This is a genomic window from Palleronia sp. LCG004 (assembly GCF_032931615.1).
Taxonomy (GTDB): domain Bacteria; phylum Pseudomonadota; class Alphaproteobacteria; order Rhodobacterales; family Rhodobacteraceae; genus Palleronia.
In genome coordinates, this window is record NZ_CP136759.1 from 1,300,370 (window position 1) to 1,356,147 (window position 55,778).

General features: G+C 63.6%; 54 protein-coding genes, 1 pseudogene and 2 riboswitches (2 of these 57 running past the window's edge). Of the genes and pseudogenes, 19 read left to right on the forward strand and 36 right to left on the reverse strand.

Annotation, left to right across the window (positions count from 1 at the left end; translation table 11 throughout):
- Window positions 1–368, forward strand: partial view of a DUF2237 domain-containing protein gene (locus tag RVY76_RS06260; protein ID WP_317376526.1) — the 3' portion only. 4 nt of this gene lie to the left of the window's left edge; the window shows 368 of its 372 coding nt (coding positions 5–372); the start codon falls outside the window, past its left edge; it ends in the stop codon at window positions 366–368.
- On the forward strand, window positions 355–927 hold the full coding sequence (locus tag RVY76_RS06265) for a DUF4893 domain-containing protein (protein WP_317376527.1): 573 nt from the start codon (window positions 355–357) through the stop codon (window positions 925–927). The genes RVY76_RS06260 and RVY76_RS06265 overlap by 14 nt, the downstream gene beginning before the upstream one ends.
- On the opposite strand, the gene trpB is transcribed toward RVY76_RS06265, so the two are convergent.
- From trpB to trmB, 9 genes are all read right to left on the reverse strand, one after another.
- Window positions 924–2,147, reverse strand: a complete 1,224-nt coding sequence (gene trpB, locus RVY76_RS06270) for a tryptophan synthase subunit beta (RefSeq protein WP_317376528.1) — start codon at window positions 2,145–2,147, stop codon at window positions 924–926. The genes RVY76_RS06265 and trpB overlap by 4 nt on opposite strands.
- Window positions 2,148–2,209: 62 nt before the next feature.
- Window positions 2,210–2,851 carry a phosphoribosylanthranilate isomerase gene (locus RVY76_RS06275; protein WP_317376529.1) on the reverse strand — a complete coding sequence of 214 codons (642 nt, stop codon included), beginning with the start codon at window positions 2,849–2,851 and terminating at the stop codon, window positions 2,210–2,212.
- Between the two features lie 5 nt (window positions 2,852–2,856).
- Window positions 2,857–3,234, reverse strand: a complete 378-nt coding sequence (locus RVY76_RS06280; RefSeq protein WP_317376530.1) for a LapA family protein — start codon at window positions 3,232–3,234, stop codon at window positions 2,857–2,859.
- A gap of 1 nt (window position 3,235) precedes the next feature.
- The gene (ihfB, locus tag RVY76_RS06285; RefSeq protein WP_317376531.1) at window positions 3,236–3,517 is read right to left on the reverse strand and encodes an integration host factor subunit beta; all 282 of its coding nucleotides are present in this window, start codon (window positions 3,515–3,517) and stop codon (window positions 3,236–3,238) included.
- A gap of 283 nt (window positions 3,518–3,800) precedes the next feature.
- Window positions 3,801–5,477: a 30S ribosomal protein S1 gene (rpsA, locus tag RVY76_RS06290; protein ID WP_317376532.1), complete on the reverse strand. Its 1,677-nt coding sequence runs from the start codon at window positions 5,475–5,477 to the stop codon at window positions 3,801–3,803.
- A 214-nt stretch (window positions 5,478–5,691) separates the two neighbouring features.
- Window positions 5,692–6,300: a d(CMP) kinase gene (locus tag RVY76_RS06295; protein WP_317376533.1), complete on the reverse strand. Its 609-nt coding sequence runs from the start codon at window positions 6,298–6,300 to the stop codon at window positions 5,692–5,694.
- 22 nt (window positions 6,301–6,322) lie between these two features.
- Window positions 6,323–6,736 (reverse strand): GFA family protein, encoded by a 414-nt coding sequence (locus RVY76_RS06300; RefSeq protein WP_317376534.1) that lies wholly within the window; start codon window positions 6,734–6,736, stop codon window positions 6,323–6,325.
- Window positions 6,733–8,085: a 3-phosphoshikimate 1-carboxyvinyltransferase gene (gene aroA / locus RVY76_RS06305; RefSeq protein ID WP_317376535.1), complete on the reverse strand. Its 1,353-nt coding sequence runs from the start codon at window positions 8,083–8,085 to the stop codon at window positions 6,733–6,735. Before aroA ends, RVY76_RS06300 begins: the two co-directional genes overlap by 4 nt.
- Before the next feature lie 235 nt (window positions 8,086–8,320).
- Entirely contained in the window at window positions 8,321–9,019 is a 699-nt protein-coding gene (gene trmB, locus RVY76_RS06310) for a tRNA (guanine(46)-N(7))-methyltransferase TrmB (protein ID WP_317376536.1), read from the reverse strand.
- Window positions 9,020–9,082: 63 nt separating this feature from the next.
- On the opposite strand from trmB, the gene RVY76_RS06315 reads away from it, so the two are divergent.
- Window positions 9,083–9,643 (forward strand): peroxiredoxin, encoded by a 561-nt coding sequence (locus RVY76_RS06315; protein ID WP_317376537.1) that lies wholly within the window; start codon window positions 9,083–9,085, stop codon window positions 9,641–9,643.
- A 2-nt stretch (window positions 9,644–9,645) separates the two neighbouring features.
- On the opposite strand, the gene metK is transcribed toward RVY76_RS06315, so the two are convergent.
- From metK to miaB, 6 genes are all read right to left on the reverse strand, one after another.
- Window positions 9,646–10,830 carry a methionine adenosyltransferase gene (gene metK, locus RVY76_RS06320; RefSeq protein WP_317376538.1) on the reverse strand — a complete coding sequence of 395 codons (1,185 nt, stop codon included), beginning with the start codon at window positions 10,828–10,830 and terminating at the stop codon, window positions 9,646–9,648.
- 4 nt (window positions 10,831–10,834) lie between these two features.
- Window positions 10,835–10,885: riboswitch (SAM-SAH riboswitch) on the reverse strand.
- Between the two features lie 35 nt (window positions 10,886–10,920).
- Window positions 10,921–12,411, reverse strand: coding sequence for an apolipoprotein N-acyltransferase (gene lnt, locus RVY76_RS06325; protein WP_317376539.1), 1,491 nt, complete (start codon window positions 12,409–12,411; stop codon window positions 10,921–10,923).
- Window positions 12,404–13,267 carry a CBS domain-containing protein gene (locus RVY76_RS06330; RefSeq protein ID WP_317376540.1) on the reverse strand — a complete coding sequence of 288 codons (864 nt, stop codon included), beginning with the start codon at window positions 13,265–13,267 and terminating at the stop codon, window positions 12,404–12,406. The genes lnt and RVY76_RS06330 overlap by 8 nt, the downstream gene beginning before the upstream one ends.
- On the reverse strand, window positions 13,264–13,818 hold the full coding sequence (ybeY, locus tag RVY76_RS06335) for an rRNA maturation RNase YbeY (RefSeq protein ID WP_317376542.1): 555 nt from the start codon (window positions 13,816–13,818) through the stop codon (window positions 13,264–13,266). Before ybeY ends, RVY76_RS06330 begins: the two co-directional genes overlap by 4 nt.
- A complete protein-coding gene (locus RVY76_RS06340; protein WP_410796022.1) occupies window positions 13,811–14,824 on the reverse strand; it encodes a PhoH family protein in 1,014 nt (337 codons plus the stop codon). The genes ybeY and RVY76_RS06340 overlap by 8 nt, the downstream gene beginning before the upstream one ends.
- A 130-nt stretch (window positions 14,825–14,954) precedes the next feature.
- Window positions 14,955–16,262, reverse strand: coding sequence for a tRNA (N6-isopentenyl adenosine(37)-C2)-methylthiotransferase MiaB (gene miaB / locus RVY76_RS06345; protein ID WP_317376543.1), 1,308 nt, complete (start codon window positions 16,260–16,262; stop codon window positions 14,955–14,957).
- A gap of 106 nt (window positions 16,263–16,368) precedes the next feature.
- Between miaB and RVY76_RS06350 the strand changes: the two genes are divergently transcribed.
- Window positions 16,369–17,046, forward strand: coding sequence for a spermidine synthase (locus RVY76_RS06350; protein WP_317376544.1), 678 nt, complete (start codon window positions 16,369–16,371; stop codon window positions 17,044–17,046).
- A 60-nt stretch (window positions 17,047–17,106) separates the two neighbouring features.
- On the forward strand, window positions 17,107–17,619 hold the full coding sequence (locus RVY76_RS06355) for a winged helix DNA-binding protein (RefSeq protein ID WP_317376545.1): 513 nt from the start codon (window positions 17,107–17,109) through the stop codon (window positions 17,617–17,619).
- Window positions 17,620–17,637: 18 nt separating this feature from the next.
- On the opposite strand, the gene RVY76_RS06360 is transcribed toward RVY76_RS06355, so the two are convergent.
- From RVY76_RS06360 to RVY76_RS06370, 3 genes are all read right to left on the reverse strand, one after another.
- Window positions 17,638–18,939 carry a TRAP transporter large permease subunit gene (locus tag RVY76_RS06360; RefSeq protein WP_317376546.1) on the reverse strand — a complete coding sequence of 434 codons (1,302 nt, stop codon included), beginning with the start codon at window positions 18,937–18,939 and terminating at the stop codon, window positions 17,638–17,640.
- A 1-nt stretch (window position 18,940) separates the two neighbouring features.
- On the reverse strand, window positions 18,941–19,465 hold the full coding sequence (locus RVY76_RS06365; protein ID WP_317376547.1) for a TRAP transporter small permease: 525 nt from the start codon (window positions 19,463–19,465) through the stop codon (window positions 18,941–18,943).
- 63 nt (window positions 19,466–19,528) lie between these two features.
- Window positions 19,529–20,506 (reverse strand): TRAP transporter substrate-binding protein, encoded by a 978-nt coding sequence (locus RVY76_RS06370; protein ID WP_317376548.1) that lies wholly within the window; start codon window positions 20,504–20,506, stop codon window positions 19,529–19,531.
- A gap of 104 nt (window positions 20,507–20,610) precedes the next feature.
- Here RVY76_RS06370 and RVY76_RS06375 point away from each other — a divergent pair, with 104 nt between their 5' ends.
- The 4 genes from RVY76_RS06375 to rpe all read left to right on the forward strand — a co-directional run bounded on the left by RVY76_RS06375 (window position 20,611) and on the right by rpe (window position 24,013).
- Window positions 20,611–21,369, forward strand: coding sequence for a 5-oxoprolinase subunit B family protein (locus RVY76_RS06375; protein ID WP_317376549.1), 759 nt, complete (start codon window positions 20,611–20,613; stop codon window positions 21,367–21,369).
- Window positions 21,366–22,388, forward strand: coding sequence for a biotin-dependent carboxyltransferase family protein (locus tag RVY76_RS06380; protein ID WP_317376550.1), 1,023 nt, complete (start codon window positions 21,366–21,368; stop codon window positions 22,386–22,388). The genes RVY76_RS06375 and RVY76_RS06380 overlap by 4 nt, the downstream gene beginning before the upstream one ends.
- Entirely contained in the window at window positions 22,385–23,140 is a 756-nt protein-coding gene (locus tag RVY76_RS06385; RefSeq protein WP_317376551.1) for a 5-oxoprolinase subunit PxpA, read from the forward strand. The genes RVY76_RS06380 and RVY76_RS06385 overlap by 4 nt, the downstream gene beginning before the upstream one ends.
- 192 nt (window positions 23,141–23,332) lie before the next feature.
- On the forward strand, window positions 23,333–24,013 hold the full coding sequence (gene rpe / locus RVY76_RS06390) for a ribulose-phosphate 3-epimerase (RefSeq protein WP_317376552.1): 681 nt from the start codon (window positions 23,333–23,335) through the stop codon (window positions 24,011–24,013).
- Here the strand turns inward: rpe and RVY76_RS06395 are convergent, their stop codons facing one another.
- Window positions 24,014–24,634 carry a DUF1523 family protein gene (locus RVY76_RS06395; protein ID WP_317376553.1) on the reverse strand — a complete coding sequence of 207 codons (621 nt, stop codon included), beginning with the start codon at window positions 24,632–24,634 and terminating at the stop codon, window positions 24,014–24,016. It lies immediately after the preceding gene.
- A 44-nt stretch (window positions 24,635–24,678) separates the two neighbouring features.
- Window positions 24,679–24,972, reverse strand: coding sequence for a hypothetical protein (locus RVY76_RS06400; RefSeq protein ID WP_317376554.1), 294 nt, complete (start codon window positions 24,970–24,972; stop codon window positions 24,679–24,681).
- Window positions 24,973–25,060: 88 nt separating this feature from the next.
- On the opposite strand from RVY76_RS06400, the gene RVY76_RS06405 reads away from it, so the two are divergent.
- The gene (locus tag RVY76_RS06405) at window positions 25,061–26,053 is read left to right on the forward strand and encodes a P1 family peptidase (RefSeq protein WP_317376555.1); all 993 of its coding nucleotides are present in this window, start codon (window positions 25,061–25,063) and stop codon (window positions 26,051–26,053) included.
- A gap of 2 nt (window positions 26,054–26,055) precedes the next feature.
- Here the strand turns inward: RVY76_RS06405 and RVY76_RS06410 are convergent, their stop codons facing one another.
- From RVY76_RS06410 to metZ, 4 genes are all read right to left on the reverse strand, one after another.
- Entirely contained in the window at window positions 26,056–27,537 is a 1,482-nt protein-coding gene (locus RVY76_RS06410; protein ID WP_317376556.1) for a TrkH family potassium uptake protein, read from the reverse strand.
- Window positions 27,534–28,115, reverse strand: coding sequence for a DUF6151 family protein (locus tag RVY76_RS06415; protein ID WP_317376557.1), 582 nt, complete (start codon window positions 28,113–28,115; stop codon window positions 27,534–27,536). Before RVY76_RS06415 ends, RVY76_RS06410 begins: the two co-directional genes overlap by 4 nt.
- A 59-nt stretch (window positions 28,116–28,174) precedes the next feature.
- On the reverse strand, window positions 28,175–29,269 hold the full coding sequence (gene folE2, locus RVY76_RS06420) for a GTP cyclohydrolase FolE2 (protein WP_317376724.1): 1,095 nt from the start codon (window positions 29,267–29,269) through the stop codon (window positions 28,175–28,177).
- Between the two features lie 72 nt (window positions 29,270–29,341).
- On the reverse strand, window positions 29,342–30,523 hold the full coding sequence (metZ, locus tag RVY76_RS06425) for an O-succinylhomoserine sulfhydrylase (RefSeq protein WP_317376558.1): 1,182 nt from the start codon (window positions 30,521–30,523) through the stop codon (window positions 29,342–29,344).
- A 40-nt stretch (window positions 30,524–30,563) separates the two neighbouring features.
- Window positions 30,564–30,642: riboswitch (SAM riboswitch) on the reverse strand.
- A 160-nt stretch (window positions 30,643–30,802) separates the two neighbouring features.
- On the opposite strand from metZ, the gene RVY76_RS06430 reads away from it, so the two are divergent.
- Window positions 30,803–31,171: a PilZ domain-containing protein gene (locus RVY76_RS06430; protein ID WP_317376559.1), complete on the forward strand. Its 369-nt coding sequence runs from the start codon at window positions 30,803–30,805 to the stop codon at window positions 31,169–31,171.
- A 10-nt stretch (window positions 31,172–31,181) separates the two neighbouring features.
- Here the strand turns inward: RVY76_RS06430 and RVY76_RS06435 are convergent, their stop codons facing one another.
- Together RVY76_RS06435 and ftsY are read right to left on the reverse strand one after the other, a co-directional pair.
- Window positions 31,182–31,778 (reverse strand): inner membrane-spanning protein YciB, encoded by a 597-nt coding sequence (locus RVY76_RS06435; RefSeq protein WP_317376560.1) that lies wholly within the window; start codon window positions 31,776–31,778, stop codon window positions 31,182–31,184.
- A 189-nt stretch (window positions 31,779–31,967) separates the two neighbouring features.
- Window positions 31,968–33,227, reverse strand: coding sequence for a signal recognition particle-docking protein FtsY (gene ftsY, locus RVY76_RS06440; RefSeq protein WP_317376561.1), 1,260 nt, complete (start codon window positions 33,225–33,227; stop codon window positions 31,968–31,970).
- 142 nt (window positions 33,228–33,369) lie between these two features.
- Here ftsY and RVY76_RS06445 point away from each other — a divergent pair, with 142 nt between their 5' ends.
- Window positions 33,370–33,765: a hypothetical protein gene (locus RVY76_RS06445; RefSeq protein ID WP_317376562.1), complete on the forward strand. Its 396-nt coding sequence runs from the start codon at window positions 33,370–33,372 to the stop codon at window positions 33,763–33,765.
- Window positions 33,766–33,775: 10 nt separating this feature from the next.
- Here RVY76_RS06445 and xseA read toward each other — a convergent pair whose 3' ends face one another.
- Window positions 33,776–35,326 carry an exodeoxyribonuclease VII large subunit gene (xseA, locus tag RVY76_RS06450; RefSeq protein WP_317376725.1) on the reverse strand — a complete coding sequence of 517 codons (1,551 nt, stop codon included), beginning with the start codon at window positions 35,324–35,326 and terminating at the stop codon, window positions 33,776–33,778.
- Window positions 35,327–35,521: 195 nt separating this feature from the next.
- Here xseA and purD point away from each other — a divergent pair, with 195 nt between their 5' ends.
- From purD to RVY76_RS06465, 3 genes are read left to right on the forward strand one after another with little or no spacing between them, the layout of a single operon-like run.
- Window positions 35,522–36,790 (forward strand): phosphoribosylamine--glycine ligase, encoded by a 1,269-nt coding sequence (purD, locus tag RVY76_RS06455; protein WP_317376563.1) that lies wholly within the window; start codon window positions 35,522–35,524, stop codon window positions 36,788–36,790.
- Between the two features lie 31 nt (window positions 36,791–36,821).
- Window positions 36,822–37,400, forward strand: a complete 579-nt coding sequence (locus RVY76_RS06460) for a nitroreductase (RefSeq protein ID WP_317376564.1) — start codon at window positions 36,822–36,824, stop codon at window positions 37,398–37,400.
- Window positions 37,397–38,125 (forward strand): EI24 domain-containing protein, encoded by a 729-nt coding sequence (locus tag RVY76_RS06465; RefSeq protein ID WP_317376565.1) that lies wholly within the window; start codon window positions 37,397–37,399, stop codon window positions 38,123–38,125. The genes RVY76_RS06460 and RVY76_RS06465 overlap by 4 nt, the downstream gene beginning before the upstream one ends.
- Here RVY76_RS06465 and RVY76_RS06470 read toward each other — a convergent pair.
- Together RVY76_RS06470 and mce are read right to left on the reverse strand one after the other, a co-directional pair.
- Complete coding sequence (locus tag RVY76_RS06470) at window positions 38,055–38,351, reverse strand: DUF1467 family protein (protein ID WP_317376566.1); 297 nt, start codon at window positions 38,349–38,351, stop codon at window positions 38,055–38,057. The genes RVY76_RS06465 and RVY76_RS06470 overlap by 71 nt on opposite strands.
- A complete protein-coding gene (mce, locus tag RVY76_RS06475) occupies window positions 38,348–38,752 on the reverse strand; it encodes a methylmalonyl-CoA epimerase (protein ID WP_317376567.1) in 405 nt (134 codons plus the stop codon). Before mce ends, RVY76_RS06470 begins: the two co-directional genes overlap by 4 nt.
- 148 nt (window positions 38,753–38,900) lie before the next feature.
- Between mce and RVY76_RS06480 the strand changes: the two genes are divergently transcribed.
- Window positions 38,901–39,626 carry a response regulator gene (locus tag RVY76_RS06480; RefSeq protein WP_317376568.1) on the forward strand — a complete coding sequence of 242 codons (726 nt, stop codon included), beginning with the start codon at window positions 38,901–38,903 and terminating at the stop codon, window positions 39,624–39,626.
- A gap of 142 nt (window positions 39,627–39,768) precedes the next feature.
- On the opposite strand, the gene aspS is transcribed toward RVY76_RS06480, so the two are convergent.
- Window positions 39,769–41,544, reverse strand: coding sequence for an aspartate--tRNA ligase (gene aspS, locus RVY76_RS06485; protein ID WP_317376569.1), 1,776 nt, complete (start codon window positions 41,542–41,544; stop codon window positions 39,769–39,771).
- Window positions 41,545–41,741: 197 nt separating this feature from the next.
- Here aspS and RVY76_RS06490 point away from each other — a divergent pair, with 197 nt between their 5' ends.
- From RVY76_RS06490 to RVY76_RS06500, 3 genes and pseudogenes are all read left to right on the forward strand, one after another.
- Window positions 41,742–42,938, forward strand: coding sequence for a cyclopropane-fatty-acyl-phospholipid synthase family protein (locus RVY76_RS06490; protein ID WP_317376570.1), 1,197 nt, complete (start codon window positions 41,742–41,744; stop codon window positions 42,936–42,938).
- 83 nt (window positions 42,939–43,021) lie between these two features.
- Window positions 43,022–46,348 (forward strand): carbamoyl-phosphate synthase large subunit, encoded by a 3,327-nt coding sequence (gene carB / locus RVY76_RS06495; RefSeq protein WP_317376571.1) that lies wholly within the window; start codon window positions 43,022–43,024, stop codon window positions 46,346–46,348.
- A 780-nt stretch (window positions 46,349–47,128) separates the two neighbouring features.
- A pseudogene (locus RVY76_RS06500) lies at window positions 47,129–48,022 on the forward strand (IS5 family transposase).
- A 309-nt stretch (window positions 48,023–48,331) separates the two neighbouring features.
- Here RVY76_RS06500 and RVY76_RS06505 read toward each other — a convergent pair.
- The 6 genes in view from RVY76_RS06505 to RVY76_RS06530 are tightly spaced (at most 11 nt apart) and all read right to left on the reverse strand, a layout consistent with a single transcriptional unit that may run on beyond the window.
- On the reverse strand, window positions 48,332–49,267 hold the full coding sequence (locus RVY76_RS06505; RefSeq protein ID WP_317376572.1) for an alpha/beta hydrolase: 936 nt from the start codon (window positions 49,265–49,267) through the stop codon (window positions 48,332–48,334).
- 11 nt (window positions 49,268–49,278) lie between these two features.
- Window positions 49,279–50,694 (reverse strand): hypothetical protein, encoded by a 1,416-nt coding sequence (locus RVY76_RS06510; RefSeq protein WP_317376573.1) that lies wholly within the window; start codon window positions 50,692–50,694, stop codon window positions 49,279–49,281.
- Window position 50,695: 1 nt separating this feature from the next.
- Window positions 50,696–51,568, reverse strand: coding sequence for a hypothetical protein (locus RVY76_RS06515; RefSeq protein WP_317376574.1), 873 nt, complete (start codon window positions 51,566–51,568; stop codon window positions 50,696–50,698).
- Window positions 51,565–52,890, reverse strand: a complete 1,326-nt coding sequence (locus RVY76_RS06520) for a DUF3131 domain-containing protein (RefSeq protein ID WP_317376575.1) — start codon at window positions 52,888–52,890, stop codon at window positions 51,565–51,567. The genes RVY76_RS06515 and RVY76_RS06520 overlap by 4 nt, the downstream gene beginning before the upstream one ends.
- Window positions 52,887–54,710, reverse strand: coding sequence for a cellulose synthase catalytic subunit (locus RVY76_RS06525; protein ID WP_317376576.1), 1,824 nt, complete (start codon window positions 54,708–54,710; stop codon window positions 52,887–52,889). Before RVY76_RS06525 ends, RVY76_RS06520 begins: the two co-directional genes overlap by 4 nt.
- Window positions 54,711–54,720: 10 nt before the next feature.
- Window positions 54,721–55,778: the 3' portion of an acyltransferase gene (locus RVY76_RS06530; protein WP_317376577.1), read on the reverse strand. Its footprint extends 94 nt past the window's final position; the window shows 1,058 of its 1,152 coding nt (coding positions 95–1,152); its start codon lies beyond the right edge, outside the window; it ends in the stop codon at window positions 54,721–54,723.

Below are 55,778 nucleotides of genomic sequence, written 5' to 3' on the forward strand. Positions count from 1 at the left end.
AAAAAGATATCTCGATCAACGTGCTCGGCACCGAGCTCAAGACATGCTCGAACGATCCACTGACCGGGTTCTTTCGCGACGGGCATTGCAACACATGCGCGGCCGATCACGGTTCACACACTGTATGCGCCATCGTGACCGCCGAGTTTCTCGCGTTTTCGAAATACCTTGGCAATGATCTGAGTACGCCGCGACCCGAGTTCGATTTTGCGGGTCTCGTAGACGGTGACAGATGGTGTCTTTGCGCCGCACGGTTCCTGCAGGCGGTCGAGGAAGGGTGCGCCCCGAAGATAGACCTCGAGGCTACGCATCTGCGCGCGACCGAAATCGTCGATCTTGAGATCCTGCAGCGCCATGCGATCCGCTAGTTTCGTTGTTTTTTGCCTCTGGGCGACGTCTGTCAGCGCTGCGCCCGAGATCATCGCCGGTGATCTCGATAGGCTCGCGCGCTACGACGAGGCGGCCGGGCGGGCGATCCTGGATGCCTTGGCGCGAGGTGACGCCGAGGATGTCGATGCGCTCTCCGCGGCACTCGCAGATCGCCCCCTCGCTCCGGAACCGGCAGGCGACTGGCGGTGCCGCACGATCAAGGCAGGCGGACGGACGGGCCTTGCCGTTTTCGCACAGTTCGATTGTCGGATCACTTTGATAGGGCCAACCGAATGGCGCTTCGAAAAGCTGACAGGCTCCGAAAGATCACTGGGTACCATCGCTTTCCACGAGGGACAGGCGATCTATCGCGGTGTCGGCTTCTCGGGTGACGCGCCCGCCCTGCCCTATGAAGCTTTCGATACAGATCCGAACCTTACATCGGATACAATTCCGCAAATCGCCGTCTTCGAACAGACCGGACCTGACGAAGCGCGGTTGACCTTTCCGTATCCCAACGGCGACAGCGCATTCGACGTGCTCCACCTGACCCGCTAGTCGATATCGGCTCCGAGAGCCTTCGCGACGGTATAGATGTCCTTGTCGCCGCGACCGCACATGTTCATGCAGATGATGTGATCCTTGGGAAGGTCCGGCGCGATCTTCATCACATGCGCAAGCGCATGGCTGGGCTCAAGCGCAGGGATGATTCCCTCTTTCGCGCAGCAGAGCTGAAATGCATCGAGAGCTTCGCGGTCGGTTATGGCGACATACCGCGCGCGTTTGGTCTCATGCAGCCAGGCGTGCTCAGGTCCGATGCCGGGATAGTCGAGCCCTGCGGAAATACTGAACCCTTCGAGGATCTGTCCGTCATCGTCCTGCAGAAGGTAGGTGCGGTTGCCGTGCAGCACGCCCGGACGTCCGCCGGTCAGCGAGGCGCAATGCTCCATCTTGTCATCGACACCCTTGCCGCCAGCCTCGACTCCAATAATCTCGACATCCTTGTCGTCGAGGAACGGGTAAAAGAGCCCCATCGCGTTCGAGCCACCGCCGATGGCCGCCACGAGGGTATCGGGAAGGCGACCTTCGGCAGCGTGCATCTGCTCGCGCACCTCCTTGCCGATGATCGACTGGAAATCGCGGACCATCGCGGGATAGGGATGCGGGCCCGCGACCGTGCCGATGCAGTAGAAGGTATCCCGTACATTCGTGACCCAGTCGCGAAGCGCATCGTTCATCGCATCCTTGAGCGTGCCCCGACCGGACGTGACCGGCACCACCTTTGCCCCGAGGAGCCGCATCCGGAAAACGTTCGGCTGCTGACGTTCGACATCGTGCGCCCCCATATAGATCACGCAATCGAGACCGAACTTGGCGCAGACCGTTGCCGTCGCGACGCCGTGCTGACCGGCACCCGTCTCGGCAATGATGCGTTGCTTGCCCATGCGACGCGCGAGCAGAATCTGTCCCAGGACATTGTTGATCTTGTGCGCGCCGGTATGGTTCAGTTCGTCGCGCTTGAGATACACCTTTGCACCGCCAAGATGCTCGGTCAGACGCTCGGCATAATAGAGAGGCGAAGGTCGGCCGACGTAATGAGTCCAGAGATCGTGCATCTCAGCCCAGAAGTCGTCGTCGGTCTTGGCCCGTTCGTACTCCGCCTCGAGCCGAAGGATCAGTGGCATCAGCGTCTCGCTGACGAAGCGGCCGCCGAACTCTCCGAAGCGCCCCTTTTCGTCGGGGCCGGTCATGAAGGAATTGAACAGGTCGTTGGCCATATCTCGCTCCATCGGTGGATAGAAAGGCGTAACGTCGATTAGGCCGACTGGCAAGCGACGTGTCAGGCGCGCACGGCCTCTGCGAAAGCGCGGATCAACTGACCGTCCTTGAAGCCTGGCGCACTCTCGACGCCCGAACTGACATCCACCTGTCGCGCGCCGGTACGACGAATGGCCTCGGCGACGTTGTCGGGCCCGAGTCCCCCTGCAAGCATCCACGGCAGGTCCCAGTCGCGGTGCGCAATCAGATCCCAGTCGAACGGACGGCCGTTCCCGCCGGGAAGGTCAGCCCCCTTTGGCGGCTTGGCATCGATCAGCAGCTGGTCCGCAACGGATGCATAACTGTCTACCTTCGTCAGATCTTCTTCGGTCGCGATGCCCACGGCCTTCATCACCGGCAAACCATAGCGCGCGCGGATCTCGGTCACGCGATCTGGGCTTTCGGAACCGTGAAGCTGAAGCATGTCGAGGGGTACTCGGTCGATGATCTCGTCGAGCTTCGCGTCCTCGGGATCGACCAGCAAAGCCACCTTCGTCGTGCCGGCCGGAACCGATCCGGCCATGAAGGCGGCATCGTCGATCGTCAGATTGCGCGGAGATTTCGGGAAGAAAACAAAACCGAGATAGGATGCACCGGCAAGAAGCGCCGCCGCCACGTCAGCGCTTTCGGTCAATCCGCAGAACTTGATCCGAACGTCCGGCATCAAGGTCAACGGGGGACGCTGCCGTCCTCGAGAAGCGCGAGGACGTCGTCTTGGGTGGTGCCGCTGTTCGGGTCCCGGCGGGTCCCGCGCAGGCGCTCGTTCTCACGGCGAAGGGATTCCTTCTCGCGACGCTCGGTCCGCGCGGCTGCACGATGTTTGTGCTCCCGCAGGTATTCCCAGATGAAACCGATCAAGAGGCCGATGACCACCGCGCCGAGGATCACGACGAACATCGGCAGGCTGAGCTCCCATGACCATCCCAGAAAACCGGCCATCGCCTCCGGCAGGACGCGCAACGTGACCATCGCTGAATTGGCGATGGCAACGACGATCAACAGCACGGCGATGATCGCAAGAATGACGTATTTCACGAGCTGCATCATCTTATCCTTCGTTCAAGCGATCGCGCAGAAGTTTGCCGGTCTTGAAGAACGGCACGTGTTTCTCTTCAACCTGAACCGAGGCACCGGTCCTGGGGTTCCGACCCTGCCGCGCATCCCTCTTCTTGACCGAAAACGCTCCGAAGCCGCGCAGCTCAACCCGGTCACCGCGCGCCATGGCATCAATGATTCGCTCGAAGATGGTCCCGACGATCCGTTCGACGTCGCGCTGTGTAAGATGCGGGTTCTCGTCTGCGATCTTCTGGATCAGCTCGGACCGGATCATCGTCGTCTTCCCCCTTTTGCGCAGGCAGTCTCGGCGCGTTGCGCGACAATTCATTGATAGTCGGAATTCGTCGGAGCGACATCCATCCCGCCGCGGAAACTATCTGCGGTCCTGACTTCGTCGCGAAAATTGTCCCATATTTCAAGTACGTCTGCCCCAAAGACAGACGAAATCACCCCCGCCGGTCCCGCTTGGGTCATCATTAACGAAGAAACCCGCGGCAACAAGGCCGCGGGTTTCGCTTTCGTCAATCGGGAGGCCCGGAGGCTTCCCCGAACCGGGATCAGTCGTCGCCCTTGAGCGCCGCACCCAGGATATCGCCGAGCGAAGCACCCGAATCGGAGGAACCGTACTGCTCCACGGCTTCCTTCTCTTCGGCGATCTCGCGGGCCTTGATCGACAGGCCAAGGCGGCGGGTCTTCTGGTCCACGTTGGTCACACGGACATCGACCTTGTTGCCGACCTGGAAGCGCTCGGGGCGCTGCTCCGAGCGATCACGCGACAGATCGCTGCGGCGGATGAAGGATTTCGCACCCTCATATTCCACCTCGATGCCACCATCCTCGATCGCGGTGACCTCGACCGTGATGATCGAGCCGCGCTTCACGCCGCTCGTGACCTCGGTGAAGCTGTCGTCGAGCGCCTTAATCGAGAGCGAGATTCGCTCCTTCTCCACATCCACTTCGGTCACGACGGCCTGAACGGTATCGCCCTTCTGGAAGTTCTGGATCGCGTCCTCGCCGCGCTGGTCCCAGCTGATGTCGCTAAGGTGAACCATGCCGTCGATATCGCCGTCGAGCCCCACGAAGAGACCGAACTCGGTGATGTTCTTGACGTCACCTTCGACATGCGTGCCCTCGGGATGCGTCTCGGCGAAGATCTCCCACGGGTTGCGCATGGTCTGCTTGAGGCCGAGCGACACGCGGCGCTTCTGCGTGTCGATCTCGAGCACCATGACCTCGACCTCTTGCGAGGTGGAGACGATCTTGCCCGGATGGACGTTCTTCTTGGTCCACGACATCTCGGAGACGTGCACGAGGCCCTCGACGCCCGGCTCAAGCTCCACGAATGCACCGTAATCGGTGATGTTCGTGACGCGACCGGTATGCGTGCTGTCGAGCGGGAACTTCGCCTCGACGGTGTCCCACGGATCGTCCTGCAGCTGCTTCATGCCGAGGGAGATGCGGTGGGTTTCCTTGTTGATCTTGATGACCTGGACCTTGATGGTCTCGCCGATCGTCACGATTTCCGAGGGGTGGTTCACGCGACGCCAGGCCATGTCGGTGACGTGCAGCAGCCCGTCGACACCGCCGAGATCCACGAAGGCACCGTATTCGGTGATGTTCTTGACCACACCGTCGACGGCCTGACCTTCGGCAAGGTTGCCGATGACTTCGGCGCGCTGCTCGGCACGGCTCTCCTCGAGGATGGCGCGGCGCGAGACCACGATGTTACCGCGGCGGCGGTCCATCTTGAGGATCTGGAACGGCTGCTTGAGGCCCATGAGCGGGCCCGCGTCACGCACGGGGCGTACATCGACCTGCGAGCCGGGGAGGAAGGCAACGGCACCGCCGAGATCGACGGTGAAGCCGCCCTTGACGCGACCGAAAATGGCACCCTCGACGCGGTTCTCGTCGGCATAGGCTTTCTCGAGACGATCCCATGCGGCTTCGCGACGGGCCATTTCGTGGCTGATCACGGCTTCGCCACGGGCATTCTCGACCTGGCGGAGATAGACTTCGACTTCGTCGCCGACCTTGATGTCGGGCTGTTCGCCGGGCTGGGCGAATTCCTTCAGATCGACGCGGCCTTCCATCTTGTAGCCAACGTCGACGATCGCCTGACCGGCCTCGATGGCGAGGACACGGCCCCGGACGACGGATCCCTCGTCGGGGGTATCGATGTCGAAGCTTTCGTTGAGGAGGGCTTCGAATTCCTCCATGGATGTGTTTTGAGCCATGTGGCCTATGATTTCCTTTTTTCGGTCTGTTACGGGCCGTGCGGTTGTCTCCGCCGGTCTTGGCTTGGTCAGGTTACGGACGGGTTCCGGATATGACAAAAGGGCCGGTCGCTGCCGGCCCTGCCCATGTCCGGGGCTGTCCCGCCCCTTCGACGGGGGCCTTCTACGCAATCCGGGCCAAGGACGCAAGGCCCGAGGTCCATACCGGCGTCGATCAGGTGCGAGCGTTCTCGACGATTCCCACGGCACGCGCGACCGCTTCGTCGATAGAAAGATCGCTCGTGTCGATCTCGACGGCGTCGTTTGCCGGGCGCATGGGAGCATCTGCGCGCCCCATGTCCCGGGCATCGCGGGCGCGAACATCGGCTAGGACGGTCTCGTAATCGGTCGTCTCGCCGCCCGCCACGAGTTCGTCGAACCGGCGGCGGGCGCGAATCTCCGGTGCGGCGATGACGAAGAGCTTCACCTCCGCATCGGGGCAAATCACTGTCCCGATGTCCCGTCCGTCGAGCACCGCCCCCGATCCACGCCGCGCGAAGTCACGCTGGAACTGAAGAAGTGACGCACGTACCGCCGGAATTGCGGCGACCTCGGATGCCTTCGCAGCTACTGCGGCCTCGCGCAGGTCGCGACGTTCGAGATCGGCAGGACCCAGATCGCGTGCGGCGACCTCGGGATCATCACCGCCTAGAACACGTGCCGCCGTCGCACGATAGAGCAACCCCGTATCGAGATGGCCAAAGCCGAAGTGAAGGGCGAGAGCGCGCGAGATCGTTCCCTTCCCGGCGGCGGCCGGGCCGTCGACGGCGATCGTCATTCCCATGGGGCTCTCCGGTTATCAGTCGTCACTTTGCGGGTGGCCACGTGTCATGCTTCGGCAGGTCGCCCTCGATCTCGTAGTAATCACCCTTGTCCGCGCAGAAGATGTGTCCGGCCAGCGTGATACCGGTGGGCTTGTCGAGCGCCCCGGCTGCGATACCCAGCGTCTTGCCGCCATCATCCCAGAAAAGCGAAGATCCACATTCGGGACAGAAGGCGCGACGCACCTTGTCGGAGCTCTCGTACCAGCGCAGATCGCCCTCGATCTCGACATTCTCCCGCGGGGCATTCGTCGTGGCCCAGTAATGCCCGGACATGCGCCGGCATTGCTGGCAATGGCAGGCGAAGACCGGCGAAAGGGAGCCGCGCACGCGGAACGAAACCTCGTTGCAGAGGCATCCGCCCATGACCGGGAGGTCGGCCTCGTCACTGAACATCATTCCGTCTCCTGCGTCAGGCTCGCGCCGAGATCCTTCATCAGCGCCTCGAAGATTGGAAACGATGTAGCGATGGGGCTTGCGTCGTCCACCGTCACCGGCTCGCGGCTCGCCATCCCGAGGATCAGCGCGGACATCGCGATGCGGTGGTCGAGCCGTGCCGCGACGGTCGCGCCGCCCGGAACGCCGCCTGCACCGCGCCCGGTCACGCGCCACCAATCCGGGCCATCCTCAATCTCGACTCCGCAGGCGCGCAGGACATGCGCCATCGCATCGATCCGGTCGCTCTCCTTGACGCGCAGTTCGGCCACGCCCGGCATGTCGGTGACACCCTCGGCGAAAGAGGCGACGACGGACAGGATCGGATACTCGTCAATCATCGAAGCCGCGCGCTCGGGCGGCACCCGGATACCGCGCATGTCGGGCGAGAACCGTGCCCGAAGGTCTGCCGCAGGCTCGCCACCCTCCTCGCGCTGGTTTTCGTATGTCAGATCCGCGCCCATCTCGAGCAATGTCTCGAACAGTCCGGCGCGCGTGGGGTTCAGGCCGATATTGGGAACCAGCACGTCGGAACCCTCGACAATCAGCGCAGCGCAGACCGGAAAGGCCGCGCTCGACGGATCGCGGGGCACCGCGATCTGCTGTGGCGTCAGTTCGGGGTGGCCCGTCAGCGTGATCTCACGACCTTCATCGGTATCGCACGTCGTGATCTCCGCACCGAAACCAGCCAGCATCCGCTCGGAATGGTCACGCGTCGCCTCGCGCTCGATCACGACGGTCTGCCCGGGTGTGTTGAGCCCCGCCAGGAGCACCGCGGACTTGACCTGAGCCGAGGGCACGGGGGTTGCGTAGCGCACGGGGACCGGTTGCGCGGCCCCGACGAGCGTTAGCGGCAACCTGCCCCCCGAACGCCCGACCGCCCGCGCACCGAACTGTGCCAGCGGATCGGTCACGCGTCCCATCGGCCGCCCGTTGAGCGAAGCATCGCCGGTGAAGGTCACGCTCATGTCATGGGTCGCGACAGCCCCCATGAGGAGGCGGACGCCGGTACCGGAATTGCCGCAATCGATCACGTGGTCGGGCTCGGCGAAACCTCCGACACCCACGCCGTTGACTGTCCATTCGCCCGGACCATGGCGGGTGACCTCGGCTCCGAACGCGGCCATCGCGCGACCGGTATCGAGCACGTCCTGCCCTTCGAGAAGCCCCGTGATGCGTGTTTCGCCCACCGCCATCGCGCCGAGGATCAGGGCGCGATGGCTGATCGACTTGTCACCTGGGACCTCGACGGTACCGCGCAACGGTCCGGCGCGGCGCGATTGCAGGGGGGCGGGATCGCCATGGGCGGACATCGGGACCTCACTCGCGGATTGGATGCAACCCGCGCGACAATAGGGATGGCCCCGGCCGCCGCAAGGCTAGATGAGAACCGCCAGCGGAATGAACAGGAAAACGAAGACGGGAAGCGCGACGAGCTTGAGCTTGCGGTTCATGGGGACTGCCTCGGAACATTGTTGTTATGATCCGAGCGATGCCACCTCCGCGCGATCCGTCAAAATCGCGAATCCGTGATGCGCGCCTTCGTGCCTACGATTTTCGCCGGAAGGTCAAGTAGTGTGGCGTTCGACCCTCACGGAGCGCTTTTCGCTCATAACGTGTAGAGATCCAGTCGTCCCAGGGCGTTCCCCCCTCGTCCTTCAGATCGAATCCTGCTGGAGGGACCTCCTCCAGCGTCTGGCGGACGTAATCGGGAATGTCGGTTGCCACCCGGAATGCCGACCCGGGTGCCATTACACGGGCAAGCGGACCGAGATGCTCGGGCGTGACGAACCGCCGCCGATGATGACGTGCCTTGGGCCATGGATCGGGATAGAGAAGGAATGCGCGCGAAATCGAGGCGTCAGGCAGAACGTCGAACAGATCGCGGACGTCGCCCGGATGCACGGCGAGGTTCGACACCCCGGCCTCGCGAATCTTCCCCAGAAGCATGGCGACGCCGTTGATATAGGGCTCGGCACCGATAATGCCGACATCCGGGTTCGAAGCGGCCTGATGGACCAGATGTTCTCCCCCGCCGAACCCGACCTCCAGCCAGACGGGTCGGCCTCCGAACAGGCCAGCCAGATCGAGCGGCGCACGGCCTGGATTGACCTCCCAATCGACCGCACCGGGGCTCAGCCGCGCGAGATCCTCGGCCAGGTAAGCCTCCTGGCTCTGGCGAAGGTTGTGGCCCTTGCGGCGGCCATAGAAGTTGCGCCAGGGCGCATGGGTCGGCTTGTCGGTCATGGCGGCGCACATATGTCAGTCGACGAACGGGCGCAACGCGCCTCGATGACAGGAGAAGCCGCAATGAGCAACGAGACACCCGACTGGTCGACCATTCCCGCGCCCGAGAACGACGGCGCCGCGGATCATCTGGAGGGTACGCTCCTGCCGGATCTGCCGTTGCCATCGACGGGCGGCGCGCATGTTTCCTTCGCAACGATGCCGGGCCTCAGTGTCGTCTACTGCTATCCGATGACGGGTCGACCGGATCGCGCCGCGCCCGATGGATGGGACCAAATTCCGGGCGCGCGCGGTTGCACGCCGCAAAGTTGCGCCTATCGAGATCGTCTGGACGAGCTCAGATCGCTGGGCGCGGATCAGGTCTACGGCCTGTCCACGCAAGAACCGGGTGAACAGGCGGAGGCCGCGGAACGGCTCGGATTGCCGTTCTCCCTCGTCTCGGACCACCATCTGGAACTTGCCGAGCAGTTGCTCCTACCGACCTTCGAAGCGGACGGACAAACGCGTCTCAAGCGTTTGACGATGATCGTCGAAGACGGCGAGGTGAAGAAAGTGTTCTATCCGGTCTTCCCGCCCGATGCGGATGCGGGTCACGTCGCCGACTGGCTCCGCGCCCGCAGCTGAAATCAGCCGGCCGCCCGCCTGAGCGCATCGGCAAGATCGGTGCGCTCCCACGAGAACCCTCCGTCGGCCTCGGGCGCGCGGCCGAAATGACCGTAGGCAGCGGTCCGCTCGTAGATGGGTTTGTTGAGCTCGAGGTGCTCTCGGATGCCGCGCGGCGTCAGGTCCATGCAATCGTAGCAGGCCTTCTCGATCGCCTCTTCGTGGACCTCGCCGGTATTGTATGTATCGGCATAGATCGAGAGCGGCTTGGCAACCCCGATGGCGTAGCTGAGCTGGATCGTGCAGCGCTTCGCAAGGCCGGCAGCGACCACGTTCTTGGCGAGGTATCGAGCAGCGTAGGCCGCCGAGCGATCGACCTTGGTCGGATCCTTGCCCGAGAACGCGCCACCGCCATGAGGCGCCGCGCCACCATAGGTATCGACGATGATCTTGCGTCCCGTCAGCCCTGCATCGCCGTCCGGCCCACCAATCACGAAAATGCCCGTCGGGTTCACCCACCATTCGGTCGCGTCGGTCAGCCAGCCATCGGGCAGAACCTCCCGGATATATGGCTCGACGATGGCGCGGATGTCGTCGCTCGTCTGCGTCTCGTGCTTGTGCTGGGTCGAGAGAACGATCTGCGTGACCTCGACGGGCTTGCCGTCCTCGTAGCGCAGCGAGATCTGCGACTTCGCATCGGGACCGAGCGTGGGTTCGGTACCATCCTTCCGGACATCGGCCAGGCGCTTGAGGATCTGGTGCGCGTAATGGATCGGCGCAGGCATCAACTCGGGTGTATCCTCGACCGCGTAGCCGAACATGATGCCCTGATCGCCTGCACCTTCGTCCTTGTCGCCTTCCGCGTCGACGCCTTGGGCGATATGCGCAGACTGCGCATGTAGCAGATTGGTGATCTCGCAGGTGTTCCAGTGGAACTTGTCCTGCTCGTAGCCGATGTCGCGGATGCAATCGCGCGCAATCTGTTCGACCCGCCCCAAATAGTCGGCGAGCTTGGCCTTGTCGGCGAGCCCGACCTCGCCCCCGATGACGACGCGATCGGTCGTGGCGAAGGTCTCGCAAGCCACGCGTGCTTCGCGTTCCTGCGACAGGAATGCATCGAGCACGGCGTCGGAAATCCGGTCGCAGACTTTGTCGGGATGCCCTTCGGAAACCGACTCCGAAGTGAAGATGTAGTTCTGCCGTGCCATGAAGTGCTCCATTAGGATATGCGCGACGCACGCCAGGAAGCCGTTGTACGCCGTAAGGACGCTCCCGCGTAGCCGCAGTTCAAGGCTTATTCAACCTCTCAATCGGACCCTGCTAAAGCACAGCACGGTGAACGCGAGTACGAGCAACAGCAAGACGGGCAGATCCCCTGCCCGCGCATAGGTCGTGGGCGGCAGCGATCTCGGCAACGGCTGATCGAGATAGCCCGCCTGCCCGAGCGGCAGCATCGCCACCACGCGACCGGCGGCATCGATGACCGCCGAGATTCCGGTATTTGCGACGCGCACCATCGGCAGACCCTGTTCAATGGCCCTCATCCTCGCCTGCGCCAGATGCTGTTGCGGGCCTGCGAAGGTGCCGAACCAAGCGTCGTTCGTGATCTGCAACAGCCAGTCGGGTCGGGAAGGCGCGGACGAGACATCCTGAGGAAAGATCGCCTCGTAGCAGATGAGTGGAAGCGGGCGACCGAGGGACCCGAGATCGAGAAGCCGGGGCCCCGGGCCAGCACTGTAGCCGTACCCGTCCTGCGCCGCGAAGCTCTGCAGACCCACCAGCCGGGTCAGCCGACCGAAGGGCATGTATTCTCCAAAGGGGACAAGGTGATGCTTGTCGTAGCGCTCGGCGATCATCCCGTTACCGTCGACCACAAAGAGCGTGTTGTAGATCCTCGCGCCCTCATATCGCTGCGCGCCGAGAACGACCGGTACACCGCCCGCCGCACCGGCAATGTCCATCAGGATCGGATGCCCTTCGTCGATGAGATAGGGAACGGCGGTCTCGGGCCAGACGATCAGATCGGGACGCGGCCCTTCGGCACTGAAGCTCAATTGCCGTTCGAAGAAGACCTGTGCGAGATCGGGATCCCATTTCTCGTCCTGCGGCGCGTTCGGCTGGACGAGGCGAACAACGGCCGCGTTCGGGGCCGCGTTCTGCTCGACGGGCATCACCCACCACCCTGCGAGCGCAATTCCGGCCCAGAGCAGTATCACTCCCGTACCGCGTCGCATCCACCCGCAACACATCGCAGCACATCCCGCTCCGAGCGTGGTAAGCAACGTCAGACCGAAGGGACCGAAAATCGAAGAAAGCTGTGCACCCGGGCTCTCGGACCAGATATATCCGAGGAGCGACCAGGGAAATCCCGTCAACACGTAGCTTCGCAACATCTCCACCGAGGCAAGCGCCACCCCGAAAGCAAGCGCATATCGCCAGCGCCCGCCGCGGCCCAGATGGTGCGCACAGCAGAGCGCCATGGCCCAGAATAGCGCGAAGCCCGTCGCCATGAGGATCAAGGCGAAAGGTGCCATCCACCCGTGGCGCGCGACATCGACGAGAAACGGCTCGACGATCCAGTGAAGTGTCAGCGCGAAGTAACCGGTTCCGCCGGCAAACCCAAAAAGCGCCGCCTCTCGGCCCGATCGCGCGCGTGATCCAAGCACGGCAAGGATGGCGAGCCCGACGAGACCAGCTGGCGCAAGCCCGAACGGCACCTGCCCGAACCCGGCAAGCAGGCCTCCGACCAAGCTCGTCGCGATCGGGCGCACCCGGTCGTTCTTAAGCATCCCGGGTTTCTGGAACCCTTACCCGAAGCCGTTTGAGCCGGCGCGGATCGGCATCGACGATCTCGAATTCGGGGCCGGAGGGATGCGGGACGACCTCTCCGCGTATCGGAACCCTGCCCGTCAGCAGAACGACCAATCCGCCAAGCGTGTCGATTTCCTCGTCTTCCTCGGGATCGACGAGCCGCATGCCGATCTCGGCCTCGAATTCCTCGAGCGGGGTCTTGGCCTGGGCGAGGTAGGACCCGCCCTTCTCGACGGTCCAGTACTTGTCTTCCTCGATGTCGTGTTCGTCTTCGATCTCTCCGATGACTTGTTCGATCAGATCCTCGATCGTGACCAGCCCGTCCACCCCGCCATATTCATCGATCACGAGGGCCATATGCATCCGATCCGTCTGCATCTTCTGCAGAAGCACGCCGATCGGCATGGAGGGGGGAGCATAGATGAGCGGGCGGAGCATCTCGCGCATGTCGAAATCGGACGTCTTGCCAAAACCATGCCGCAACGCGAGATCCTTGAGGTGCAGCATGCCCAGCGGCATGTCGAGGGAGCCCTCGTAGACCGGGAGACGCGTCACGCCGGATTCGCGGAACACGTTCACAAGTTCCTCGAGGTCCGTTTCAACGGGAACGGAAACGATCTCGACCGTCGGGATCGAAACGTCCTCCACCCGCATCCGCCTCAGATTGAGAAGTCCGGGCGGCAGCCGCATCGGCGATCCGTTCTCCTCGGTCTCGTCGTCCTCCGAATTTGAGAAGGCTCCGAAGATCCTGCCGAAGAAACCGCGCTCCTGACTGTCGTCTTCGTCGCCATCCGTATCGGGCCGGTCGATGCCCGGCTCGTCTGCGTTGCTCATCTTGCCTTTCCAGTCAATGACGCCTCTATCGAGGCTCGATCCCGCGCATATGGGTCCGGAATGCCCATCCGCGCAAGTATCTTCCCCTCGAGCGCCTCCATCAGGTCGCCGTCGAGGGGGCGTTCGTGATCGTATCCCAGAAGGTGCAAAACCGCATGGACGATCAGATGCGCCACGTGATCCTCGAACGGTATGCCCGCAGCCTCGGCCTCCGCCGCACAGGTATCATAGGCGATCGCGATATCGCCGAGTTCCGGATCGGCCGGATCTGGTGCGCGGGGCGTCGCGCCTTCGTCATGGCCGCTGCGTTCCACGGATGGCCAGGACAGTACGTTCGTGGGCAGGTCTTTACCGCGGAAATCGCCGTTCAGCACGGCGATACGCGCATCGTCGCAGGCAAGGATCGCGATTTCCCAGTCTGCTCCGAGCCCGAGATGCTCGAACGTCGTGATGCTCGCTCTCGACGCGATTCTCTCCAGCGGACATGACGACCAGCGTTCATCCTCGATCGCGAGATCGACGACCGGCTGGTCGATGCTCGTGTCAGGCATCGGCCTCGTACGCCTCGATGATCTTCGCGACCAGCGGATGCCGGACGACGTCCTTGCTCGTGAAGTAGTTGAAGCTGATCTTCGGTATGTTCTGCAGCAGTCGCTCCGCATCGGCGAGGCCGCTCACCTGCCCCCGCGGGAGGTCGATCTGCGTCCGGTCGCCCGTGATGACCATCCTCGATCCTTCGCCCAGACGGGTCAGGAACATCTTCATCTGCATGCCCGTCGCGTTCTGCGCCTCGTCGAGAACAACGAACGCGTTGCTGAGCGTGCGACCTCGCATGAAGGCCAGCGGAGCGATCTCGATCCGCTTCTCTTCCATGAGCTTGGCAAGCATCTTGCCCGGCATGAAGTCGTTCAGCGCGTCGTAGAGCGGCTGCATGTAGGGATCGACCTTCTCCTTCATGTCGCCGGGCAGAAAGCCCAGACGCTCGCCCGCCTCGACGGCGGGACGCGACAGGATGATGCGGTCGACCTCGCCGTTGATGAACATGTTGATCCCGACGGCCACGGCGAGATACGTCTTGCCGGTGCCGGCGGGACCGATCCCGAAGGCAAGCTCGTTCGCGAAGAGCGCGCGGACATAGGCCTTCTGGGCGTCGGTACGGGGCTCGACAAGCTTCTTGCGCGTCTTGATCTCGACGCCACCCGAGTGGAACATCTCCATCTGGTCGCCGTCTCGGGGGGGATCCTCGTCGTTGGGCTGATCCATGCGAAGCGCACCGTCGACATCACCGGGCAGCACGGGCTTTCCCGCTTCGAGCCGGTCGTAGAGCGACCGCAGAACATCGGCCGCACGTGCGACCGATCCCTCGTCCCCCATGACGACGAGATGGTTGCCGCGCCGCACGATCTGAACCTCGAGCGCCTGTTCGATCATGGCGAGGTTCGCGTCGAACTGTCCGCAGAGGTCTATGAGCAGGCGATTGTCGGGAAATTCGAGTCCCGTCTCGGACGGGCGCTTGGCCGGATTTGCACCTTGGGATGCGGTGACGGGACTGGGGATGGGGGCCAAGCGAAACTCCGTTCTTGACTGGTCGGCTCGGGGTAATGGTGGGAAGTTTGTCCGCCCCGTGCAAGGGCTACCGTACGGTGGTCGGACATCCGCACACAGCTTCAGGCACGTGAAAGCCCGCTCAGACGAGTTCCGCTCTCAGGGAATTTGCGGCGCTTTCGACGATCCGAACTCGGCGCAGATCCCCGATTGCGACATCCTCCGCCTCGACGAATACGGAATGAAGGTGGTCGGACTTGCCGACCATCTGACCCGCGGCACGCCCCGCGCGTTCGAAGAGCACGTTCACCTCCTGTCCGACCATCCGGTCCTGCACCACGCGCTGCTGCGATCGCAGCAGGGCCTGAAGCCGTTGCAGGCGCTCGTCCTTCGTCGCTTCGTCGACATGAGAACGCTCGGCTGCCGGGGTGCCGGGCCGGGGGCTGTACTTGAAGCTGTAGCACTGCCCGTATTCGACCGCCGACACCAGATCCATCGTCGCCCGGAAATCCTCTTCGGTTTCCCCCGGAAAGCCCACGATGAAGTCGCCCGAAATCAGGATGTCCGGGCGCGCCGCTCGGATCCGCTCGATCAGCCGCAGATAGCTCTCGGCGTCGTGCTTCCGGTTCATTGCCTTCAGCACCTTGTCGCTGCCCGATTGCACGGGGAGGTGCAGATAGGGCATCAGCTTCTCGACCTCGCCATGCGCGGCAATGAGCGCGTCGTCCATGTCGTTCGGGTGCGAGGTCGTGAAACGGATACGCTCGAGCCCGTCGATCCCGGCCAGATCCCGGATCAACCCGGCGAGCCCGCCGTCATGGCCGTGATAGGCGTTGACGTTCTGCCCCAGAAGCGTGATCTCGCGCACCCCTCGCTCGACCAGATCGCGCGCCTCGGACATGACGCGTTCGGCCGGACGGCTCACCTCCGCGCCGCGCGTGTATGGCACGACGCAGAAGGCACAGAACTTGTCGCATCCTTCCTGAACGGTCAGGAACGCTGCCGGGGCGCGTCGGGCCTTCGGACGTGCGGCCAGATGGTCGAACTTGTCCTCTTCGGGGAAGTCCGTATCGAGCGCCTTCTCTCCCGCGCGGGTTCGTGCTTCGAGCTGCGGCAGTTTGTGATAACTCTGCGGCCCCACGACCAGATCGACCAGTGGCTGACGACGCATGATCTCCTCGCCCTCGGCCTGCGCCACGCATCCCGCCACGCCGATCTTCAGACCGGGTTTTGCAGCCTTCAACTCACGGAACCGGCCCAGCTCCGAATAGACCTTTTCGGCCGCCTTCTCGCGGATGTGGCAGGTGTTGAGGACGATCATGTCGGCGTCGTCGGGCGTATCGGTCTCGACGTAGCCCTGCCCGCCCAGCGCTTCGGCCATGCGTTCGCTGTCGTAGACGTTCATTTGGCAGCCATAGGTCTTGATGAAGAGCTTGCGCGTCTCTGACATTGGGCCGGTCCTCGGGTCTGTCGGGAATGCCGCGCTCAATAAGGCAAGAAGGTCCGTTCCGCAACGGCGCTGGCGTCGCGCACACGATCGCGATAGGTCGCGCCCCATGCTTCCCTGGATCCGCCTCGACGAAACCACTGCGCCGGACGGCGATGTTCTACGCCTCTTCCGGCGGGGCGAGGAATTCTCGATCCGCTTGGGAGACGGAAACGAGCTGATGAATTCGCGTCTCGGCGGCTCGGAGGAGGCTCTGGCAACTCTCGCCATCGACGCGCTCGATGACCGTACCGCTCCGAGGATCCTGATCGGCGGTCTCGGCATGGGCTTCACCCTGCGCGCGGCGCAACCCATCCTCGGCTCCGATGCTTGCATCGACGTGGCCGAGATCGTGCCCCGGCTCATCGACTGGGCACGCGGCCCGCTCGCCCCCGTCTTCGGGAACAGCCTTGACGATGCTCGCGTCACCCTCCTGTCCCGCGACGTGTCCGAGATCCTGCGGGAGCCCGGCGTGCCCTACGATGCGGTCCTGCTCGATGTCGACAACGGACCGGACGGCCTGACACGGCCAGGAAACGACCGGCTCTACGATGCGGGGGGCCTCGCAAGGGCGTGGGCGGCCCTTCGTCCGGGAGGTATCCTCGCGATTTGGTCCGCGCATCCGGACCGCGGTTTCGAGCGACGTCTTGCGGATGCAGGTTATGACATACGGACCGAGATGGTCCGGGCACGCGCAGGTAAACGCGGCCCGAGACACGTGATCTGGATCGCCCGGAGACCTTCCTGACCCTCGCAAGTCACGAATTTCATCGATAAAATATCGTCAATTCGTCAACGGAGGTCCCTTATGTCCGAAGAACGCCAGCGCATCGTGTCTTCCCGCCACCTGGCCGAAGGGCCCTGCTGGGAAATGTCCGAGTTGGAGTACGGGCTTATCGTCGCCCACAACGCATTCTATCGCTGGATGGCAAAATGCATGGCCGCAGCCGGGATGGAAGGTCTTTCACCGCTCGAGATCCTCGTGCTGCACAACACCAACCATCGCGACCGCGCCAAGCGTGTGGGAGATATCTGCTTCCTGCTGAATATCGAGGACACGCATACCGTGACCTACGCTCTCAGGAAGCTCGTGAAGCTCGACCTTCTCACCGCGGAAAAGCGAGGCAAGGAAGTCTTCTACATTACCTCGTCCGAGGGGCGCGATCTCTGCGACCGCTACCGTACCCTGCGGCAGCAATGCTTCCTTCAGGGCCTCCCCCCAAGCGACATGGAGGGCGAGGTCCTGCGCGATGCAGCAGCGCTCCTGCGCCGGCTCTCGGGGCAATATGACCAGGCAAGCCGCGCGGCCGCCTCGTTCTGAGCGGCGCGCAACCGCCGCTCAGTTGCCCATGGCATTCGGAAGATAGGTGACTAGGCCCGGACACACCGTGATGATTGCCGCGCCGAGGACCAGCAGCAGGAAGAACGGCAACGCCGCCTTTGCCACTCGAAGGATGTCGATCCCGGTCAGCCCCTGGATGACGAAGAGGTTGAATCCCACCGGCGGGGTGATCTGGCTCATCTCGACAACGAGGACCAGGTAGATCCCGAACCAAAGGCGGTCGATCCCTGCAGCCTCGACCATGGGAAGGATGATCGAGGTCGTGAGTACCACGATCGAGATCCCGTCGAGAAAGCACCCCAGCACCACGAAGAAGACCGTCAGCACGGCGAGCAGCGCATAAGGCGACAGCTCGAACGTTCCGATCCACGCCGCGAGGTTCCGCGGGATACCCGTGAAGCCCATCGCGATCGACAGGAATGCGGCACCCAGGAGGATGAATGCGATCATGCACGAGGTACGCGTGGCCCCTGTCAGGGCGGCTCGAAACTCCGCCCATCCGAAGGAAGACGAGAACGAGGCGAGGATAAGCGACAGGAACACCCCCACCGCAGCCGCGTCCGTGGGCGAGGCGATGCCCGTATAGATCGACCCGATCACCCCGACGATGAGGAGAAGGACGGGGATGAGCCGCCGTGATGCCTTCAGCTTGTCGAGGAGCGAAAAGTCGAAAGCTTCCTGAGGAATGAGATTCCGATTCAGCAAGGCACGCAGCGCGACGTAACCCGCAAAGAGCCCGACCAGCATGATACCCGGCAAGATACCTGCCACGAAGAGCCGCGCGATGCTCTGCTCGGTCGCGACGCCATAGACGATCAGGATGATCGATGGCGGGATCAGCAGACCGAGCGTCGCCGATCCGGCGAGCGTTCCAAGGATGAGATCCATCGGGTACCCACGGCCTTTCAACTCGGGGATCGACATCTTGCCGATGGTCGCAGCCGTCGCTGCGGACGATCCCGAGACTGCCGCAAAGATCGCACAGCCAAAGATATTCACATGGAGCAGGCGTCCCGGTGCCCGCCCCAGCCAAGGCGCGAGGCCCGAAAACATGTCCTCGCTCAGCCGCGACCGCAGGAGGATCTCCCCCATCAGGATGAAAAGCGGCAACGCCGCAAGGGGCCAGCTGTGCGAATGCCCCCAGAGCGTGGTGGCAAGGACCAGCCCCTCGGGCGCGTTTGTGAAGAAGGCCATCGCGACGAACGCCATGACGAGAAGCGACAGCGCGACCCAGAGCCCCATCGCCAGCAATGCGATGAGCAGACCGAGAAGAACCGCGAAGGTGGCTGGATCTGACATCTCAGGCCTCTCCCGCATCGAAAAGGACGGGGCGGCCCGTCTTGATCGCACCGATCGCCGTATCGATCAGCGCGACACACAGCAGCCCAAGCCCCGCCACCATGGGAATCTGTACGATCCAGAGAGGGACGGAGACGATCCCGGTCGACCGATCGCCGTAATGCCAGCTTTCGAGGACGAGATTGCCGGTCCAGTAGGTCGCGATCCCGACCATTGCGGCCGCGATCGCCAGAACCGCGATCTCCGCCACCCAGAGCAAGCGCGGCGGAAATTTCCGGACGAGAAGCGTCACACGGATGTGGACCCCGTGCCTGAGCGTCGAGGCGGCGGCGAGAAAGGTCGAAGCGGCAAGCGCGAAACCCGCGAAATCCGCATATGACGGGATCGTCAGGTTCACGTCCGTCCCACCCAGGCGGGATATGATGTTGAATCCCACCTGCGCCGTGACGACCGCACAGATCCCGAGTATGGAAAGCGCGGCGAGCCATCCCGCGCCGTCATAGAGGCCGTCGAGTATGCGACGCATCGTTCCGCTCCCCTGCCCAGAAGAAGACGCCCCGAAGAAGATACCGGGGCGTTCCGATCGCGATCAGGATCCGGAATTCTGATAGGTGTTCAGGATCTCCTTGGCCTCGTCGCTGGCCGTCTGGTTCCAGCTTTCGAGCATCTCGTCGCCGATCTCCTGAAGGCCGTTCAGCAGGTCCTCGCTCGGCTCGTAGACGGTGATTCCGTTATCGGCGAGCACCTGCGTCATCTCCTCGGCTTCGGCCTCGGCCATCTCCCAGCCGCGTGTCTCGGCAGCTTCGGCGGCTTCGAGCAACGCCTGCTGCTGTTCGTCGGACAACCGGTCGAACGCGCGCTGGTTCACCACCACGAGGTTCTTCGGCACCCAGGCATTGATCGGCGAGTAATGCGTAAGAAAATCCCATGCGTTCGCGTTTGCACCCGTAGATGGCGAGGTGATCATCGCCTCGACCTGACCCGTGCTGAAAGCCTGCGGGATATCGGGCTCCTCCACCTGCACGGGCGCGGCACCTGCAAGCTGCGCGAATTCCTCCAGCTGTGCGTTGTATGCACGGAAGCGGAGACCGTTCAGATCGTCGACCGTTGCAATCTCGCCATTGGTGTAGAGGCCCTGCGCCGGCCAGGCGACCGAGTAGAGGGGCATGAGCCCCTCCTTGGCCAGAAGTTCGGTGATGACCGGCTCCTGCGCCTCCCAGAGCCTGCGCGCCTCTTCGAAGGACGTCGCCACGAAGGGCTGGGAATCGAGCCCGTAAGCCGCATCCTCGTTTGAAAGACGCGAAAGGAAGAATTCGCCGATCGGCACCTGCATGGAGCGTACGGCCCCCTTGATCTCCGCATGCGGAAACAACGACCCGGCCGAATGAACGGTAAATTCGAGTTCGCCATCCGTGGCCTCGCTCACATCCTCGGCGAACTGCTTGATGTTCTCGGTATGAAAGATTCCGTCGCCATAGGGGGTCGGGAAATCCCAAGTTTCGGCAAAGGCCGGAGCGGTCGCAGCACTGACGCCAGCTGCGAAGAACGCAATACGGGTGGAAATCATGGTGTCTCTCCTGTCGAATGATCTTGTTCGTTTGATTTTCCGTGTACGTTGACAATTTATCACTGTTTTGTCAACGTAACCCGAGCCCAGCAGAAAGTCGGCCCATGGCGCTGCCAGATGCGATATTCGATCGTTCCGAACCACCGCGCCTGACCCCGCTCGGGCTCGACGGGATGCTCGTCACATTCGCCGACGAACTGAGCGACGAGGCGAACCGCGCAGCACTCGCCTTCCGCGCCGAAATCGAAGCTCAGGGATGGGACGGGATCGAGGAAACCGCCACATCCCTCTGCTCGGCCTTCGTCTCGTTCGATCCGGTGCGCCTCCCGCCCACCGATCTGCAGGCCCGCCTCCGAGAAATCCTCTCGGCGCGCGACTGGTGCGCGGCTGAACTTCCGGCGAGCCGCACACGCTGGACCATTCCCGCTTCGTTCGAAGGCGACCACGCCCCTCAGCTCGCCGATGCGGCTCAGCTCGCCGGGATGAGTGTCGAAAAGGCCGTTCGGGAGATCTGCGCCGAGCCGTTGCGCGCGCTTGCCCTGGGCTATGCGCCGGGACAAGCCTATCTCGGTTCCCTGCCCGATCACTGGGATCTCTCGCGCCAGCGGGACCTGACGCCGACCGTGCCCGAGGGTGCCGTCGTCACAGCCGTGCGGCAGGTCATCGTTTTCGCGACGTCCGGCCCGACGGGTTGGCGTCAGATCGGCATGACGCGCTTCAAGGGGTTTCGGCCTGATGACCGCGACAAGCCCATTACACTCGCCCCCGGCGACGAGGTGCAACTCCGCGCTGTATCTGCGCCTGAGCTCGATCGCCTGGCCGACGAACCGATGGCCGGTGCCACGTCGGAGGTGATCGGATGACATCCCTCACAGTCCTCAAGATCGGACGGGGTGCGTCGGTCCAGGACCTCGGCCGGCCGGGCCACCTGGCGCAAGGCCTCTCGCGCGGAGGCGCGGCTGACCGGCTCGCAATCCTCGAAGGGGCCGCCCTGCTCGGCCAATCACCCGATCTGGCTGCGATAGAACTTACGGCGCTGGGTGGCAGCTTCACGATCGATGCGCCCACGCGGATCGCATTGACCGGTGCCCCGATGCGCGCGAGGCTTGGCGATGCCTCGCTGCGTTGGTCTGCCTCCTATCGGATGGAGCCCGGCGAGGTTTTGACACTCGGACCAGCCAAGCGCGGCGTCTGGTCCTACCTGCATGTCGGAGGCGGTATCGCGACAGAGCCCTTGATGGGCAGCCGTGCCGCGCATCAATCGCTCGGTCTCGGGCCGATCTTGCAAGAGGGCGACGTGCTGCCGCTCGGAACCGACGGCGGCGGACCGGTGGAACGACATCTCGAACCCCAAGACCGCTTTGCCGGCGGCCCCATCCGGCTCCTGCCCAGCGCGCATACCGCTCTCTTCTCCCACGACGATCTCGAACGGTTCCAGTCGACGAGCTTCACGCGCGACCAGCGCGGCAATCGTCAGGGTGTGCGTCTGTCGCATGACGGCGCGCCCTTCGCGACGAAGGGGCAGCTTGGCCTCCCAAGCGAGGTCGTGGTGCCGGGCGACATCCAGATGACCGGAGAAGGCACGCCCTATATTCTCCTGCCCGAATGCCAGACCACTGGCGGCTATCCCCGTATCGGCAGCGTCGTGCCGGTGGATCTGCCCTGTGCGGCCCAGGCGGGCCCGGGGGCGACGCTCGATTTCCGCTTCGTGTCGCGCGAGGAGGCGATGGAGAGCCACATGAGCGAGGCGGACATCCTCTCGGCACTCGAAGGCGCAACGCGCCCCCTGCTCCGCGATCCGCGCGAAATGCAGGATCTGCTGAGCTACCAGCTCATTTCCGGCGTCACCGCCGGGGATTTCGTCGAAGGAGAAGACACATGACCACGGTCGATCTCAATGCGGATATGGGTGAAAGCTTCGGCCCCTGGAAGATGGGCGACGATACCGCGCTGTTGGACGTAATAAGTTCCGCCAACATTGCCTGCGGCTTTCACGCCGGCGATCCGGACGTGATGGCCGCAACGATGGCGCGCGCGGTCGCGAACGACGTCGGGATCGGGGCGCATCCGGGATTTCCCGACCTGCAGGGCTTCGGGCGTCGCAAGATGGCCATGGATCACGATGCGATCGCGCATATGGTGCAGTATCAGCTCGGCGCGGCACAGGCGATGGCACGCGCTACCGGTGGTCATGTTCGCCACCTCAAGCTCCACGGTGCGTTGTCGAACATGGCGATGGTCGACGGCGAGTTGGCGCGCCGTGCCTACGATGCGGCCCTGACGGTCGATCCCGACATCATCATCATGGTTCTCGCCGCGACGCCGATGCAGGAAGCGGCCGAAGCGCTCGGCTGTCGGATGGCTTGCGAAATCTTTGCGGATCGGGGCTATAACGACGATGGAACGCTGATCCAGAGGGGTCAGCCCGGCGCGATGATCACCGATGCCGAGGCTGCGGCCGAGCGTATCAGCGAGATGGTCCGCGAAGGCGCGATCATCGCAAGTTCGGGACACCGGATCGAGACGAGGATCGACACGATCTGCCTGCACGGCGATGAACCGTCCGCCGTGAATGCCGCCCGCGTCCTGCGTACCCGCCTCGAGGCCGACGGCATCTCCATCTCGCGCTTCTAGCACCCGCAACCTTTGCGGTTGTCGATCGCGAGTTACCGAGGGTTTCGGACATACAAACCGACGAACGTGGTCTGATGCTCAAGCCATCCATGTTTCGCGAACTGGCCCCTGTACACCGAAGGCACCTGATCCGGGCTTTCTGCCGCGGTCCCGCGGCGCTATAGGAAGCGCGACCGAAGAGGAGCCGCGCCCATGTCCGACCTGATCATCGCCCCCTCCATTCTGGCTGCCGATTTCGCGAATTTCGGGGAGGAATGTCGTGCAGTCGAGCAAGCCGGCGCGGACTGGATTCACGTGGACGTGATGGACGGTCATTTCGTGCCGAACATCACTTTCGGCCCCGCGACCTGTGCCGCGATCAGGCCGCATGTGAAGGGCGTTCTGGACGTGCATCTCATGATCGCGCCGGTCGACCCGATGATCGAAGCCTTCGCCAAGGCAGGTGCGGACATCCTGACCGCGCATGTCGAGGCAGGTCCGCATCTACATCGCACGCTTCAGGCGATCCGCGCGGCGGGCATGCGGCCGGGCGTGGCTCTCAATCCCGCAACCCCCGCGGCGGCGGTGGCGCATGTGCTCGACCTCGTCGATCTCGTCTGTGTCATGACCGTCAATCCCGGCTTCGGCGGTCAAGCGTTCATCGACATGCGATCCAAGATAGCCGAGCTGCGCGCGATGATCGGCCCTCGCCGCATCCATATCGAAGTCGACGGGGGCGTCGACACGACCACCGCGCCGCTTGTGACCGGTGCGGGCGCAGATGTGCTCGTCGCTGGATCCGCCGTTTTCCGCGGAGGCTCGGTCGACGATCCCGCACCCTATGCAAAGAACATCGCAGCGATCCGGCGCGCAGCCACCAGCGTCATGGCCTGATCACCGGCGGTCGAGCCAGTTCCGCCAGATCGCGCGCCGCTCGTCTCGACCGATCCCCGGTTCCTCCTCTCCGAAGATCGGGCGAAGCACCCTGTCGCGAAACCTTACCCAGAGCCGCCAGAACATGATCACCAGAAGCCCCAGCACCGTCAGCACGATGATATTCGACCAAGGCACGACGCGCACCTCGGGCCCCCCGACCTGCCTGATCGCAATCGCGTTCGGAAAGATTGTCAGAAGTTGCGACCGCCAGCCGTAATGCGTGACCATTACCCAAAGCGGCTCGTCGCGGGTCGAGATCAGATCGGCCGCCCGGGCCTGCAGGTTGGAACTGTCGAGCTTGAAATACGGTGGCCAGCCCCAGCCGGTATCCTCGTTGCGATAGACTGACGGGGTACCGTCGGGGGTCACCGTCTCGATGAAGCGGATGTCGCGGTTGACGCTAGCGGTCCCGCTGCCCGGATCGCCATTCGCGTAGAACATCGCGTTCATGCCGAAATCCATGCGCCGGGTTTCCGTATTCACGATCCGCACGATATCGCGTTGCGGCAGCGTGTAATGCAGCAACGCGAAGGCGACGAGGACAAGACCAAGGGCGAATGACCATTTGACGTGACGCATGGTGCCCTTCTCTCACGAAGCGCGGATGCGAGCCAGCGCCATCGCTACCACGTTGCGTCCTTCCAGCGCCGCGGCTGCTGCGCAAGCGACAGCAAGACCACCGGGCCCCAGATCAGCGCGCTGAGCCCCAGCCAGCGGAGGGAAGCCCCCCATCCCGGCCACGACAGACCGTAACGCCACGCCATCGCCACAATCGCGCAGCCCAGGATCGAGAGGATCGCGTTCAGCATCAGCCACGGCACACCCTCGGGCAGGAAACGCGCCCAGAGGGCCGGGGCAAGCCCCGCGAGACCCGCGAGAGTCGCGATCGGCATGACAATGTCGCCAAGCATGTTCATGCAGACATGCTCGGCCCGATACCTCTCCGCTGCAAGCGCGATCCGCCTTGCGCCCCGGTCGCGGTCGCGCCACTTTACGGCCATGAACTTGGCGAACGCAGTACCCGGACCCCGTAACCTCATCACCGACGTGCCCGGACTTCTAGTCGGACAGGCTCAGGACGATACCCTCAAATCCGGCGTTACCGTCCTTCTGGGCGAACGGCCGATGGTCGCCGGTCTTCATGTCATGGGCGGTGCCCCCGGCACGCGCGAGGCGGCGTTGCTCGCGCCCGAGAATACCGTGACCGAGATCGATTCGCTGGTGCTGTCGGGCGGATCGGCATTCGGCCTTGCCAGCGCGGACGGGGCGATGTCGGGCCTGCATGCGATGGGACGCGGATATCGCGTAGGCACGCGGCGCGTACCGATCGTGCCCGCGGCCATTCTCTACGATCTCGCCTCCGGCGGCGACAAGGAGTGGACCGACAATCCCTATGCCGCGCTCGGTCGACGCGCACTCGACGCCGCAGGAACGGACATCGCGCTCGGCAGCCACGGTGCCGGAACCGGTGCGATCGCAGGCCGGATCAAGGGCGGGATCGGCAGCGCGTCGGCGACCCTCGATGACGGCACGATGGTCGGCGCACTCGTGGCGGCCAACCCGGTCGGGTCAGTCCTGCATCCCGAAACCGGTCAGTACTGGGCTGCGGCCTTCGAATACGGGTCCGAAATGGGCGGGCACGGCATTCCGCCCGCGATAGGGGATTTGCCACTCGGAGAGCTGCTCAAGGGGGCGAACACGACCATCGCCATCGTCGCGACGGACGCGACCCTCGACAAGGGGTCAGCCACCCGCCTTGCCGTCGCGGCGCATGACGGCATGGCGCGTGCAATCGTGCCGAGTCACACGCCCTTCGACGGCGATCTGGTCTTTGCGGCCTCCACTGCCCGGCGGCCGCAACCCGATGCGGCGGGGCTTCTCGCGCTCGGCCATGCAGCGTCATGCTGTCTTGCACGGGCGATCGGGCGAGCGGTCCATCTTGCACGGCCCGCCCCGGGCGATGCCGTCCCGACTTGGCACGACATCTTCGGCGGCTGAGATCAATCCTGCCAGAATGCGCGGGTGAAGATGACATAGACCGCCATCAATTCCAGCCTTCCGACCAGCATTCCCGCGATGAGAAGCCATTTGGCCGTGTCGTTGAGCGGTCCGAAATAGCCCGACGGCCCGATGATCGGCCCGAGACCCGGGCCGACATTGCCGATCGCCGTCGCGGCTCCGGTCACGCAGGTCACGAGGTCGAGGCCGGTCAGGCTCAGCAGGACCGACAGGACGCCTAGCGAAACGATGAACAGCACGAAGAACGCCATGACCGAGCTCAGCACGTCATCGCCCACGCGCCGATCATCGTATCGAAGCGCAAAGACGCCGCGGGGTGAGTGAATCCGACGGATCTGCGTGACAACGGCACGGATCAGGATCTGGTAGCGGAACACCTTGACCGAGCAGCTCGTCGATCCGGCGCAGCCCCCCACGAGTCCGAGACAGAAGAAGCAGACCATCGCGAAACTGCCCCAGAGCTGGTAGTTGACCGAGGCATATCCGGTTCCCGAAATGATCGAAGTTACATTGAAGATCGCCTCGCGGAAGCTTTCCTCGAAGCCCCGTTCGTCAACGGTCACCTGAAAGATGCTGAGGACGAGCGTCGCAGCCAGGATGATCCCCAGATAGGCTCGGATCTGCGAATCCCGAAAGAACGGCTGCGCGGTACCGGCGATAAGCTGGATGTACCGAACGAAGGGGAGCGAGGCGAGCACCATGAAAAGCGACGCCGCATATTCGGGCACCCCCTGGAACGCGCCGAACGACGCGTCGGTCGTCGAGAAGCCGCCGGTCGATACGGTAGTCAGAGCATGGTTGATGGCGTCGAACCCGCTCATTCCGAGGGTCCGGTAGCTCAGGAAACAGGCGAAGGTAATGACGACGTAGATCCAGCTGATCTGGCTTGCTATTTCGGCCGCGCGGGGCAGGATCTTGCCCATCGTGTCGAATGCCTCGGAACGAAAGATCTGCATCCCCCCGATCCTCAGTTCGGGCAAAAACACCATCGCGACGACGACGATACCGATTCCGCCGAACCACTGGATCATCGACCGCCAGAGCAGAAGGCCGGCAGGCATCTCCTGCAGGTCCGAAAAGACGGTGGAACCGGTCGTCGTCAGGCCCGACATCGCTTCGAAGAAGGCGTCCGTCACGCTCGCATCGACGGGGGCAAGCATGAATGGCAACGCCCCGAAGATCGGCAACGCCACCCAGACCGAAGTTGTGAGAAAGAAAGTCTGCTGAAGCGTCAGTCGTCCGGTCGTGCCGCTCGAACAGGACAACGCGACGAGGCCACCGCTGAGCATGGTGAGGACGGCACTTTGCAGGAAGACGGCCCATTCACCGTTCCGCACGGCCAGATCGACGGCAAAGGGGACCAGCATCGTCCCCCCGAGGCACGCGACCAGAAGGCCGATCACGTAGCCGACCGGCCGGATGTCGAAGAGGTTCGGAGAGCGCTCGGCCACCTCGATCTTCATCTGCGCGAACCGTACGCGGCGCGCAGCTTCTCGGGATCCGGCATATGAGGTTCGGCCACGGGATTGCCATTGCTGTTGAAGAACGGGGTGTCGCGCCACCGGCCCGACAACCGCGATGCGGCGACCCGCCTGGCGACGCCCAGTATGAAAGCATAGGTGCTGCCGCGGGGCCGTGGGACCTTGCCGGTGGCACCGCCGCGGTGAAGCCGCGCGACAGGACGCGGTGGTGTGCCTGCAAGTCGCGCGGCGATCACGCTGAAGAACGGGACGCCCCGCATGGGCGCGCCGTTGCCTACGGGCGTGTCGCAGCAGCCGACGAACCAACGGAACGGACCACGCGCGGTCAACCGCTCGCAGGCCAGGTGTTCGGACCCTTTCAGGATCACGATCCGGTCGGCGGTCGTGGATTGGAGCACGACACCCCCGGCTTGGTCGAGCGTCTCGCCATCACCGTGGAGCCGCGCGAAAGCCCTGCAATCGGCGCAATAGCAAACGGCAGGCACGCCCGATCCGGGCAATCCGTCCACGCGCATCGCGAACGCGCCGCAGCGGCAGGTCCAGTTCGCGTCACTCATCATCCGTCACTCCGGAATTCCCGTGGATCCTGCTAGCACGCGCCGCATACGCTGTCAGCGTCTCAGCCGCCGTGGACGAGGCCAGAGAAAAGACGTGGATCGAGGCTGGCATGATCGAAGGTCGCCCCCTCGGTCAGAACGCTGACCGCGTCGTGGCTATGCAGGCTTTCCTGATGCGAGGCGACGATGCGGAAATCGCCGATCCGCGTATCCGAACGCAGCGCGCGCGCGAAATGTCGCGCCGCGTCTTCGACGAAGATGGGATGCGCGGCATTCAGTTCCGCAAAGGCCTGTTCGTCCTCGCGCTTGACCATGACCTGTGTTTCCGTCGGCACCGCGTGGCGGCAGAGCTCCACCAGATCCTCAAACCAAAGCGTTCCCGCCTCCTCGTCGAGGACGACCGAAATCCGCGCGACCGATCGCTGTGAATGCGGCGTGGCAAGCCTGCCACGCGCTGAGCGCGCATGTTCGCTTAGCGCCAGCGAGCATGGGCAGGTGGACGAATAGACATAGTCGAGATGCAGGATCTTGCTCCGCACACCACCTCGATCCACTAATTCCAGCGCGATGTCGTAATACTGATACCCTTCCAGCCCAGATCGCAGGCTCGAAAGCTTCATCGGATACGAGATCCGCATCTGGATCCGCGCGTCATGCGCCTCGAGATCCGCCTTGTAATCGTCAAGCGCGCTCTCGATCACACGGAAGCTGAACGTCCGGTCGGCATGGCGATAGAAGCTGCGCATGATGCGCGACATGTTGATGCCCTTGCGATCGGCACCCAGACTGACGGTACCGGTCACGCTCGTCTCGAGGATGAGCTCGGTCGAATCCTTGACGAGGTAATGAATCGGAAGGCGGAAATTGCTGATACCCACATGCTGCAATACACGGCCATCCGCTTCCACCACGGAGTTCTGCAAGTCAGGCAACGTTGCGCGGTAGGCCTCCGTCGACTTGAACTCGGCATCGTACCCTACGGATAAGTCGCCTGAATCGGCCCAACCCTGGCCCGGCAGAAATGCGCGCAACCGCGGATCGACGGCGGCAATTTTATCGTCGCCCGCATCGGCGGCCCACAGGCTAAGCCGCGCCAGAAGCGCGCGGACCTCTTCTGGGGAAAGGTCACGATCGGGCTCGCTCGTCGACAGATCCATCGGGAAATCCCCTGCGTCAAATGACATGGCGGGCTCTCTATAGGTAAATCGGCGATCCGACGCCAGCGGACCTCAGATCGCGTCGAGCGCAGACCGCAGATCGTCGAGAAGGTCCTCTGGATCCTCGAGACCGACCGAAAGCCGCACAAGGCCGTCGGTAATTCCGAGACGGTCGCGCATTGTCTGCTCGAGGCGCTGATGCGTTGTCGTGGCCGGATGCGTGATGATCGACTTGGCATCGCCGAGATTGTTCGAGATTGTCACGAGCTTAAGCGCATTGAGGAACCGGAACGCCGCCGCGCGACCGCCTGCTATGTCGAGCGCGAGAATCGTGCCCGGCCCCCGCATCTGTTCCGCCGCCACGCCTGCCTGCGGATGGTCCGCGACGCCGGGATAGACGACCCGCGAAAGGCGCTCGTCCCCCGCCAGCGCCTCGGCCAGCCGACCTGCCGTATCGGTCTGCGCCCGCACGCGCAGTTCCATCGTCTCGAGGCCCTTCAGCATGATCCAGGCCGTAAAGGGGGACATCGCGCCCCCGGTATGCTTGAGATAGGGCTCGACCGTCTTGCGGATGAATTCCCGCGTCCCGACGATCACACCGCCCAGCGCCCGCCCCTGTCCGTCGATATGCTTCGTCGCGGAATAGACGACGACATCGGCCCCCATCTCCAGCGCGCGGGAAAAGACCGGAGTGGCGAAGACGTTGTCGACCACGACCGTCGCACCGACCTCATGCGCGATCTTTGCCACGGCACGCAGGTCGATGACCTCGAGCGCGGGATTCGACACCGTCTCGAGGAACACGGCCCTCGTGTCGGCCCGGACCGCACCGCGCCATTGGTCGAGGTCGAGCCCGTCGACGAAGGTTACCTCCACACCGTAACGTGTCAGAATCTCCTCGAGAATATAAAGGCATGACCCGAAGAGGGCCCGCGACGACACGATGTGATCGCCTGCCTTCAGCATCGAGGTGAGTGCGCCGTTGACCGCGGCCATTCCGGACGCCGTGGCGAACGCATCCTCGGCCCCTTCGATTGCCGCAATGCGGTCCTCGAACATTCTCACAGTCGGGTTGCCGTAGCGGGCATAGATGAACTCGTCCTCGCCAAGGCTCTCGAACCTCTGCGCGGCGGCCTCGGCACTGTCATAGACAAAGCCCTGCGTAAGGAAGATCGCCTCGCTCACCTCGCCGTACTGACTGCGTCTGATGCCCGAATGGACGCCCTGCGTCCGGCTTTTCCAGGATTCGCTCATGGGGATACCTCTCGACGTTCGCCCCACCGATCGAAAAGGCGGAAACCTCGTCCCGACCTCTTTAGCGGTATATTTAACGTGGCCCGCAATCCGGTGTACAAATCGCCACGCCTTTTGCTAGGCCGAGTTTCCGCGCGGGTCAACATCTCAGCCAGCTGCGCGGATGTCGCCACGAGTTCGCACCCGGTTCCGATCGCAGGGTCGCGCTAACACATCCTCAAGATTCGCGCGCTAGGATAGACGGGTACGATGAATTGTCTGCCTCCGGAGATCACGGCGATGGATATACGCGATCGCAGATGGCCCTCGGAGGTCGTCGTGCTCATCGAGTCGCGCGGCGAGCGTGTGAAGGCCCGTGTGGGCGACGTGAGCGAGGGGGGCATCAAGATGCGCTCGCCCAAGCTTTCGGCCGAACCCGGTCAGGTCGTGACCCTCTTCGCCGCACGCCAATCCGCAACGGGCGAGATCCGCTGGTCCCGCGGCGACGTCTACGGCGTATCGTTCCGACCGCCCTTGTCCGACGATATGCTGGCCGCGCTTACGAACGGACTTTACCGCGCCCCCACAGCGGAAATCGCGGCCCATCGACGGAGCCAGACCACACGTGGGCGTCACCGGCCGGCCCCGGGCTACCTGGCGACGATGTAAGGCCAGCGCGTTACTCGGCGTCGCCTGTCCCGTGGTCGCGGAAAAGACGGCTCTGCGCGATGAAGAACACGAAGATCGCGCCGGTGAGACCGAAGGTCTTGAAGTTCACCCAGGCATCCGTTGACATCGTCCGCCAGACCACCTCGTTCAGCACGGCCAACCCGAAGAAGAACGCGCAGAAGCGCCGCGTGAGGATCATCCACCCCGTTTCGTCGAGCGGGACCAGCCCTTCCATTACCATCCGAAGATAGCTCTGCCCGCGCAGCAATCCGACAAGCAGGATGATTCCGAAGATCAGGTAGATCAGCGTGGGTTTCATCTTGAAGAACCGCTCGTCGTTGAGCCAGACCGTCAGCCCGCCGAAGACCACAACCAGGATCAATGTCATCACCTGCATCCGCGACAGATGACCCGTGATCTTCCAGATGATCGCCATCGACGCCATCAGGATCGGCACGAACAAAGCCGTCATCAGGATGAAGCCGGTATATTCCTCGCCCAGGATCGTGAACGTATGATCGCGAAGGAAAAGGTACCCCACGAAGAAGAGCGCGACCGGCCCCAGCTCCAGCGCCGTGACGAGGCCCTTTTTCGAATCGTCCGCCATGATCCATCGTCCCTTGTTCGAAGTCGTCCGCACCTAACGCGATCGGATTGCCGAGGGCCAGCCCAGCGCGCGATCCCGGTGCTGACGTGATCGCGAGGTGACCGACCCCGGCGGGGCCGGAAATTGCCGCAAGGCATGGCAAAAGAGGGTCAGGCCGGTTTCGACGCGGCCGAGAAACAAAGAGATGGTTTACGCTCGGCTCTCCGCGCCGGTCAGAGCGGACGCGAATTCCTCGGGATCGAACGGCGCGAGATCGTCGATCTGCTCGCCCACGCCGATCGCGTGAATGGGTAGGCCAAACCGGTCGGCGAGCGCCACGAGAACGCCGCCCCGCGCCGTTCCGTCGAGCTTGGTCATCACCAGACCCGACACATCGGCAAGTTTCTGGAACGTCTCGACCTGGCTCAGCGCATTCTGGCCGGTCGTGGCATCGAGGACGAGGACGGTGTTGTGCGGCGCGTCGGGATCCTTCTTGCGGATGACCCGAACGATCTTGGCCAGCTCCTCCATGAGGTCGGCGCGGTTCTGCAGCCTGCCGGCCGTGTCGATCATGAGGAGGTCCGCCCCGTCGGCTTCGGCCCGCGTCATGGCTTCGAAGGCAAGGCTTGCCGGATCGCTGCCCTGCGGTGCGGTCATCACCGGCACGCCGGCCCGTTCGCCCCAGACCTGCAACTGCTCGACGGCGGCCGCGCGGAACGTGTCGCCGGCCGCGATCACGACGCTCTTGCCAGCAGCGCGGAACTGGCTCGCGAGTTTGCCGATCGTCGTCGTCTTGCCCGACCCGTTCACACCCACGACGAGGACGACCTGAGGTTTCTTCGAATAGAGCGGCAACGGACGCGCGACCGGCTCCATGATCCGCGCGATCTCCTGGGCCAGGAGCGTCTTGATCTCGTTCGTCGAGAGTCTGCGTCCCATTCGCCCCTCGGCCATGTTGGCAGTGACGCGACCGGCCGTCTCGACGCCCATATCCGCCGTGATGAGAAGATCCTCGAGCTGTTCGAGCATGTCGTCATCGAGAGGCCGGCGCATGACCGGAGCCGCAGCCGCCCCGCGCCCGAAAAGCCGCCCGATCATCCCCGAGCCCCGTGCAGCGGGCGGGCTGTCGTCGGGGATCTCGATTGGCGTGGGCGCAACCGGTGCCTCGCTCGGCGGGGTTTCCTGCGGGACTTCCGGTGGCGGCGGTGCCGGTGCGGGATCCTCGGGCCTTGGGAACGGGTCGGGTGCCGGCGGCGGCCCCGGCTGGGGCTGGGGCGCAGGCGGCGGGCCCGGATCGGGCTCGGGTTCCGGCGCGGGAACCGGCGGCGGAGCGGGCTCCGGATCGGGTCGCGCGACCCCCTCATCCTCAGGAGCGGTATCGCCCCCCTCCTCGACGATCGAGTCGATCCCCTCGTCGAGCTTCGAGGACGACTTGAAGAGCTTTGATTTCAGCTTGTTGAAAAACGACATGACGGCTGCCTCCGCATCTTGTGTTCCACTTAGGCCAGCCAGACCTGCATGGAAACCCGCAGGGACCGTGGGGCGGAGGTTTCGCCGCGAAACCAACCGAACGAACTGGAACGGTCGCCCGCCCTATGGCATCCTTTGCGACATGAGACATATCGCCCTCGCCATAGGCCTCGTCATTGCGGCCCCCTCCTTCGCCCAGACGCCGATGACGGCCGAGGAATTCGAGGATTACGTGACAGGCAAGACGCTTTACTATGCCTCGAACGGCATCGCCTACGGGATCGAGGAATACCATCCCGGTCGTGAGGTGCGCTGGTCCTTCCTCGACGACGAATGCAAGGAAGGTGTCTGGTATCCGAGGGACGAGCAGATCTGCTTCGAATACATCGACGGCAATGGGCCGCAATGCTGGACCTTCTTCCTACAGGATGGCGGCCTGATGGCGCGGTTCGCGGACGACCCGCCGGGATCCGAACTCTACGAGACGCAGACAAGCGACGAGCCGTTGAAATGCCCCGGCCCCGCAGTCGGCGTCTGAAACGCGCCTGTCAGAGCAACTTGCCCTGCTCCGGCGGCGGCGAGGGATCGGGTTTGGCTTTCTTCTGCGGCTTGCCGGCGGCAGGCGTCATTCGGCCATCGGCGAATTGTATCTCGAGCTTGGTCGCCTTGCGCGCCGCGTTGGCGGTCGTTACCACCTGCCCGTCTCCGCGAACGACGGCATAGCCGCGCGATAGGGTCGCCTCGTAACCGAGGGAAAGTCGCAACCTGTCGAGCGATTCGAGACGCCGCGCGGCACTATCGATCCCGCGTCGCTCGGCGCGGGTCATCCGGTCGGCATGATCGCTGAGCTTTTGGCGAAGGCGATCGACATCCTTCGGCGGAGCCAGACGGGCCAGCGACAGCGCCTGCCGGTCGAGCCGGTCGCGACCGTGCGCCACCGCCCGCCCGAGCGCGGGGCCGAGCCGCATTGCATTACCGTCGAGCTGCCGCCGCCGCGCCCCGAGTCCCTGTCGCACGGATGCGGGACGCAGCCCGCCACCCAACTCGACGAGCCGCGCGCGTCGTCGCGAGACGGATCGCTCGAGCGCGGCCTCGAGCCTTTGGTCCAGCATGTCGAGCCGCTGCCGCGCTGAGGTGAGCAACGTTTCAGGCCGCGGCAGCGCGCGCGACAGCGCCTCGACGTGGCGCCGCCTGTCGGACACCCCTCTGAGAAGAGCACGGCCCAGGCGGTCACCCTGCCCGCCCAGCCAGACGAGCAGGTCGGCGCGAACCGGCACCGCAAGTTCGGCCGCGGCCGTCGGTGTCGGTGCGCGACGATCCGAGACGTAATCGATCAGCGTCGTGTCGGTCTCGTGGCCCACGGCCGAGATCAGTGGAATGTCGCTCGCCGCGGCGGCGCGGGCCACGACCTCCTCGTTGAAGCCCCAGAGATCCTCGATCGAGCCGCCACCGCGCGCGACGATCAGCAGATCGGGACGCGGCAGCGCCCCGCCGGGGCTGAGCGCATTGAAACCCTCGATCGCACGGGCGACCTCGGCCGCGCAATCGCGCCCCTGGACCGCAACGGGCCAAACGAGGACGCGGCGCGGAAACCTTTCGCGCAGACGGTGGAGGATGTCTCGGATGACCGCGCCCGAAGGCGAGGTCACGACGCCGATGATCTCGGGCAGATAGGGCAGCGGGCGCTTGCGGGCTTCGTCGAACAACCCTTCGGACTGAAGCTGTGCCTTGCGCTTTTCCAGCATGGCCATCAGCGCACCGACGCCCGCGGGCCGCAGGTCATCGACGTTCAACTGGTATTTCGACTGCGACCCGAAGGTGGTGAGCCGACCGGTCGCAACGACCTCCATCCCTTCCTCGGGACGCGTCGTCAGTCGACCGACCTGACCCTTCCATGCGACGGAGGCCAGCACGTTCCGGTCGTCCTTCACATCGAAATAGAGGTGGCCGGAACGCGCGGTAAAGACGCGCCCGACTTCGCCCTTGACGCGGACGCGGCCGAATCCGTCCTCGAGCACACGTTTCACCGCTCCGGAAATTTCGGAAACGGTATATTCGTGGGCGTTTTCGCCCGGATCGGGATCGTCGAGAAGGTCCATGAGGGGCAGGATATGCAGGCGCGCGGATGCGCGCAAGGAAGCCCCGCAGGGCCATTCGAACGGGCCGGCGGAAAGACATGAGGCTTCCCGCACGCAAGAAGTCCGAAGACCGGGTTCGGATCATGGGCGGCACGCTTTTCATCGGCGGCAGCGGCGGCTATTGGGGCGGCAACCATGACTTTCGAGGGAGCCTCGATGAACATTCTGATCCTCGGAAGCGGCGGGCGCGAACATGCGCTGGCATGGGCCGCACTGCAGAATCCCAAATGCGACCGGCTGATCGTGGCCCCGGGCAATGCGGGAATTGCGGAGATTGCCGAAATCGCGACGCTGGCCATCGAGGATGGCGAGGCGGTGGCAAGCTTCGCGGCTGAGAACGCTGTCGATTTCGTGATCATCGGTCCCGAGGCTCCGCTTGCCGCAGGCGTAGCGGACAGGCTCCGCGCGTCGGGCGTGCTCGTCTTCGGACCGAATGCCGCGGCTGCAATGCTCGAGACATCGAAGACCTTCACCAAGGAAATCTGCGACGCCGCGGACGCGCCCACCGCCCGCTGGGCCCGGTTCGACGAAGCGCAGGCCGCGCACGACCACGTTGTGCGGACGGGCGCACCGATCGTCGTCAAGGCCGACGGGCTCGCCGCTGGCAAGGGGGTCGTCGTGGCCGAAACGATCGAAGCGGCCCATGCGGCGATCGACGACATTCTTGGCGGTCCGCTCGGCGGCGAGGGCGCATCGCTCGTGATCGAGGAATTCATGCGGGGCGAGGAAGCGTCGTTCTTCGTCCTTGTCGACGGGACCGAGATTTTGCCGATGGGCACGGCGCAGGATCACAAGCGGGTGGGCGACGGCGATACCGGTCCCAATACCGGCGGCATGGGTGCCTACTCGCCCGCCCCCGTGATGACCGAAGAGGTAAGCGAGGCCGCCCTTTCGCGCATCGTGCGTCCCGTCGTCGAAGAGATGGCGCGCCGGGGAACGCCCTATTCCGGCATCCTCTATGTCGGTCTGATGATCGAGGACGGTGCGCCGCGACTCGTGGAATTCAACGCGCGGTTCGGTGATCCCGAATGTCAGGTGCTGATGATGCGGCTGGGTGCGCAGGCGCTCGATGCAATGCTGGCCTGCGCCGAGGGGCGATTGGGGCAGATGCGGATCGGCTGGGCCGATGACCATGCGCTGACAGTGGTGATGGCGGCCGAAGGTTATCCCGGCCCCTATGCCAAGGGCAGTCCGATCGGTGGGCTCGATGGGCTTGGCGGAACGTCGTCGCGCATGGTCTTTCATGCGGGAACGGCAATGTCCGAGGGCCACGTGGTTGCTGCGGGTGGCCGGGTGCTGAGCGTCACGGCGCGCGGCACCGATCTGCGCGAGGCCCGCGACCGCGCCTACGAGATGTGCGCCGCGATCGACTGGACCGATGGTTTCTATCGCCGCGATATCGGCTGGCGCGCACTCGGGCACTGATCGCCAAGGCAGACGCAGAAAAGGAAAGATGATGCCAGATCCCAACCAAGCCGCACTCGATTTCCTGCTGACGCGCCGCTCGCGGCCGGCAAAGACATTGTCCCGCCCCGTACCTGACAGGGAGGCGCTCGCCCCGATCCTCGAAGCGGGGTTGCGCGCGCCTGACCACAAGAAGCTCGAGCCCTGGCGGCTCGTCGTGCTGAACGGTGCGGCGCTCATGCGGCTGTCGCAGCTCGTTCCGGATCGCGGCCAGGCGCTCGGCCGCACGCCCGAGGAAATCGACAAGCAGGTCGCGCAATACGCGAATGCCGATCTTGCCGTCGCGGTCGTCGCAAGCCCGGTCCCCAGTCCGGACGTACCCGAAGCCGAACAGGTGTTGTCCGCCGGCGCGGTCTGCCTGCAGCTTCTCAACGCCGCCCTCGCAGCCGGATGGGGGGCCAACTGGCTCAGCGGCTGGGCGAGCCACGATCCCGTCTTCGCGCGTGATGGGCTTGGCCTGTCCGAAGGCGAATGGATCGCGGGCTTCATCCATATCGGGACGGAAAAGAGCGCGCCACCCGAGCGTCCCCGCCCCGACCCCGCGGCAAAGATCACCTGGATCGACGCGTGAAGGCAATCTCCGATGCCGGACGCGCTGTCGCGCAGATGGGCGATCCGACCTTCCGTCGGGTTCTCGCAACCGGAATCGGACTGACCGTCGCCTTGCTTGCGGCGTTCATCGCAATCTTCGTCTGGATGCTCGACTGGCTGATCCCGGATCGTTTCACGCTGCCATGGATCGGCGAGGTCACGTGGATAGACAACGCGGTCTCATGGTCATCGGTGCCACTGCTTCTGTTCGTGTCGACCTTCCTGATGATCCCGGTCGCCTCGGCGTTCACGTCGTTGTTCCTCGACGACGTGACGGACGCGGTCGAAGCGCGACATTACCCCGAACTCCCGCCTGCGCCGCGTCTGTCCTTCCTGCAGGGGCTCGGTGACGGGTTCAAGTTCCTTGGCGTTCTGATCCTCGCCAACATCGCGGCCTTCGCGGCGTACCTGATGCTCCCGCCGGCCGCGCCATTCATCTTCTTCGCGCTGAACGGCTATCTTCTCGGGCGGGAATACTTCCAGTTGATCGCCGCACGCCGGCTGGGCTTTGCCGGTGCACGGCGTCTGCGCCGGCGTTACGCGGCGCAGATCTGGCTCGCGGGCTGCCTGATGGCCGTCCCGCTGGTCGTTCCGATCCTGGGGTTGCTGGTTCCAGTCCTAGGGGCGGCGACCTTTACCCACCTGTTCCATCGGCTGCCGGTTCCCGATCGAGCCGGTCGAACCAGTCGAGGTTCTCGACGCTGATCCAGCCGGATGTGATGACGACGTAGAGCAGTATCCACAGCATGATTGTGATCAACGTCACCCATCGTGCGGTGCGCCACATATCCGTCGATGCCGGCGACCCGGCATGCGTACCTGGCACGATCTTGCCCTCGTCGCCCTGTGTCCTCAGGCCGATCGGCAGCACGACGAACAGCACCATGAACCAGATCACGGCAAAGAGGACGATTGCGGAGGTGATGCTCATACCTGCTCCAGTTCGATGAGGCAGCCGTCGAAATCCTTGGGGTGCAGGAACAGCACCGGCTTGCCGTGTGCGCCTGTCCTGGGCGTGCCGTCCCCAAGGACCCGCGCGCCCTCCTCCGTCAGCCGGTCGCGGGCCGCGAGGATGTCCTCCACTTCGTAGCAGACGTGGTGGATGCCGCCACCGGGCGACTTCTCGAGGAAGCCCGCGATCGGGCTCGCCTCTCCCAGCGGGTGCAAAAGCTCGACCTTGGTGTTCGGCAGCGTGACGAAGACGACCGTCACGCCATGTTCCGGCAGATCCTGCGCGTCACCGACATCAGCGCCGAGCATCTGAGTATACTGACGGCAGGATGCCGCCAGATCCGGCACGGCGATGGCGATATGATTGAGGCGTCCGATCATCGGCGCGGATCCCTTCGGGGCGGCACGGGCAAAACCCTTAGCCCCCAGGCGAGGGACGCGCAACCGACCGGACGGAAGCACCGATTACGGTTAACCCGATATTAGTCAAAGTCACCCTTCATTGGGCGCCAGAGACATGGAGAAACCTATGCCGGATATTTTGGACGAATTCCTTTTTCCCCGCCGCCCCACAGCCGAAAGGCCACTCCTCGGGCAAACGGTCCTCATCGTCGAAGACAGCCGCTTTGCCGGAGAGACGATGCGGCTGATGTGCCTGCGCGGCGGTGCGCGCATCCGGCGGGCGGACAGCCTGCGCTCGGCAGCGCGGCACCTCAAGACCTATCGGCCGACGATCGTGGTCGTCGATCTCGGGCTGCCGGACGGATCAGGCCTCGATCTCATCCGTCAGCTTTCGGCAGCGAGCCCGCGCGTCCCGGCATTGCTGGCGGTATCGGGAGATCCCATGCAGGAAGATGCGGCGATGCGCGCCGGTGCCGACGATTTCCTGACGAAGCCTTTCGGATCGGTCGCAGCGTTTCACGCGGCCATCCTCTCGCGGCTACCTGAAACCGCGCAGCCGCAGGGCCCTCGCATCGTCAGCAACGAGATCGTCGTGGCCGACCCCTCCGCACTCGGCGACGACTATGCACTCATCATGGATCTTCTGAAGGTTGAGAACGACGACACGGTCATGGCCTATGCCGCGAGCTTTGCGATCAATCTCGCGCACAGCACCGGCGATGCCGAGCTACTGGCTGCCGGCCGCGCACAGCAAACAGCCCTGACCGACGGCGAGAGAGCGGGAGACGCGCATGGCGATCTTGGCGCACTCGTGCGCCGTCGCATGACAGTCGACGGATCGTTGGCCGTTTAAAGTCCTGCGGAGAGTGAATGAGTTTGCGGTCAGGCAGCCCTCGAAGGACCGCGCAAGCAACCTTGAGCTTGATCCAAGTGCACCGGCTTCGCCGGAATCGCCTAGATTGCGGCGATTCCGGCATTCAGATCGGTTTGAAGACCTACTTTTCCGACGGCAGGACGCGAAGCCCGAGTTCGCGCAACTGCGCGGGCGTGGGATCGCTCGGTGCGCCCATCATCAAGTCCTGCGCCTGCTGGTTCATCGGGAACATGATGACCTCCCGGATATTCTGCTCGTCGGCAAGCAACATCACGATCCGGTCGATGCCAGCAGCGCATCCACCATGCGGTGGCGCGCCATAGCGGAACGCGTTGACCATGCCACCGAAGCGGTTGCGGACCTCGTCCTCGGAATAGCCTGCGATCTCGAACGCCTTGAACATGATCTCGGGCCGGTGGTTCCGAATTGCGCCCGAGACCAGTTCGTACCCATTGCAGGCCAGATCGTACTGAAATCCCTTAACTTCCAGAGGATCGCCCTCCAGCGCCGCCATACCGCCCTGCGGCATGGAGAAGGGATTGTGAGAGAAGTCGATCCGACCCTCGTCGTCCTTCTCATACATCGGGAAATCGACGATCCAGGCGAATGCGAACCTGTTCTTGTCGGTCAGTTCAAGTTCTTCGCCGATGACGGTACGGGCACGGCCCGCCACGCCCTCGAAATCGGCGGGCTTGCCGCCGAGAAAGAAGGCCGCGTCGCCCTTGCCGAGGCCAAGCTGCTGACGGATCGCCTCGGTCCGTTCGGGGCCGATATTCTTTGCAAGCGGTCCCGCAGCTTCGATCCCGTCCTCGCCGTCGCGCCAGAAGATATAGCCCATTCCAGGAAGGCCCTGTTCCTGCGCGAACTTGTTCATCCGGTCGCAGAATTTGCGGCTGCCACCGCGCGGCGCGGGAATGGCGCGGACCTCTGTTCCTTCTTTTTCAAGAAGTTCCGCGAAAATCTTGAAGCCGCTTCCCGCGAAATGTTCTGACACGACCTGCATCTTGATGGGGTTGCGAAGGTCCGGCTTGTCGGTGCCGTACCAGAGCGCGGCATCGGCATAGCTGATGCGCGGAAATGTCTGGTCGACCTCGCGACCGCCGCCGAACGTCTCGAAGCAGCCGCGGATCACGGGCTCGATCGTGGCGAAAACATCCTCCTGTTCCACGAAGGACATCTCGAGGTCGAGCTGGTAGAAATCGGTGGGCGAGCGGTCGGCGCGCGGGTCTTCGTCGCGGAAACAGGGCGCGATCTGGAAATACTTGTCGAAGCCCGACACCATGATCAGCTGCTTGAATTGCTGCGGTGCCTGCGGCAGCGCGTAGAACTTGCCGGGATGCAACCGCGACGGCACGAGAAAGTCGCGCGCGCCCTCGGGCGAGGAGGCGGTCAGGATGGGCGTCTGGTATTCGCGGAACTTCTGGTCCCACATCCGTTCGCGCAGGTCGCGCACGACGTCCGAGCGCAGCACCATGTTGTCGTGCAGTCCCTGCCGGCGCAGATCGAGGAAGCGATACTTGAGACGCGTCTCCTCAGGGTAGTCCTGTTCGCCGAACACTGGCAGAGGGAGCTCCTCGGCACGGCCGAGCACCTCGAGACCGCGGGCGTAGACCTCGATCTCGCCCGTGGGGATCCGCGGATTCACGAGGGCGTCGTCCCGCGCCTTGACCGAGCCGCCGATCGACAGGCACCATTCGCTCCGGACTTTCTCCATCTCGGAGAAAACGGGGCTGTCGGGATCGCAGATGACCTGCGTCATGCCGTAATGGTCGCGCAGGTCGATGAAGAGCACACCGCCATGATCGCGCACCCGGTGAACCCATCCCGAAAGGCGGACCTCCGCGCCGACATGGCTGCGGTCGAGATCGGCGCAGGTATGGCTGCGGTAGGCGTTCATGGGACGTCCTTTCATTGCTCAAGCGGCCCCGCGCATACACTAGGCCCATGGAAGGAAGTCAAGCACCGCCGACAAGGCCGCACCAAGGGGGTTGCATCCGTCGAGGAATCCAGCACGCTAATTTTTCGTGAGCGAAGCAGCGGCGATACCAGCCGCCCCGCAACAGCATGGGAACACGAAGGAAAGAGATCGGGCCGATGTGGGATCGGATGTTCGAGAGGATCGTGCGGGACGTCTTTCGCGACGGAACGCTCGATGTGACACTGCCCTCCGGGAGGCGTTTCACCGCCGGATCGGGCTCCCCTAAAATGACGGTAAGGATCACCGACCCTACCCTGCCAAGGCGGATCGTGGCCAATCCCGATCTTGGGCTCGGCGAGGGGTACATGGACGGCGGGATCGAGATCGAGGGCGACGATCTGCGTGGTTTTCTTGACATGATGTTCCACAATCTCGGCACGGGAAACCGGACCTGGATTCTCGATCTGCACAACCGGATGGGCCGGCGCCTGCGCCGGATGAGCCAGTGGAACCCGATGAGCCGCGCGCGAAGCAACGTCGCCCATCACTACGACCTTTCGGCAGAGCTCTACGACATCTTCCTCGACGCGGATCGCCAGTATAGCTGCGCCTATTTCCGGCACGAGGACGACAGCCTCGAGCAGGCCCAGTCCGACAAGAAGACGCATATCGCGGCCAAGCTGCTGATCGAGCCGGGCATGGAGATCCTCGATATCGGCTGCGGGTGGGGCGGGATGGCGCTGACGCTTGCCCGCGATTTCGGCGCGAAGGTGACGGGCGTGACCCTTTCGCGCGAACAGCACGCCATCGCCGAACGGCGCGCGCGAGAGGCGGGGCTTGAGGATAGGGTCGAATTTCTGCTGAGCGATTACCGTGCGATCGACCGGACCTTCGATCGCATCGTGTCGGTCGGCATGTTCGAGCATGTGGGCCAACCGCATTACGACGAATATTTCGCCAAGGTACACGATATGCTGCGCCCCGACGGCGTCGCGCTTATCCATACGATCGGGCGCACCGATGCGCCCGGTGCCACCTCGCCCTTCATCGCGAAGTATATCTTTCCCGGCGGATACGTGCCCGCCTTGTCGGAGATGAGCGCGGCCTTCGAACGGCAGGGCCTCGGTTCGACGGATATCGAGGTCTGGCGAATGCATTACGCCAAGACGTTGCGGCATTGGGAAGAAAGGTTCTCGGCCGGGATCGAGAAGGCGCGCGCGCTTTACGACGACCGCTTCTGCCGTATGTGGCGCTACTACCTCGTGGCCTCCGAACTCAGCTTCGTCCACGGGCATCAGGTCGTCTTCCAGGCGCAACTCGCCCATCGCAAGACCGCCGTGCCGATCACCCGCGACTACCTCTATCGAAACTAGACGCGTCTCATCCTCTCCCGAATGACCTTGCGCCGCGACGTCGCACGGATATAACCCCCGACGATTTTGCCCCGGGGGACGCCATGCCGAAACGCACAGACATCCAGTCCATCATGATCATCGGAGCGGGGCCGATCATCATCGGACAAGCCTGCGAATTCGACTATTCCGGTGCACAGGCCTGCAAGGCCCTGCGCGAGGAAGGCTATCGCGTGATCCTCGTGAATTCGAACCCCGCGACGATCATGACCGATCCGGGCCTGGCCGACGCCACCTATATCGAGCCGATCACGCCCGAGATCGTCGCCAAGATCATCGCCAAGGAAAAGCCCGACGCGCTGCTGCCCACGATGGGTGGCCAGACGGGCCTCAACACCGCGCTGAAGCTCGAGGAAATGGGCGTCCTGGCCGAGCACGGCGTCGAACTGATCGGGGCGAACCGCGAAGCGATCGAGAAGGCCGAGGATCGCAAGCTCTTCCGTGAGGCGATGGACCGGATCGGGCTGGAGAATCCCAAGGCCACGATCGCATCGAGCATGGCGGAATGCACCGCCGCGCTCGAACATGTGGGCCTGCCCGCGATCATCCGGCCGGCCTATACGCTCGGCGGTACCGGCGGTGGCGTTGCCTACAATCGCGACGATTACCTCCGGATCTGCAAGTCCGGCCTCGACGCCTCGCCCGTCAGCCAGATCCTCATCGACGAATCGCTTCTCGGCTGGAAGGAATTCGAGATGGAGGTCGTGCGCGACCGCGCCGACAACGCGATCATCGTCTGCGCAATCGAAAACGTCGATCCGATGGGCGTTCATACCGGCGACTCGATCACCTTGGCCCCTGCCCTGACGCTCACCGACAAGGAATACCAGATCATGCGCTCGGCATCGATCGCCGTGCTGCGCGAGATCGGCGTCGAGACGGGCGGATCGAACGTCCAGTGGGCCGTGAACCCCGAGGACGGGCGCATGGTCGTGATCGAGATGAACCCGCGGGTCTCCCGCTCCTCGGCGCTGGCTTCCAAGGCCACGGGCTTCCCGATCGCGAAGATCGCCGCAAAGCTCGCCGTGGGATATCTGCTCGACGAGCTCGACAACGACATCACCGGCGTGACACCGGCGAGCTTCGAGCCCTCGATTGACTATGTCGTGACCAAGATCCCGCGATTCGCCTTCGAGAAGTTCCCGGGCTCCAAGCCCGAGCTCACGACGGCGATGAAGTCGGTAGGCGAAGTCATGGCAATCGGCCGGAGCATCCACGAATCGATGCAGAAAGCGCTTGCGGGCCTCGAGACGGGGCTGTCGGGCTTCGACGAGATCGCGATCGCGGGACTTACCGGTTCACCTCGCGCCGACGGGCTCTCGGCCGACGACCGCGCGGCGATCACCGCAGCGCTCGCCCTCCAGACGCCGGACCGTCTGCGGACGATCGCGCAGGCGATGCGCCACGGCCTCTCGGACGAGGATATCAACGCGGTCACGAGCTACGATCCATGGTTCCTCGCGCGGATCCGCGAAATCGTCGAAACCGAGGAACAGGTGCGTCGCGACGGTTTGCCCGATGACGCCGACGACCTGCGCGGGCTGAAGATGATGGGGTTCACCGATGCGCGGCTCGCGATGCTCACCGGACTGGACGAGACCGAGATCCGCCGCGTACGGACCGCGAAGGATGTCGTTGCCGTCTTCAAGCGGATCGACACATGCGCGGCCGAGTTCGAGGCACAGACGCCCTACATGTATTCCACCTACGAACATCCGGTCATGGGCGAAGTCGAGTGTGAATCGCGCCCCAGCGACGCGAAGAAGGTCGTGATCCTCGGAGGCGGCCCGAACCGGATCGGTCAGGGAATCGAGTTCGACTATTGTTGTTGTCACGCCTGCTTCGCGCTGAGCGATGCCGGCTACGAGACGATCATGGTCAACTGCAATCCGGAAACGGTAAGCACCGACTACGACACGTCGGACAGGCTCTATTTCGAACCGCTGACGTTCGAGCACGTGATGGAGATCCTGCGCGTCGAGCAGCAGAACGGCACCCTGCACGGCGTGATCGTGCAATTCGGCGGTCAGACCCCGCTAAAGCTCGCCAATGCACTCGAGGATGCGGGCATACCGATCCTCGGCACGTCGCCTGACGCGATCGACCTTGCCGAGGATCGCGAGCGGTTTCAGGCAATGCTGAACGAGCTCGATCTGCGCCAGCCCAAGAACGGCCTCGCCCGGTCTGACGAGGAGGCGATGAAGATCGCGGCCGAGGTCGGTTACCCGCTGGTCATCCGCCCCTCCTACGTCCTCGGTGGACGGGCCATGGAGATCGTGCGCGACGATGCGCATCTCGCCCGCTACATCCGGGACGCGGTGAACGTGTCGGGTCGCAATCCCGTCCTGCTCGACAGCTACCTGACCGGCGCGGTCGAGATCGACGTCGATTGCCTTTCCGACGGAGAGCGCGTCCACGTCGCGGGCGTCATGCAGCATATCGAGGAGGCCGGCGTTCATTCGGGCGACAGCGCCTGTTCGCTTCCGCCCTATACGCTCTCGGACGAGACGATCGCGGAACTCGAACGCCAGACCAAGGCAATGGCGCTGAAGCTCGGCGTCGTGGGCCTGATGAACGTGCAGTTCGCCATCAAGGATAACGAGATCTACGTTCTGGAGGTGAACCCGAGGGCGAGCCGCACCGTACCTTTCGTCGCCAAGGCGACCGACAGCGCAATCGCGTCGATCGCCGCGCGTCTCATGGCGGGCGAAAAGCTCGCCGACTTCCCGCATCGCGACCCCTATCCCGAAGGCACCGGCCCCGGCGAGACCGTGCCGATTGCCGACCCTTTGACGCTGGCAAACCCGGCGATGCCGTGGTTTTCGGTCAAGGAATCGGTCCTGCCCTTCGCGCGCTTCCCCGGCGTCGACACGCTGCTCGGCCCCGAGATGCGCTCGACCGGCGAGGTCATGGGATGGGATCGCGACTTCCCTACCGCCTTCCTCAAGGCGCAGATGGGTGCGGGCGTGGATCTTCCCTCGGACGGCCGTGTCTTCCTGTCGATCAAGGAAGCCGACAAGACCGAGCAGCTCCTCGAGACCGCGGGAATCCTCACCGAACTTGGCCTGACAATTATCGCCACGCGCGGCACCCATGCTTTCCTCAAACAAGCGGGTATCGCCTCAGAGATCGCCAACAAGGTCTACGAGGGCGGCCGCACGATCGTCGACATCATCAAGGACGGTGAGATCGCGCTTGTCATGAATACGACCGAAGGCGCCCAGGCGGTCGAGGACAGCCGGTCGCTCCGCGCCGTGGCTCTGATGGACAAGATCCCGTACTTCACCACCCTCGCCGGGTGCAATGCAGCTGCTCAGGCGATGCGTGCACGGAGCAGCGGCGACATCGAGGTCCGCTCGCTACAAGGCTGAAATGAGATCAGGAGAGCGAGCCTCTCCTGATCAGTTGACTGTAACTTGCCTCGACCGAGCATCGTGGCAGGTGGCCTTCAGCTGTGCTTTGAGATCAATGCTGTTTGACCGGAACGCACGAGAGCAATTCCGCTTCAGATTTCCATGCTAGATTTCCGAACGTTGCTATTTCTAATTTGGCCTCTCTAATTCGACGACAGCATCCTGGATACGCTTTGGCCTGTTCCAATGCGAAGCAGCAATGTCTTCCTCTGGAAAATACAGTGGCGAGCATCCTGTCTAGCTCTCTCATGGCAAACCGTCCGTTCAACAGTATTGCTATGCAAGTCCGCTTGGACGTATTCCGCTCGCTTGCTTACATCGATTATCATGGCCAACGTTGAAGGAAGGTTTTCGGCATTCAATGAAACCTCCGATAATATTGCACCCAACTTTGCCGCATTCGACATCTCACAACATGCCCAGCCGGTGCTGCTCTTACTTTGGGCTATGCAGTCTCTGCAATTCCGGCACATCGTACCACCTCGGGCAGATTCAATCGAAGAGAGGGTTTTGCACGAAGAGCGATCGTGATTGAGACTATCCCTGCCGTGACTCTCTAAGAGAAAGGCAGGAGAGGAATTATCTAAGGTCGGTCAAACGGCAGAGGCTGCTCGGTACGAATTTCTTTCAAGGTTCCTAACCCCGGCGTTGGTGCGGAGCTCTGTCATCCGACGGTTCACAGCGCGTATCCATGCGGTGAGAGGGCTTGCACGAGGGAGCCTACCCCGCCCGCTGCCGATGACGAACGGATCCTGCTGCAACGCGGTGTCATGGAAGTGCGGCTCGATGTTGATCCGGGTCGATCAAGACGCGGCTTGGCTGGCGCGGCATGATGAGCGGCCCGGCCGTCCAACCGTCTTCTCGGATGCCGCCATCCAATTCTGTCTTTCGATCAAAGTGCTTTTCCAAGCTGCCCTTGCGACAGACCGCAGGCATGATGGCGAGCCTGCTGCGGCTGGCGGGGATGGACTGGTCCGGGCCCGACCTCAGCACCTCGTGCCGTCGACAGAAGACTTTGGAAGTCCAGATCCCGTGTCGGCGTGTCGATGGCCCGCTCGATCTGTTCGTGGACAGCATCGGCATCAAGTTCCCTTAAGATGGCGAATGGCAGGCATGCAAGCACGGCGTGCAAGGTCGGTGCCGATCGTGCAAGGTCCACCTGGCTATAGAGACGGCGACCTCGGGCATCCGGGCCGCAGAGCTCACCCCAGTCAGCGATGGCGCAGTCCAATCCTGCCCGGGCTGCTCGCTCAGATTCCCGACGACGAGCGGATCGACACGGTTGCGGCCGACGGTGCGTGTGACACCCGCCGCCGTCAGATGGCCATCACCGAACGGCGGGCCATCCCGATCCGGAAGGACGGGCGCGCCTGGAAAGAAGACGGCCCGGCGGCGAAGGCTCGGAACGGGAGGCTGGGCCCCACGAAGCACTACGGTCGCGCATTCCGGAAGCATTGGACCGGATCCCACGCTCGGAGACGCAAAGACGCAAAGATGCGAGGTATAAAGGCCTCCGGCGAACGCATCGTCGCCCGAGACCCTGACCGCCAGACAATCGAAAGCGACATCCGCATCGCACTCATCAATCGCGCCAACACCCCCGGCACCGCCGACATGCTCCGCGCGGCATAACGTCAGCGGGGAAAAAGGGTTATGCCTCAGACGTGAGGTCCGCAACAATGCCATTACGGGGGCGTGACGTCAGTGGAGATAAGGAGAGTCAAAGTAGAAGGTAAAAGTTCTGCAAGAGCGCCGCGATCGCGGGAATATATTGTAACGCAGAATTCTAATATTCCGAGGCGACACCGCAATTGTATTAACGACCCGAATGGCGATTAGCTCTGGCAACGAATGAATATAGAAATTGTGGGCAGGCCTTGACGGGCAAAGTCTCGCTTTGACTACCAACCTTCGATCCGTTCAGACAAGCCGCATCGGTCCTCATTCACCGTAATCGCGCGTCAGGATGGCGGAGAGATGAAGCAAGGCCTCGTCCAGGCCATCGCGCCAATAGGGCCAGTCGTGCCCGCCCTCGCGTGCAACAAACCTGTGACGTATTCCTGCATTCCTCAGATCCATATGGGCCAGAGCGTTCCCCTCGAAGAAAGGATCGTCGGCTCCGATGTCGAGATACAGCAGCGGGATCCGTTGGAACGCGGTCTTGTCGGTATCTCCCAGGATCGCGCCGATGTCGCCCCGCACCCGGGCAGCGTCGAGGCGTGCCTCGCCGGTGAGCCCTGGTCCGAACCACCCACCATAGCGCACTTCGTAGGCCTCGGCCGAGAGCGCGTCGATCTGAGCCTCGGTCCGGAACGCGCCGCCAAGCGCGGCGGCACCGGCCCAGACTTCCGGCCGTCGCAACTGATAGAACGTGGCCGCGACACCGCCCATCGAGATACCGAGCAAAGTACGGTTTCCCTCGGCACCGAGAGTGCGGTACCGCAACTCGATGGCGGGGACAAAATCATCGTGGAACATATCCTCCCACCGCATGATCCCGTCGGCGTCGTTCATGAAATAGGTTGCCACCCGGTTCGCGGCGTCACGTCGCCCGTCGGGGGCCACTGCGATCACCGGTGGGATCCGTCCTTCGGCGATCAGACGGTCGAGCACTTGGTCGATCTGCGCAAGTGTGAACCAGTCGCTCGGCTGTCCCGTCGCACCACCATGAAGCAGGTAGACAACCGGATAGGCCCGCGTATCCGTGGCGTAACCCGGCGGCAGGTAGAGCGCGTAGGAGACGGGTCGGTCGAACGTACGGCTCTGCACCGTATTATCGAACGATACCGTGCCGTTCGCGGATTGAGCCGATGCGGCACCCGCCCACAATATTGCCAGCAGAATCGGCAGTGCCGTTCGAAGGACATGCAGGATCATGGGAGGCCTCCTCAGAGCTCGAGTTTGTAGGAAAGGCTGAGCGAACCGCCGAGCAAACCGGGCGGATCGCTGTCCGCCGGGTTCCAGGGCCAGCGGTTATTTCCGTAGTTTGAATAGGTGAATTGCAGCCAGTCCGAGATCTTGTAGCTTGCCGTGTAGGAATAGTCCGGGCTGAAGCTCTCCTGCTTGCCGGGGGCATAGACATAAGCCGTGCCGCTCAGGCGCAGATTTTCGGTCAGCGAGAACCCGCAGGATAGGGTCGCGCTCGTGTCGAACGGATCGGGTAGCCCCACGCCCAACGTACAGGCCGCCTTCTTGTCGAAAGGCAGCGGCAACTCCGGCAGTCTGATCGAGGCGCGCAGACTCCCATCGGCAAGCGATTCGCTGAAGGTCTTGCCCGGGCCGCCGAACCGTGCGGTATAACTCGAATAACCGATCGTAACGCGTTCGGTCGCCTTGTAATTGAAGGCGTACGTAAAATCCGGGTCCCATGGTTGCTGCTGATCGGCCACAGGGTAGCCCACGAGCGAGATCCGTGCCGAGAGCTTCTCGGTCAGGCGGGCGCTGCAGCCCAGACTAACGCGCAGCTTGCCGTAGCGATCGTCGAGTTCGGCAAGATCGAAGTAACGCAAGCCCAGTCCAGTGCTCACGGAGCACGAAAGGCGGAACCGTTCGGCCAGTGACGGGGTAACCTGTGGGACATCACGCGGCGCTTCTGCTGCGTTCCTGCCGCTGGGTCCGCGCGAAATTGTGCTAAGGGGCGTAGGTCCCGACGATACGTCGCAAACATCGGGAAAGAACGGATCGGGCGCGGAGCAATCTTCCGATATGGCCGGTGTCTCGGGTGCGACGATCTCTGGCTCGTCCGGTGGCTCGGCCACTTCGATCGTCACTTCAGGCGCGATCACCGCGGCCTCGACGACCGGCGGTGCCGGCGGCGGCGGCGGTGGCGTTCCGGTGCCGGCGAGGATCCACTCCGCAACATGGCGGGCGAGCGCAGGACCGTCGGGCGAAACCGGTGGCGAGGGGCGCTCCGCGCCGATTGCGGGCACCACCTCTCGGCTGCCATCCGACCCCGAAATCTCGCAAGACACCGCGAGGGTACAGGTCACGATGAAATCCGCCTCCGATTGATCCGTGTCCGGCAAGACGATGGCCGAGCCGTCGGGAAACATCCGGTAACTCCAATCCGCAACCGTGCCCGTCTGAAAGCGCGACCAGACGAAGACATTCGGAGTATCCTCGATCACCTCTTGCGCCCCCGGTACTGCCGGATCGGACGTGTCGACGATCACCGGGCCCGGCAGACTAGGCCATGACAGGACGACGCCGTCCTGAGGCCCTGGCAAATCCACTTGTGCGGTTGCCATCGGCGTGACGAGGATCGCCAGGCCTGCACCGACAAGGTGTCGGACGACTAGGTCCATTTCACTCCCGGTTGCAAAGGGCAGCATCGAGGGCCGTGATTGCCGCCTCGATCTCCATCTCTGCCGAACCGGGTCCCAGTTCCGCGTCGAGCGCCAGACGCGTACGCGGTCCCATCAGCCCATCGATCGCTCCGATCTCGTGACCCGCATTGTCGAGCAGGCGTTGCAGCACCAGGATCGGCGTTCCTTCGCGCGGTACACCGTCGAGGCCGCATTCGTCGGCGGGCTGCAGGCTGACGCCCAAGCGCGCATCGGGCCGCGTGGCCTCGCCACCCACTTCTTCGCCGGGCGGCGTGGTGGGCAGCTCGTTCTGTGCGCTCGGGCGGTCGGGCTCCCCAGGCGTCGAACTCGGCGCACGGACCACGGGTGCCGGTTCCCCCATCGCGAGTGCGGCAGCGGTGGCGAGACCTGCGCCGCTCTCCATCGGTGCGCCGTTGGCCGGCAGAGAGGCGAGCGGCAGGCCGTCCATCGTCCCGGACGGCTGCGACAGTATCGCACTGTTCACGCTCTCGCCGCGAAGGCAGGCGGCGATCTCATCGGCGACAGGCTCTGCGCGTTCGGGCACCGCGCCGATGGCGTTGCGTGTGCAGGCGAGCGGGTCGCCCCCGCAACGCAGGTCGATGGCCCAGTCCGGATTCTCGCCTCTATCGGACAGCGTTGCCGAGAGATTCGAGAAGATACGGTAGACGTAGCCGGCCACGCGGCCTTCCTGCCAGAGCCCCGGATAGGTGGGCGAAGGCACATCGGCATACATGCGCTCCACCTCTACCGCGCCCGGCAGCGGTGTGTCGTAGGACGCCCCCACGCAAGGCTCTGCCCCCGCACCCGTGGCTGCGAGGGCGAGGCCCGCGGAAAAGTAGGCGAGCCCTTTCACCGCACCGACCGTATCAGGGGCCCGCTGGCGCGGAAGGCGAGTGCGGCCAGCACAACGGCGTTGGTGTTGGCCGTGACCGAACTGTTGAGCTCGCCTGTCGCCTCGTAGATGCCCTCGGCCCAACCCTGCTCAGGGTCAGCCGCGATCTCGAGCGCGTCGATCAGCTCATCCGTGTACTCGGTCCCGAAGAGCGCATTCCAGCCGAAGGCCGCCTTGGTCGCGATTGTGCGGCGGCTGTCCATCCGTTCGCCCTTGAAGCTCAGGACCGACCAAGGCGCGCCGCCGCCCCAGATCGTGGCGTAAGCGAAATAGGGTGCCTCGCTCAGATGGCTCTCGCTGACGGCGGTAAGAGTGCCGGTTTCGTGGTACCGTGCTTCCTGCGCCTCGTAGACCGCAGTGGCGAAGCGCGAGGACCGCGCGTCGAAGCCGAATTCCAGACCATCGAAAAGATATGGCTCGCTGACCGTAAAGGCAGGCAGCGTGCCGCGATGCAGGCGCGTATCAACCGGAACGGGTATCCCTTCCACGTCGCGGACCATCAGGTTTTCCTTCACCTCATAGGCACGGTAGGCATCGTATCCAAATAGCATCATGCCCTTTGCGGCGTATTGTTCATAGCCTACACGACCTTCCTGGTTGTGCCGTATCTCTCCTGCAACGATGTTCGTGCCCATGAGCTCTCCGTCGACTATCATGCTGTCGAGATCCCAGCCCGCAAGCAGCGCCTCGACCTCCGGCGCGAGACCGGGGTGGTTGCGCTCCACCAGCCCCATCGCCGCGACGATGCGTGCCACGTCGAGCGCCGACCAACCAAGGCCCGTTTCGGAGGGCTTGTTGGTGTAATCCACAAGTTCCAGCGTGCGGGTGTGATAGGCCTTGTTGGGAAGTTTTCCGTCGAAAAGACGGAGCTTGCCGAGGCTGTCGATCACCTTGCCGATCCGCGCTTCCGCCTCTTCTCCGTCGATGAGCTGCAACCGTTCTGCCGACAGGATCGCGACGATATAGGATCCGGTTTCCCACATCGTCGTGGAGGGATAGGCGTTGGCGGAGTTGACCAGCCCCGTCCCCTCGTCGACGTTGTTCTCGAAATAGGTCCACGCGATACGGGCATGCTCGAGATCGCGCTCGCTGCTCTCGCCCACGATCGCGAGAGGCAAGGGGTCTACAGCCTCAAGTCGCGTTGTCGGATCGGGGATCATCACGGTGGCCATGGGCTGCTCCCCCATCCCCTCGAGCCAGAGCACGAGCCCGAGCCCGACACCCAGGGCCGCAAGGAAGACGATGTGGCTTCGTGCCCGGATCAGGTTTTCTTGGAAAGTCATTCGATGCCGTCCTTCTTGTCAAGAGGTTGCCAGAGCGCGGCAGAAACCATGCCCATCATGGCCGCGCAGTTGTTGATGCCCCACAGGATGTTGGTGACGACGCCTGTGGCCGAATGCTCCGTGCCTCCGATGGCCAATGCTCCGACGGCCCAGAGCGCGCCTGCGACCGTCAGGCCGATCACCGCAATCTGCGGCTGCACGAGGTGAAGCGACCGGCCGGACTGTCGGTCCTTGGGGGTCACCTTGAACGCGATCTTCCGGCCGCGAAGCACGGTCCAGAGCGCCTTCAACCCCAGGGGGAAGAAGGCGAGGTAGCTGGCCTTGGGCGCGTAGCCCGCGACCCCCCACGTCCCCACCATCATGGCCAGCTCCAGCGTCACGAGGAACGGGATCACGTGAAGAAAGAAATCCGTCGTATAGGCCGAGACCGGCGCGATACCCGAGAAGAGGTAGATGATGGGCGCAGCAAGGAAGATGACGTTCCAGATCGAACCCAGGTAGGAATAGAATGTAGCCGCATACATCATTCGTTGCGCGAAGGTCAGGCCCGGACGGAAAAGCGGGTTGTCGTTGATCAAGATGTCGAGACTGCCGCCCGCGTATTTGTAGCGCTGGATGGTCCAGGTCAGCAGATCTTGGGGCGAAAGCATCTTCGACTCGATCGTCGGGTGCAGGATCGATTTCCAGCCCCGCTCGCGGTCGGAATGCAGCACGATCGAGGTGTAGATGTCCTCCGAGACGTGGAACTTGTAGGGCGTCAACGCCTCCTGCGTCACGGCTTCGGTGCGGATCGCCTCCATCAGTTCGGGCGAGACGCGGGTTTCCCGGCTTTCGAGCGTGATCTCTTCCTCGGTGGCGATCACGCGCGCCTCGACGTTGTCGCCGAATTTGCGGAGGGCCGCTTCCATCACGGCCTCGCGCCGGTGGATAGAGCCCGCTCCGCAGCAGAACGCCGCGTTGGCCCAGTTCCGCCGCCGCTGGATCACGTCGTAGAACATCTGAGGGTCGTTGACGAAGGGGTCGTAGCCGAGCGTGACCCGGCCGAGGAACCGCTCGGCGACCTTGCCCGTGCGGCCGCCCCGCTCGCCAAAGCGGCGTGCCAGCCGCTGCGTCAATCCCTCGCCCTCGGGCAGGTCATAGAACCATTGCGGCGTCTGCACCCAAGCCATCTTCGGATCGCGAAAATGACCGAGGGTGCGGGACAGCAATGTAGGCAGTGGCCGCGTATCGGCGTCACAGATCACCAGGAAATCGCCCGAGGTCTGCTCCATCGCGTTGCGAAGGTTACCGGCCTTGAACCCCTCGTTGGTATCGCGCGTGATGTATCCCACCCCCTCTTCCTCGGCGACTGCGCGCATGACGTCGCGACGACCATCGTCGAGGACGTGGATGCGCACGTCGATCGGATGCGGATATTCCAGCATCTTGGCATCACGGATGCCGAGCCGCACGAGCTCTGGCTCCTCATTGTACGTTGCGAAGAGAATATCGACCGCGATCGGACGCCCGGCCTCGAAGCTGCCGGGGTCCACGTCCTCGATCAGCGCCGGTGCCTCGGGGAAGGTGACCGGCTGGTCCTTCCAGAGGTTGAAGACGAAGAGGATCAGCCCGAGATAGGCCATCGTTTCGGCCAGCACCAAGGGCAGAGCGAACCACATCGCGTCGTAGTTCAGCGAATGCAGCCAACGCCAGCCGACATACCAGCCACCGACGACCAGTGCGAGCGTGGCCAGAAATTGCCAGAGCGTCTCGCGAGTGACGGAATATGCCAGCGGTTCGGGCGGGACGCGGTTCTCGTATGCGCGGAAATAGTCGTCCATCTCAGCCTCCTCAGGCCTGCTGCGCCGGGGGGAGCCGGCTCCAGTTCCAGGGCGCGGGCCCGAGACCGATGGTCCAGGCCACGGGCTTGAAGCGGCCGATCGCGATCGCCAGAAGGACTGCGGCGGGCATAACCAGCACAAAGCGGGAAACGACGATCACCGTAGGCGACATGATCGCCGCGAGACCCGACTTGACCGCCGCGATGTCGTAGAGGTCGATGACCATCGGATGCACGAGGTAGACGCCGAACGTGTACTTTGCGAGTTTCGACCAGCGCGGCGACCAGGTCAGATACTGACCGCCGAGAAACAGGCTGAACATGAAGAGCGGCATCAGGAAGTGACCGTAATAGTCCCACCCCGCACGGATGCCCCATTCGCCGTTCAGGAGCGCGTAGCCGAAGAATGGCAGCGTCGCGATGTAGGCTATTGAGGCGAAGTAGAAGGCACCTCGACGGATGAGCTTCGACTCGCCCCGCGGGATGCCATCCTTCCAGAGCCCATAGAGTGCGAAAGCCGCAAACCCGTAGCCCACATAGCCACAAACCTTGACGATCCGGATAAGGTACTCCCGCACGAGCGAGTCAATGTCGAGTGACCAGATCCAGGCATGGGCATGGTTCATGGCGCCCAAAGTTGCGAAGAGCGAAACGCCCAGGATCGGATAGCGCATCGCGAGCCGCATGACGGGGAAGAACAGGAAGAGCGCGAAGAGCGTCGGCAGAAAGTGCATGTGGTATTGCGACTTGCCGAGCAGGAAGAAAGCGAGCCAGGTCTGCCAGTGGCTGAGTTGCTCGAGGTAATACGGCACGTAACCGAAGGCATCGGCCTTCACGAGCCGGAAGAACGCATAGAAGACCGTCCAGAACGCGAACGGGATCAAGAGCCGCTCGGCCTGCGTCGCGATCGCCGACCGGTAGGGTGGACGATGCCGGTCCACCCGCATCGCCATTAGAAAGAGCGAGAAGAAGAAAAACATCTCCGACCCTGAGAATTCCGCGATGGAACGCAGAAAGACGGGTACGAACCTTTCACCCGCGCTGGCGTCGGGGAAAGGACGGCCGGCGA

Excerpts from the sequence above, each read along its gene's own strand:
- RVY76_RS06265 (WP_317376527.1), top strand. The coding sequence starts at position 355 with ATGCGATCCGCTAGTTTCGTTGTTTTTTGCCTCTGGGCGACGTCTGTC.
- trpB (WP_317376528.1), bottom strand. The coding sequence starts at position 2,147 with ATGGCCAACGACCTGTTCAATTCCTTCATGACCGGCCCCGACGAAAAG.
- RVY76_RS06275 (WP_317376529.1), bottom strand. The coding sequence starts at position 2,851 with ATGCCGGACGTTCGGATCAAGTTCTGCGGATTGACCGAAAGCGCTGAC.
- RVY76_RS06280 (WP_317376530.1), bottom strand. The coding sequence starts at position 3,234 with ATGATGCAGCTCGTGAAATACGTCATTCTTGCGATCATCGCCGTGCTG.
- ihfB (WP_317376531.1), bottom strand. The coding sequence starts at position 3,517 with ATGATCCGGTCCGAGCTGATCCAGAAGATCGCAGACGAGAACCCGCAT.
- rpsA (WP_317376532.1), bottom strand. The coding sequence starts at position 5,477 with ATGGCTCAAAACACATCCATGGAGGAATTCGAAGCCCTCCTCAACGAA.
- RVY76_RS06295 (WP_317376533.1), bottom strand. The coding sequence starts at position 6,300 with ATGGGAATGACGATCGCCGTCGACGGCCCGGCCGCCGCCGGGAAGGGA.
- RVY76_RS06300 (WP_317376534.1), bottom strand. The coding sequence starts at position 6,736 with ATGATGTTCAGTGACGAGGCCGACCTCCCGGTCATGGGCGGATGCCTC.
- aroA (WP_317376535.1), bottom strand. The coding sequence starts at position 8,085 with ATGTCCGCCCATGGCGATCCCGCCCCCCTGCAATCGCGCCGCGCCGGA.
- trmB (WP_317376536.1), bottom strand. The coding sequence starts at position 9,019 with ATGACCGACAAGCCGACCCATGCGCCCTGGCGCAACTTCTATGGCCGC.
- RVY76_RS06315 (WP_317376537.1), top strand. The coding sequence starts at position 9,083 with ATGAGCAACGAGACACCCGACTGGTCGACCATTCCCGCGCCCGAGAAC.
- metK (WP_317376538.1), bottom strand. The coding sequence starts at position 10,830 with ATGGCACGGCAGAACTACATCTTCACTTCGGAGTCGGTTTCCGAAGGG.
- lnt (WP_317376539.1), bottom strand. The coding sequence starts at position 12,411 with ATGCTTAAGAACGACCGGGTGCGCCCGATCGCGACGAGCTTGGTCGGA.
- RVY76_RS06330 (WP_317376540.1), bottom strand. The coding sequence starts at position 13,267 with ATGAGCAACGCAGACGAGCCGGGCATCGACCGGCCCGATACGGATGGC.
- ybeY (WP_317376542.1), bottom strand. The coding sequence starts at position 13,818 with ATGCCTGACACGAGCATCGACCAGCCGGTCGTCGATCTCGCGATCGAG.
- miaB (WP_317376543.1), bottom strand. The coding sequence starts at position 16,262 with ATGTCAGAGACGCGCAAGCTCTTCATCAAGACCTATGGCTGCCAAATG.
- RVY76_RS06350 (WP_317376544.1), top strand. The coding sequence starts at position 16,369 with ATGCTTCCCTGGATCCGCCTCGACGAAACCACTGCGCCGGACGGCGAT.
- RVY76_RS06355 (WP_317376545.1), top strand. The coding sequence starts at position 17,107 with ATGTCCGAAGAACGCCAGCGCATCGTGTCTTCCCGCCACCTGGCCGAA.
- RVY76_RS06360 (WP_317376546.1), bottom strand. The coding sequence starts at position 18,939 with ATGTCAGATCCAGCCACCTTCGCGGTTCTTCTCGGTCTGCTCATCGCA.
- RVY76_RS06365 (WP_317376547.1), bottom strand. The coding sequence starts at position 19,465 with ATGCGTCGCATACTCGACGGCCTCTATGACGGCGCGGGATGGCTCGCC.
- RVY76_RS06370 (WP_317376548.1), bottom strand. The coding sequence starts at position 20,506 with ATGATTTCCACCCGTATTGCGTTCTTCGCAGCTGGCGTCAGTGCTGCG.
- RVY76_RS06375 (WP_317376549.1), top strand. The coding sequence starts at position 20,611 with ATGGCGCTGCCAGATGCGATATTCGATCGTTCCGAACCACCGCGCCTG.
- RVY76_RS06380 (WP_317376550.1), top strand. The coding sequence starts at position 21,366 with ATGACATCCCTCACAGTCCTCAAGATCGGACGGGGTGCGTCGGTCCAG.
- RVY76_RS06385 (WP_317376551.1), top strand. The coding sequence starts at position 22,385 with ATGACCACGGTCGATCTCAATGCGGATATGGGTGAAAGCTTCGGCCCC.
- rpe (WP_317376552.1), top strand. The coding sequence starts at position 23,333 with ATGTCCGACCTGATCATCGCCCCCTCCATTCTGGCTGCCGATTTCGCG.
- RVY76_RS06395 (WP_317376553.1), bottom strand. The coding sequence starts at position 24,634 with ATGCGTCACGTCAAATGGTCATTCGCCCTTGGTCTTGTCCTCGTCGCC.
- RVY76_RS06400 (WP_317376554.1), bottom strand. The coding sequence starts at position 24,972 with ATGAACATGCTTGGCGACATTGTCATGCCGATCGCGACTCTCGCGGGT.
- RVY76_RS06410 (WP_317376556.1), bottom strand. The coding sequence starts at position 27,537 with ATGAAGATCGAGGTGGCCGAGCGCTCTCCGAACCTCTTCGACATCCGG.
- RVY76_RS06415 (WP_317376557.1), bottom strand. The coding sequence starts at position 28,115 with ATGATGAGTGACGCGAACTGGACCTGCCGCTGCGGCGCGTTCGCGATG.
- folE2 (WP_317376724.1), bottom strand. The coding sequence starts at position 29,269 with ATGGATCTGTCGACGAGCGAGCCCGATCGTGACCTTTCCCCAGAAGAG.
- metZ (WP_317376558.1), bottom strand. The coding sequence starts at position 30,523 with ATGAGCGAATCCTGGAAAAGCCGGACGCAGGGCGTCCATTCGGGCATC.
- RVY76_RS06430 (WP_317376559.1), top strand. The coding sequence starts at position 30,803 with ATGGATATACGCGATCGCAGATGGCCCTCGGAGGTCGTCGTGCTCATC.
- RVY76_RS06435 (WP_317376560.1), bottom strand. The coding sequence starts at position 31,778 with ATGGCGGACGATTCGAAAAAGGGCCTCGTCACGGCGCTGGAGCTGGGG.
- ftsY (WP_317376561.1), bottom strand. The coding sequence starts at position 33,227 with ATGTCGTTTTTCAACAAGCTGAAATCAAAGCTCTTCAAGTCGTCCTCG.
- RVY76_RS06445 (WP_317376562.1), top strand. The coding sequence starts at position 33,370 with ATGAGACATATCGCCCTCGCCATAGGCCTCGTCATTGCGGCCCCCTCC.
- xseA (WP_317376725.1), bottom strand. The coding sequence starts at position 35,326 with ATGGACCTTCTCGACGATCCCGATCCGGGCGAAAACGCCCACGAATAT.
- purD (WP_317376563.1), top strand. The coding sequence starts at position 35,522 with ATGAACATTCTGATCCTCGGAAGCGGCGGGCGCGAACATGCGCTGGCA.
- RVY76_RS06460 (WP_317376564.1), top strand. The coding sequence starts at position 36,822 with ATGCCAGATCCCAACCAAGCCGCACTCGATTTCCTGCTGACGCGCCGC.
- RVY76_RS06470 (WP_317376566.1), bottom strand. The coding sequence starts at position 38,351 with ATGAGCATCACCTCCGCAATCGTCCTCTTTGCCGTGATCTGGTTCATG.
- mce (WP_317376567.1), bottom strand. The coding sequence starts at position 38,752 with ATGATCGGACGCCTCAATCATATCGCCATCGCCGTGCCGGATCTGGCG.
- RVY76_RS06480 (WP_317376568.1), top strand. The coding sequence starts at position 38,901 with ATGCCGGATATTTTGGACGAATTCCTTTTTCCCCGCCGCCCCACAGCC.
- aspS (WP_317376569.1), bottom strand. The coding sequence starts at position 41,544 with ATGAACGCCTACCGCAGCCATACCTGCGCCGATCTCGACCGCAGCCAT.
- RVY76_RS06490 (WP_317376570.1), top strand. The coding sequence starts at position 41,742 with ATGTGGGATCGGATGTTCGAGAGGATCGTGCGGGACGTCTTTCGCGAC.
- carB (WP_317376571.1), top strand. The coding sequence starts at position 43,022 with ATGCCGAAACGCACAGACATCCAGTCCATCATGATCATCGGAGCGGGG.
- RVY76_RS06505 (WP_317376572.1), bottom strand. The coding sequence starts at position 49,267 with ATGATCCTGCATGTCCTTCGAACGGCACTGCCGATTCTGCTGGCAATA.
- RVY76_RS06510 (WP_317376573.1), bottom strand. The coding sequence starts at position 50,694 with ATGGACCTAGTCGTCCGACACCTTGTCGGTGCAGGCCTGGCGATCCTC.
- RVY76_RS06520 (WP_317376575.1), bottom strand. The coding sequence starts at position 52,890 with ATGACTTTCCAAGAAAACCTGATCCGGGCACGAAGCCACATCGTCTTC.
- RVY76_RS06525 (WP_317376576.1), bottom strand. The coding sequence starts at position 54,710 with ATGGACGACTATTTCCGCGCATACGAGAACCGCGTCCCGCCCGAACCG.